The sequence below is a fragment of the Cupriavidus sp. 10L45 genome (assembly GCF_056395225.1).
On record NZ_JBFTJC010000020.1, the window covers coordinates 1 to 56,082 of the forward strand.

Sequence of the window (56,082 nt, forward strand, 5' to 3'; positions counted from 1 at the left end):
GAGCAAACCGGGCTCTATGCCGGCAAGGGCGGGTTCGATATCAACGTGGAGGGGAACACCGGCCTGAAGGGCGCGGTGATCGCGAGTACGGCGGAGAAGGACAAGAACACGCTGACCACCGGCACGCTGACAACGAGCGATATCGAGAATAAGGCCGAGTACAAGAGCGATACGTCGACGATTGCGGGGAGCTTTACGGCTGGCAGCAGCGTTCCAGCGAGCAATCCGATGGACGGCCCGGTCCAGCAGGCGCATACCAACTGGGGCAACACCGACGTGATGGGCGCCGCAGCCGCGACGGCAATCGCGACGCTGGCCGGCAATAGCAGTGCGCCGATCAAGGGCAACGCCGCTGGAGCAACCCGGAGCGCGATTGCGGAGGGTACGGTAACGATCACGGACGCCGAAGGTCAGAAGGCGCGTACGGGCAAGACTGCGGAAGAGACCATTGCCAGCCTGAACCGCGATACGGAGAACGCCAACGAGAGCATCGGCAAGATATTCGACGCGGAGAAGATCAAGGAACAGCAGGCCTACGACCAACTGAAGCAGCAGACGCTGCAACAGGCTGCGCCCTATCTGTATGACGTGGTGGGCGATCAACTGAAGGGGGCGCCGGAGCCGGTAAAGGTGGCTGTCCACGGGCTGATCGGTGGGCTGGTGAGCAAGGCGCTGGGCGGCGGGTTTGGATCTGGAGCGGCAGGGGTTGCGGCGGCTACGGCGGCGATTAGGTTGTTGGACGAGAACATGGGTAGCCTCGGCGTGGAACCTGGAACCCGCGACAAGATGCTGCAGGTTGTTGGTATGGCGGTTGCCAAGATTGTTGGGGGGGAAGGGGCGAGCGGAAATGCTGCTGCGGCGACGGCGGGGATGGCGGATGCTTATAACAGGCAGTTGCATCCGGATGAGCGGGCGCTGGCGCGGCGATAGCTGCGGCTAGCGGAGGGAAGTACACCGAGAAGCAAGTCAGTGACATTCTTCGGGCAGCCAGCAATGCGGAGCGGGGCGAAAACGTGACCACTGGGATGGTGGTGGACGGAGTCAGCAATCCGCAGGGTGTCTATGACAGTGGTGACGGCGGTGGGACGTTCACCGTGCCTTCGGGGGACGGGCGTACATTGGTGCAGTCTGTGCAGACTCAAGTTGATCCAGGGCTGGCTGCGTATGTTCAATTGATGACCGGTGGAAGCAATTCGCCGTATAGCTGGGATGCCGCGACGCTTGGGGCGGGTGCGCCTGTATTGGGCGACGGAGGAGAAAAGTACTCAGACTCTCGACCGTTTGTTCCCTCGGGCAATGGCTGTATATCGGCTGAGTGCATAGCACTGGGGAAGCCGCCAGTAGGTGTGCCTTGGTCGGTTGGCGCGGGCGTCTATTTCGGTTTGGGAGGCGAAGGCGAGATTGGGCTCGTCGGATGGACGCCAACTGATGTGAAAGTCGGATTCGGATTCGGTGCTGGAGGGCACGGTTGGGTGAAAGGTCAGTCCGCAGCGATTAAAGGCGACCTCTGGACGCAAGGAAGAGACGCTAATAGCGGGGAGTATCGAATTGGAACGTCGATAGGCGGGTCGGCCCAACTTGGTGTGGGCAGCGTTGAGACGTCCATCTCGGCTGGCGGCTGGTCCAATGTTACTGGCGCCGGCAAAGGAGTTGGAACATACACTCAAATGAAGGCGGGGGTGGCTGTAACACCCTCATATGGGCTGGTCCTTGAAGGTAAAGTCAATTTTATTGAGTTCACATATAAGCGAGGATTGAATGCTGGCATATAAAGATGACCTGCTAAGGTTTCATAGGGCTAGGTGGATTTTAATAGGTGTAACCGCAATATTCATTTACGTTTACTCAACGTTATTTGTAATTTCTGCGGGAATAATCTGGAATTTCGTCGTAATGTTGGGGTATTTGCTGTGGATGTTTTATTGGGTATTTACGAAGTATAGATGTCCAAAGTGTAATTATATTCTTAGGATGAGAGGGTTTAATGCCGTGGATTTGGCTCCGAAGACTTGCTGGAAGTGTGGCTTGAATTTTTACAATGGGGAGAGTCCTGGCAAGGACTCGTGAAAGCCTGATTTTCGAGCCACGATATCGCATATACCTGAAACAGGAGTACGCCTTTGAGGCGTTCCTGGCCCGAATTCGCCTGAAATGCATTCCATAACATTGCGGCTAGCGGTCGCGGCGTCGCTTGCGACTAGCATCGGCTTGCCTGTGTTCCCCGTTCTTGCACAGGCTCTTCCGTCACAATCCGCCGCCCTGACCAACGCCGAGCAGGACCAGCGTACGCGCCAGCAACAGGAAGCCCGTGAGCGCGCCGCGATCGTACAAGCGCCGGCCGTACGCGCCGAAGCCATCGCCGCAGCGGAGTTCCCGACGCTGCCCGAGGAAGCGCCGTGCTTCCGCATCGGCCGCATCCTGCTCGAAGTGCCGCAGGACCTGCCCGCCGATCTGCAGATCAGCGGCGCTTCCGCGCTGCCGATGGACCCGTTCGCCTTCGCGCAGCAATGGCTGGACCACTACACCGGTGCGTGCGTCGGCAAGGCCGGTGTGGAACTGCTGGTCAAGGGTATCTCGCAGGCGATCCTGTCGAAGGGCTACGTCACCACGCGGGTGCTGGTGCCGGAGCAGGACCTGACCACGGGCACGCTAAAGCTGGCGCTGATTCCCGGTGTGGTCGGCGAGATTCGCTTCGCGGAGCCGGATCTATGGGGCACGTGGCGAACCGCGTTCCCGACCGGCCCTGGCGAACTGCTGAACCTGCGTGACCTGGAGCAGGGCCTCGAGCAGATGAAGCGCGTCGCCAGCCAGGATGTGGATATGCAGATCGTGCCGACTGCCACGCCGGGGCGCAGCGACGTCGTGATCGCGATCAAGCGCAACAAGCCGTGGACGGTGGTGGCGTCGGTCGACAACTCCGGCTCGCGTGGCACCGGGCGGTGGCAAGGGAATCTGAGCCTGGGAATCGATAATCCGCTCGGCCTGAACGACATGTTCAACGTCGGCTATAACCAGGACCTGATGCTGAGCAACAAGGAGCATGGCACGCGGGGCTGGAATGGCTATTACTCGGTACCTTGGGGTTACTGGACGGCCACGGTGTCCGCCTATAGCAGCAACTATTTCCAGCAGATCGCGGGGGTGAATACCACGTTCATATCGAGCGGGAAATCACAGAACGTTGATCTGAAGCTGCATCGCGTCCTGCATCGTAACCAGAACGATGTATTTGGTATGCAGGTCCGGCTAACGCGGCGCTTTGGCAAAAGCTATATCGAGGACACGGAGATTCCGCAACAGCGCCGCAACAACACGATCCTCGAGATTGGCGTAACAGATCGTCATTACTTCGGCCAATCGCAGCTAGACGCGTCATTCGGGTTTCGGCAAGGCATCGGCGCCTTGGGTGCCCAGCCCGATGCGTTGGCCGCCGAAGACGGTCCCACGTGGCGGTATCGAATGATGGTGCTCGACGCCAACCTGTCAGTGCCCTTCAAGATCGCAGAGCAGGGCTTCCGCTATGTGACCACGGTTCGCGGGCAATTCACCAATGATCGACTCTATTACGTTGACGATCTGACGATCGGCAGCCGCTATACCGTGCGCGGCTTCGATAGTGAAAGCCAGCTGGCTGGCGAACGCGGCTTCTACTGGCGCAATGAACTGCAGGCGCCACTCGGCGGCACTGGGCAGGCCATCTATGCCGGCATCGATTATGGGCGGGTATATGGACCCACTACCGCCGCCCTGGTCGGGACACAACTCGCGGGCGCGGTTGTCGGTCTCCGTGGTGGTCTCGGCTCCCGTTTCGGCAGTGTTTCCTATGACGTCTTTGTTGGAACACCTGTGTACAAGCCTGAAGCGTTCCATACCGCAGGCGTCACGGGCGGGATGCAACTCGTCTATCAGTACTAAAACGCCCCTGAAGACGGCATCAGACCGTTCTCTTTTCAATCTCCTATGGATGGGTCATTCATGAAGAAGTCACTCGTATTGACAATGGTTTCTGCCGCGGTGGCGATTGCGGCTTGCGGTGGTGGGTCGGACGACACCGGCAGCGCCGGTACATCCGCCGCACCGACGGACAACGGTCCCAAGGCGAGCAGCCGTTGGAGGCAGCGTGTTTGATGGCACCGGCACGACTTACACCAAATATCGCCGGTTCTCCTACTCGGATGTGACGTCGGGGGCATCCGGTGCGCCGAATCTGGTCGGGATGTTGCCGAACGAAACCCGCACCGTGACGATGAGCGAATTCCAAAAGTCCGCCTGTCGACCAACCCACAACCGGCCTTTTCCACCACGCCTAGTCGAACCGTGCAGTTGACGATCCAGTACCTGGGCCGGGAAGATGTCTCCGCCATGGGCAAGGCCTACCCAAATGCCTGCAAGGTGAAAGTCCGGTACGAGCGAGCAAACAGCCTGTTTCCCACGCTCGAAAGCACGGTCTGGCTCGCGCCAGGCGCGGGTCCGGTCAAGTTGACCGGCGCCCCGTTGCTGGGCGTGGAGACCATATCGGCCGAGACATCCGGCGTCGCCGTCAGCAACTGATTGCCGAAATGGGGTAACAGGCCGAAAGTGTGAGGGCGGGCCCTTCTCTACCGCTGGCCACCCTCCCGCAACACCTCCGCCAACTTCCCCCGCACCAGTCCCAGCAAACAGTAAGCGTTATACGAAGGCTCGGACGTCTCGCTTTGCTTCTCCAGCAATTCCAGCACCCCGTCGAGGCCGGCCAGCACGGCCTCGGCATTGGCCGCGCGGCTCGATGGACCGGTTGTCGTCCCGGCGGGCGAAGGCAGTTTAGATTCGGACATACGCATCTTAGATCTGGGAGGTGGGCTGTTCAGTCGGATCAGTCTTCCCCATCCCACCCCGCCAGTCCATGAGACGATTCGCATTCTGTGGATCCCGGCACCTATACTCGACGGGCGCCCCAGAAGACAAGGCAAGCTATGACCCTGCCACCGCCCGCCCAGCAAGACGCCGCGTCCACCCCGCCCAAACCTCCCACGCCGCAAGTCGTTCCTTCCGGATTCCGACAAGGCATCATCACGGCGATCACGGTCCTACTTGGCTTCTCCCTGGCGTTCTGGAAATTCTGGGGGCTCGAGACACCGGGGCGATGGGGCACGCTCGCTATTCTCGCCGCTGCGGCACTGCTGATCGCGGTGGCGCTGCAGATCGTGGCGCTGTTTCGCGCGCTGCGCATCGAGGATGACGCCGTCGATGAATATCGGCAGACGGTGCGCTGGTTTATCGGCTCGGCCGTGGCCTTGCTCGTGGGGTTGGCTGTCGCGATGGTCGACGCCGCGTTGTAAAAAACAGCGCACAAAACTTCAACCCGCGCAGGAATTCCACCCCGCACTGCATCACGTTTCTTGGTGTTCTTACACACCAGGCCTCAAGACAATGTGCCTCACATCACAGACGCGCGCAGTTCTTTCAAGCCATCGTTGCGAATTCGCACGCCCGTTGTAAAGCCCAAAACTGCCTCCTAAGCTGGCCTCAGGCAGCTGATCCATGACAGGGCTGTCTGGAACATTAAAAACATTAGGAGACTCCCCATGAAATCCATCAGGAGAATGCTCGGCGTTGCGCTCGCCGGCATTATGCTCATCGGCCTTTCGTCGTGCGGCGGAGGCGGGGATGATGACCCGGGCATCGCGCCCACCGTCCAGCTGCTTTCGTCGCAACCCGACTATGTGACCGGCGGCAATGCGCTGATCGACATTGGCGTGCCCACCACGGTGAACAACGATCGCCCCCTCAAGGTTTCGCTGAATGGCAATGACGTCAGCGCCCAATTCAAGACCAGCCCCACCGATTCCTCCCACCAGCAAGCCGTGCTGACCGGGCTCGTGAATGGCACGAACTCCGTCACGGCCAGCGTGGGCAAGGCTTCCAAGACCATCACGATGACCAACTACCCGATCACCGGTCCGGTGATCTCGGGTCCTTGGCAGACGCCGTTCGTCTGCCAGACCAGCACGTTTGCGTTGCCGGATGGCTCCACGCTTGGCGCGCCGCTCGACGAGAACTGCAGCGTGACCACGCGCGTGACCTATCTCTACCAGTCCACGCAGGGCGGGGCGCTGAAGCCGATGACCGACACCAGGACACGCCCCGCAGACGTGGCGACGGTCACTACGCTCAGCGGCACCCAGGCGCCCTTCATCGTGCGCGTGGAAACGGGCACTGTCGATCGCGGCATCTACCAGAACGCCGTCCTGCATGACCCGACGACGGAATCCGCGCCCACGCCGACTTCGCCGCCTAAAGCCTGGAACCGGCGCCTCATCGCCGTGGAAGGCTTCGGCTGCCCCGGCGGCTGGTATATCCAGGGCGGGGCGATTGGCAACATCCAGAGCGCCGGTTTCGACTTCAGCCTGTTGAACACGCAGCGGCTGGCCGAGGGCTATGCGACGTTCGCCAACACGCTCCAGCATGCGTCGAACAACTGCAACGCGGTGCTGGCCAGCGAGGCGGCGATGATGTCGAAGGAAGCCACGATCGAACGCTTCGGCGTGCCGGCGTTCACGGTGAGCGCGGGTTGCTCGGGCGGCTCCTATGGCAGCACGCAGCCGGCAGACCGCATCCCGGGACTGTTCGACGGCGTGCTCATCTCGTGCACCTTCCCCGACCCGCTGTCGATTGCTTTCGCCGGGTCTGATGGGCACCTGATCACGCACTACATCACGCTCTTCCCAACGGCGCTGACAGACGCGCAGATCGCGGCCGTAACCGGCTACAAGAGCCGCAAGGCCTTCGAGGACGCCGCCAACCAGGCTGGCCGGACCGATCCGGTGCCGGCGCGTGTGGACTACGCGGGCTACAACTCCGGCGTGTTCAACAGCGTGGTGCCGACGTCGGTGCGCTATGACCCGGTCAACAACAAGACCGGCGTGCGTCCCACGGTCTACGATGCCGCGAAAAACATCTACGGTGTCGACAAGGCCACCGGCTTCGCGCTCAGGCCCTACGACAACGTGGGCGTGCAGTACGGCCTCGCGGCGTTGAACAGCGGGGCGATCACCACCACGCAGTTCCTGGACCTGAACGAGAAGGTTGGCGGCTATGACCAGGATGCCAACTACGTGACCAATCGCACCGCGGGCGACCCCGGCGCTATCCTGCGGGCGCAGCAGAGCGGCCTGCAGATCGGCACCAACGGCGGGCTGGCGAGCATCCCCGTGTTCGACGTGACGGGTATCTACAACGACGACTCGGGTTACCACTACCAGTACTTCCACTTCGCCCTGCGCGAGCGGATGGTGGCGGCGAACGGCGACAGCAACAACCACGTGATGTGGCGCGGCAATCCCGTGCCGGCCGATACGGCGTGGAACACCTTCATCCAGTGGGTGGCGGCGTACAAGGCCGATGTGACGACCACCGCGCAGAAGGACAAGGTGGTCACCCACAAGCCGGCCACGGCGGTGGACGGCTGCTGGAGCGACGCCGCGACGTTCGTCAACGAGAAGCAGACGCTGAGTGCCATCGGCAACACCACCTGCAACGGGCTGTTCCCCTCGTGGACGGCCTCGCGCATCGCGGCGGGCGGACCGGTGGCGGGCAACATCATCAAGTGCACGCTGAAGCCGATTGCGGCGTCTGACTACACGGTGATGTTCTCGGGCGCCGAGATGACGCGCCTGCAGGCCATCTTCCCCAGCGGCGTATGCGACTGGTCGAAGCCGGGCGTCAACCAGTCCGGCGTGGTCCCGAACGGCTCGTTCGGCCCATCGCCGGTGAACGTGGTGTTCGATATCACCAAGTCCTAGGAGCGGGTAGGCGTAACAGGGGCGGACCGGCCGCAGAGCCGGCTCCCGCCCCGCTTCATTTCCGAGCCGGTCAGAACCTTCCTATTCCCCTCCGGATCCCCCCCGAAAGCGGCGGATCTCGCCGCATCCCTTCCTTGATTTGCGCCAAAGATTTCTTCCTCGAATGGAGCGAAGGTGCCAGCCATCGTCTCGATAAGGAGGAAGGATCATGCGGGATATACGCTACGCACTGTTGAACGGGAACGCCACCACGACAGGTGGCGTGCTGATCGCGCTCAACACGTACACGATTCACCACGGCGTCAATGTTGGCGTGGAAGGCGACCATGCGACCTGCCCGGCGTGCAAGGTCGGCGGGCCGGTGTACAACGACTGCGATCCAAGATACTCGCTGCATGGGAAGCAGATTCTGGTTTCGGGGGCGCGCGTGTTCTGCAAGTGCAAGGAGCACCCGCGCGTGCTGCCGTCGCAGCATATCTTTTCGATCGAAGTAGACCGGTCGCCAGAGCAGGAGGAGGAAGCCGCGGTAGCCGCCACGCCGAATCCCGGTGTAACGCACTTGGCTGCGGAAAAACCGTCGACGAAGGAATACCTTCTGCGGCCGCGCGGGACGTTGTACTGGGGCGGAGCTGGGCTCGACGGAGACTACGTGCGGCCACAACTGGAGGCGTTCCGGAAGGCGGGGATCGAGCACTGTTTCATGGGACTGACGAACTCGGCAAACCACGGGCTGAACGAGGACTACAAGGAGGCTGGACAAATCCTGGATGCCCTCCGGGCTGGTCTCGTCGTGCGCTATCGTGATGACAGTGAGTGGACGATCACGAAAGGCATGTCACCGGAGGCCCCGCAGTTCAACTTGATCGGATATAGCTACGGCTCCTTGCTAGCCGCGCAAACTGCCTGGTCCTATGCACGCGCAGGCCACGTGATCGACCATCTTGTCCTGATCGGATCCCCGATCGACGAGGATTTCCTATCCGATCTACAGACGCACCCCCGCATAGGCAAGGTTGTGACGATTGATCTGCGGGAGTTTGGGGATCCGATCTATGCCGGAATGTCCTGGGTCGAACTTGTTGCCATGGCGCCCATTCTTGGCAAACAGATGCTGGATGGAAAGGGAGAGGGACACTTCTATTACGCGCACGCCGTGAAAGACAGTCCACGTCGGTGGGAAGGCCTTGCGAAGCGTCTCGCATCGGAAGGCCTACGATGACGCCGGGATCAAGGTTGCTGCGCACCATGAACGTCATCGCGTGGCTTCTTGCCATCGTGGGCGTGGCCTACGTCGTGGCGCTGGTGCTGACCCCTTTCAAGCCCGGGGACCGCTATACCGGTCCGGCTGCGGCCTACCTTGCGATGGCCGCGCTGGCAGTCGCCGCATTGCTTATCGTGGGTCTGCTTGTCTTCTTCATCGCGCTCGTCCGGCGTCGCCCGCACAAATGGGCGATGCTCCGGGCGTTCGCAATTGGCATCGTTTGCGTCATGCTGGCGTTTGCGGTGTCCAGGGTATGGATCCATCACCAACTCCACCAGAAACAAAAAAACCCCGGCAGCAATGCCGGGGTGGCCAGTACTACCGGTGTTTTCGGCGCCGGCACCTTCAAGATTCAGACGTCTAATCGGCCTGGATATTGAATTCCTTCACGAGTTTGGTGTAGCGCGCGGTGTCCGCCGCAATCAGCTTCTGGAGCACGGCGGGCTCGCCGCCGACTGGTGTGACGGCGATGGTCGCCATCCTGGCGATGACGTCGGGCTGCTTGAGGATCTCGTTCACATGGCCGTTCAGCGTGCGGACGATTTCCGGCGGCAGATTCTTCGGGCCCAGCATCGCCTGCCACGCGCCAATCTCCACGTCCTTGTAGCCCAGCTCGCCCAGCGTCGGCACGTTCGGCGCGAAGGGGGAGCGCTTGGTGTCGGCCACGGCCAGCGGCACCAGGCTGCCGTTGCCGACGTACTGCGCCACGGCGCCGTAGGTGACGTAGGTCATCGGCACCTGCCCGCCCAGCACGTCGACGATGGCCGGCGCCGTGCCCCGGTACGGCACCTGCGCGATCTTCACGCTGGCCGACTTGTTGAACATCTCGCCCATGATGTGCATCGGCGAGCCATTGCCCGGCGTGGCGTACGTCTCCAGCTTGCCGGCCTTGGCGCGCGCCACGAGGTCGCTCATCTTGGTGATGCCGGTGGTCTTGGCCACCACCACGAACAGCGATTGCGTGCCGAGCTGCGCAATCGGCGTGAAGTCGTTCTGCACGTCGTAGGTGGCGCCGGTGCCGGACTTCAACACCAGCGGGGCGATCGACAACGTGTTGGGCGCCATCAGCAGCGTGTAGCCGTCGGCGGCGGCGCGCGCCACGTAGGCGCTGCCGATGGTGCCGGCGGCGCCGGTGCGGTTCTCCACCACTACCGATTGCTTCAGCCGCGCGCCGAGCTTGTCGGCCATCAGGCGGGCGAGCACGTCCACGTCGCCGCCGGCGGGGTAGGCCACCACGATGGTGATCGGCTTGTTGGGGTAGCCGCCCTGGGCCATCGCGGGCAGGGCGGCGAGCAGGGCAGCGGCGCCGAAGGCCGCACCCATGGCGGCGAGAACGTTGCGGCGGACAGTCTTCATGGTCGAAACACCTCTTGTCAGGGTTCGCGCCCGATGCGGGGGCATGGCGGCGCGAAGGAGTCGGGGAAACGGTGCTGTGCCGGATTTCCCATCGGGCTTGTGGCGAGCGGCGCGCAAGGCAGAGGACACGCTGCCCGGCGCCGCGTGCGTCCGCCGTTCTTAGAAGATGTGCTTGATGCCGAGCATGGCGCCAAACTGCTGGCCGCCCGGCTTCGTGTTGGCGCCGGCCTGCGCGCCGCTGACGGACAACGTCAGGTTGCCGTCGTTGTTGATAAAGCCGGCGGTCGCATACACGGCCGTGCGCTTGCTGAAGTTGTACATGCCGCGGATGGCGTACAGCATCGACTTGTTATCACTGCTGTTGTAGTTCAGATAGTAGACCTGGCCGGCCAGCGTGAACGCGGGCGTGATGTCGTATGCGGCGCCGATGTAGTACAGCGCCGAGATCGGCGTGGCGCTGCCCTGGTTCTCGCGGCGGATCACGCCGGCGCCGATCTTGGTGCGATCGAGCAACACGTAGCCAGCCAGCGAGGCGCGGTCGTCACGGAGGCTGCTGCTGGTCAGGCCGGCGAAGGCGCCCGGGCCACCGCGCTGCGAGTCATACGCGGCGGTAATGCCCCAGGTCTTCTGGTCCCAGCCGATCATGGCGGACCACTCGCGGCACTGCGACTTGTCGGCCGGATTCTCGCCGGCGCAGTTCGTGCCGGCCGGGCTCGGACCGGCGTTGGCCACGTCGCGGCCGAAGCTGTACGTGCCGCCCACGGTCAGGCCGCCGAAGGTGCCCTTGTACGCGATGGCGTTGTCGGCGCGGGTGTTCGGGATGTAGCTGTCCAGCGAACCGGAGCCGAACGCGTTCGGCCCGAGGATGTCCGGATCGAGCACGGCCCAGAACAGCATGGTGTACTGGCGGCCGAACGAGACCTGGCCCCACTTGCCGCTCAGGCCGACCAGCGCCTGGCGCCCGAACAGGCGCCCGCCCTGGTTGGCGGTGCCGGAATCCGGCGCGAAGCCGGACTCCAGCACGAAGACGCTCTTCAGGCCGCCGCCGAGATCCTCGGTGCCGCGCAGGCCCCAGCGGGACGGCACGGTGCCGGTCAGCGTATTCATGCGGGCCACGCTGTTGCCGGCCGCGCCGACGTTGTTGACGAACTCGACGCCGGTGTCCACCACGCCATACAGTGTGACGGACGATTGCGCCGAGGCCAGCAGGGGCGCTGCGGCCAGCAGGCCTGCCGCGTACTTTCCGATCTTCATCTACCGTTTCCTTCTCTAGTTTTCGTGGGCTCGTCTGCGTTTCCGTCCGGCCGGGGCATGTTGGGGGACCGATCCGTCTTTGCGTTTCATTAGTAAAACAATGAACTACATAGGAAACGTTCAGCGAAATATAGACAGGAGAGCCTGCGGCGTAGATCAGGGGGAACCCTAGTGAGGCGACATGGCGACGCCGTGGCATGGCGCGGATACCACAAAGGCCTGGAATCGTTGTGGTGCGCGGCTTCCAGGGCAGCGCACCGCCTTTGCGAAAGTGGCCGGGCGGGCGAAGTCAGTCCTCGCTCGGCAAACCGAGGCAGCAAGCCGCTTTCGGGTGAAATCTGACGATGCCCCGTTGCGGGGCATGCCGAGGCCGTCCGGACTGCGCGCGGCGGCGGCGCTTCAGACGTGGATTTTTTCTACTTGTTTACCCTGATCCCACCCCTCCCGGAACCCGGCCTATAGTCGAGGAGTTTTATTTATAAATACAGGTTTCACATATGGAACAAAACGCGCCCCATCGAGCACTTGAACCGGGCGCCGACCTGCTGGCGGCGTTGGACAACCATTTCGCCGCGCGTACCGTGACGGTCGATGCGCAAGGCACACGCGTGTCCTGCCGCGTCGGTGGCGCGCATGGTCCGGTGATCGTGTTGCTGCACGGCATCAGCTCCGGCGCGGCATCCTGGCTGCCCTGCGCGAGCCTGCTCGCCGCCGGCGCGCGGGTGATTGCCTGGGATGCGCCAGGTTACGGCGATTCCACCCCATTGCCGATGCCCGCCCCCACGGCCCGCGACTACGCCGCGCGGCTCGAGCAACTGCTGGCCGCTCTCCAGGTCCGCCCGGACCTGATCGTCGGCCATTCGCTCGGCGCGCTGATGGCCGCCGGCTACGCCGCCCAGGCCGCGCCGGACATGCAACCGGCCAGCTTCCTTCTATTGAGTCCCGCACTCGGCTATGGCGCGCCGGGTAATGAGGCCAAGTCGCGCGAGGTCTCGGCCCAGCGCCTCGAAGCGCTCGACACCCTCGGCGTCGATGGTCTCGCCCAGCGCGGCCCCACCCGCCTGCTCAGCCCGGCTGCCACGCCCGATGCCCAAGCCTGGGTGCGCTGGAATATGCGCCGCCTGCATCCGGACGGCTATCGCCAGGCGGTCGCATTGCTCTGTGGCGATGACATCGATGAATACCTTGCCGATGCCTCCCGCCCCGTGGATGTCGGCTGCGGCGCGCAGGACGTGGTGACCACGCCCGCCGCCTCGTCCGCGCTGGCCGGGCGATGCCAGTTTCCGTTCCACCTGATCGCCGACGCCGGCCACGCCTGCTACATCGAGCAGCCCCAGGCCGTCGCCCAACGGATTCGCGCCACGCTGCACGATTAAGGCGAGGGTTTCAGCACTTCTCCGCCACGAACCGGCGCTTCACGGGGTTAACCCCAGTCAATTTTTGAAGCGTCGTTGTCTATAGTCGTACCTGTGTTCAATATTTAAACTCGTGTTTCATAGGTAAAACAAAGCGAGCCTGAGAACGCGAGCGCGGTTGAACCCGCCGTCCCCAACAAAGCCAGCCATGGAGCAAAGCGCAATGGAAAGCCTCTCGTACAACCCGAACCTGGTGCCGTGGGAGCGCCCCGCGCCGAACAACGTAGCGGGCAAGGGCCATATCGAGCAGCCGGGCAAGGTGGCCAACATCGTCTGGCAGACCCGTGCGGCGGCCCCCACCGCGTACGAGAACGCGCTAGCCGATGCGCTGGAGGCGGCCTTCGAGGGCGGCGCCAAGAACCCCGGCGACATCGTCCGCGCGCTCAACCGCACGAATTTCCTGGCCGCCGATGGCCAGCCGTGGACCGAGGAAGCCTTCCTCGCCGAAATGCGCCGCCTGGGCGCCTGACGCCGGAACCCCAGCGAGACAAGACATGGAATCGAACAAGCAAGCACGTGCCGAGGCGCGTCTGAACAGCGGCCTGCGCAACTACTGGTATCCGGTGGCGGCGTCGTGGCAGGTCACCCACGCGCCCATCGGCATCACCCGCCTGGGCCAGAACATCGTCATGTGGCGTGACAACGCCGGCGCGCTGCACGCGTTGGAAGACCGCTGCCCGCACCGTGGCGCGCGTCTGTCGATGGGCTGGAACCTCGGCGACCGCGTGGCCTGCTGGTACCACGGCGTGGAAGTGGGCGGCGACGGCCAGGTCAAGAGCGTGCCGGCCGTGGAGAGCTGCCCGCTGGAAGGCCGCACCTGCGTGCGCAGCTACCCGGTGCAGGAGCAGGCCGGCGCGATCTTCCTGTGGTTCGGCGACAGCGCCCCGGCCGAAGCCGATGCCCTGCGCCTGCCCGAGGAACTGGTCAGCGACGAACACACCAACTTCCTCTGCGTGGCCCACTGGGACTGCAACTACCGCTACGCGATCGACAACGTCATGGACCCGATGCACGGCGCCTACCTGCACGCCGTCTCGCACTCGATGGCCAGCGGCGAGAAGTCGGCCGTCATGCAGATCCGCGAGACCGACAGCGGCCTGATCTTCGAGAAGACCGGCCAGCGCGGCGTGAACTTCGACTGGGTGGAATTCGGCGAGACCGGCACGCTGTGGCTGCGCCTGTCCATCCCCTACCGCGACAAGGTCGGCCCCGGCGGCCCGTTCGGCATCGTCGGCATGGCCACGCCGGTGGACGAGGATCACTGCCTGGTGTTCTTCTGGCGCACCCGCCACGTGCAGGGCTGGGAGCGCGACGTGTGGCGCTTCCTGTATCGCAACCGCCTGGAAGGGCTGCACTGGGACGTCCTCGAGCAAGACCGCGTGGTGCTGGAGTCGATGGCGCCGAACGCGCGCGACCACGAGATGCTGTACCAGCACGACGCCGGCATCACCCGCGTGCGCCGCCTGCTGAAGCGCCGCGCCGATGCCGAAGTGGCCAACGAACCGGTGGCGATGCTGCAACCGGCAGGCGGAGTCCCCAGCCATGCGTGACGCCGCAACCGCCAACCTGCTGGCAGGGCGCAAGGTGCTGGTCACCGGCGCCGCGCGCGGCCTCGGGCTGGCCTTCGCCACCGCGATTGCCGAAGCCGGCGGCGCCGTGGCGATGGCCGACATCCTCGCGGACCGCGTGCAGGAATCGGCCGCCGCCTTGCAGGCGCGCGGCTTCAACGTGGTGCCGCTGACGCTGGACCTGAACGACCCGGCCTCGGTGCAGGCCTGCGCCGCCGCCGCCGCAGAGGCCCTCGGCGGCCTCGACGGCCTGGTCAACAACGGCGCGGTCACCGATTCCGGCGGCCGGGACCTGACCGCGCTGGACGTGGCCACCTGGGACCGCGTGATGAGCGTGAACGTGCGCGGCACCTGGCTGATGACCGCCGCCTGCACGCCCGCGCTGCGCGCCAGCGGCCGGGGCGCCGTGGTCAACCTGGCCTCGGACACCCCGCTGTGGGGCGCGCCCAACCTGCTGGCCTACGTGGCCAGCAAGAGCGCCATCATCGGCATGACCCGCTCGCTGGCCCGTGAACTGGGCGATGCGCAGGTCACGGTCAACGCCGTGGCGCCGGGCCTCACGCTGGTGGAAGCCACCGAATACGTGCCGCAGCACCGCCACGACCTGTACCGCAACCAGCGCGCGCTCCAGCGCGAGCAAGTCCCCGACGATGTCTGCGGCGCCGTGCTGTTCGCGCTGTCCGACCTCTCCCGCTTCGTCACCGGCCAGACCCTGGCCGTGAACGGCGGCTTTGTCATGCACTGAAACCAAGGAACCCGATCCAATGAGCGATATGTCCCAACAGGAAAACATCAAGCGTAGCTGGGAGCAACCTGCCGACGCCTCGTTCGACCAGTGGATGGAAAGCCGCGTGGCGCGCTTCTCCACCCGCCGGTACGACTGGGATGCCCTGAAGTTCCAGGCCGACTACGACCCGAAGTACCGCCGCGCCCAGATGCGCTACCTCGGTACGGGCGGCACCGGCGTGGCCGCGGACACCAACACGGTGCCGTCGGAGCATTTCACGTTCTCCACGATGATCATCCCGGCCGGCCACGAAGGCCCGTCGCACCTGCACACCGATGTGGAAGAGGTCTTCTTCATCCTGCGCGGCAAGATCAAGCTGGTCCTGGAGAAGGACGGCGAGCGCTTCGAGACCATCCTGACCGACCGCGACCTCGTGTCGGTGCCGCCGGGCGTGTACCGCGAGGAAATCAACATCGGCGACGAAGACGCGCTGATGTGCGTGATGCTCGGCGCCAGGAAGCCGATCACGCCGACGTACCCGCCCGAGCATCCGCTCACCCAGGTCAAGCGCTGAACCGCGCCGATCGTCGATCCATCCAGCCATCCGCCATGAGCACCCAACCACTGCCCGCCGAGATCCAGGACCGGTACATCGTGCCCGGCCTGGAGCGTGGCCTGCGCCTGCTGGCCGAGTTCAGCGCGCGTGACCGCGTGCTGTCGGCGGCCGACCTCGCGCGCCGGCTCGACGTGCCCCGCTCCACGGTGTTCCGCCTGCTGGCGACGCTGGAAGCCACGGGCTACGTGGAGCGTGCCGACGGCGGCCGCGAATACCGGCTGGGCCTGGCCGTGCTCCGGCTCGGCTTCGACTACCTGGCCTCGCTGGAGCTGACCGAACTGGGCGCGCCGCTGCTGAACAAGCTGCGCGATGAAATCGAGTACCCGTGCAACCTCGTGGTGCGCGATGGCCGCTCGGTGGTCTACGTCGCCAAGTCGGCGGCGTCGCGCCCGTTCGCCAGCAATGTCAACGTGGGCACGCGCCTGCCGGTGCATGCGACCGTGCTGGGGCGCGTGCTGCTGGAAGACCTCTCGCTGGCGCAGCTACGCGAGATCTATCCGGAGCCGCAGTTGCAGATCTACTCGGACAGCACGCCACGCACCGTGGACGCGCTGTTCGAGATGGTGCAGCAAGACCGCTCGCGCGGCTACGTGCTGCACGAAGGCTTCTTCGAAGCCAGCATCTCCACCATCGCCGCGCCGGTGCGCGACCGCACCGGCAAGGTCACCGCCGCGCTGGGCGCCACGATCCCGGCGTCGCGCATCGACCCGGAGCAGCTCGGGCTGATGGTGGAGCGGGTGAGGGCGTCCGCGCGCGAGCTGTCGCGGCTGCTGGACTACCGGCCGCATCGCGCCAACGGGCACGGCAAGGTCGTGTCTTTACATCGGGAATGAGCAAAAGAGGGGAGTGAGGACGATGTCCATGATTCAACTCGACGGCAAAGTGGCCGTCGTGACCGGCGGGTCCTCCGGCATCGGGCTGGCGACCGTCGAACTGTTGCTGGAAGCCGGCGCCGCCGTGGCCATGTGCGGCCGTGACGAACGGCGCCTGCGCCAGGCCGAGGCCTCGCTGCGCGCGCGTTTCACCGGCTGCCGCCTCTACGCGGCCCAGTGCGACGTGCTGCAGGCTGCGCAGGTCAACGCCTTCGCCGCCGACGTGGCGCGCGAACTCGGCCCGGTGGACATGCTGGTCAACAACGCCGGCCAGGGCCGCGTGTCGACCTTCGCCAGCACCGAGGACGCCGCCTGGATGGAGGAGCTGCAACTGAAGTTCTTCTCCGTGATCCACCCGACCCGTGCCTTCCTGCCGCAACTCGAGCAGTCGGGGCAGGGCGCCGTGGTCTGCGTGAACTCGCTGCTGGCTACCCAGCCGGAGCCGCACATGGTCGCCACCTCGGCGGCGCGCGCCGGCGTGCACAACCTCGTGCGCTCGCTGGCCACCGAATTCGCGCCGCGCGGCGTGCGCGTGAACGGCATCCTGATCGGGCTCGTCGAGTCCGGCCAGTGGCGCCGCCGCTTCGACGCGCGCCCGGAGGAAGACCGCCACCTGGACTGGACCGCGTGGACCGCGCGTCTGGCCCGCCAGAAGAACATCCAACTGGGCCGTCTCGGCCTGCCGCAGGAAGCCGCGCGCGCCATCCTGTTCCTTGCCTCGCCGTTGTCTTCGTACACCACGGGCAGCCACATCGATATTTCCGGAGGACTCTCCCGTCATGCGTAACGAACAACAACAAGTCACCGTGGGCTGCGCCATCGCGGCCTTCCTCGAACAATGCGGCGTCAAGGCTGCCTTCGGCGTGATTTCGATCCACAACATGCCCATCCTCGACGCGATGGGCGAGCGCGGCAAGATCCGCTTCGTGCCGGCGCGCGGCGAAGCGGGCGGCACCAATATGGCCGATGCCTACGCCCGCACCACGGGTGGCCTGGGCGTGTGCCTGACCAGCACGGGCACGGCGGCGGGCAATGCCGCCGGCGCGATGGTCGAGGCCCTGACGGCCGGCACGCCGATGCTCCACATCACCGGCCAGATCGAAACGCCGTACCTGGACCAGAGCCTCGCCTATATCCACGAGGCCCCGGACCAGCTCACCATGCTGAAGGCCGTGTCGAAGGCCGCCTTCCGCATCCGCAGCGCCGACACCGCGCTCTCGACCATCAAGCTGGCCGTGCAGACCGCGCTGACGGCGCCGACCGGCCCGGTCAGCGTGGAAATCCCCATCGACATCCAGGCCGCGCTGATCCCGATGCCGGCCGACCTGCAACCGCTGCCGGTGCCGCAGCACCAGCCCTCGGCCCATGCGCTCGACGCGCTGGCCGACCAACTCGCCAAGGCCCGCCGGCCGATGCTGTGGCTCGGCGGCGGCGCGCGCCACGCCAGCCAGCAGGTCAAGCGCCTGCTGGACATGGGGTTTGGCGTGGTCACCTCCACGCAGGGTCGCGGCATCGTGGCGGAGGACGATCCGCGCTCGCTGGGCGCCTACAACCTCCACAAGCCCATCGAAACCTTCTACCAGACGTGCGATGCGATGCTGGTGGTCGGCTCGCGCCTGCGCGGCAATGAAACCCTGAAGTACGAGCTGAAGCTGCCGCGCCCGCTGCTGCGCATCGACGCCGATCCGGCCTCGGAAGGCCGCTGCTACCAGAGCGACCACTTCGTCAGCGGCGACGCCGCGCTGGCGCTGGATGGCCTCGCCGATCGGCTTGAAGGCCGCCTGAAAGTGGACGCCAGTTTCGCCGCCGACCTGCGCCGTGCCCACGACGTGGCCGTGGGCGCGCTGGTGGACGGCCTCGGCCCGTACAGCGCGCTGGTGCAGGCGCTCCAGCAGGCGGTGGGCCGCAACTTCAACTGGGTGCGCGACGTCACGGTGTCCAACAGCACCTGGGGCAACCGTCACCTGCAGATTTTCGATTCCCGCGCCGGCGTGCACGCGCTCGGCGGCGGTATCGGCCAGGGCCTGGCCATGGGCATCGGCGCCGCCATCGGCGCGGCGGCCACGGCTTCGGGCAAGAAGACCTTCACGCTGGCCGGCGATGGCGGGTTCATCCTGAACCTGGGCGAACTCGCCACGGCGGTGCAGGAGCGTGCCGACATGGTCATCGTGCTGATGAACGACAAGGGCTACGGCGTGATCAAGAACATCCAGGACGCGCAGTACGGCGGTCGCCGCCACTACGTGGACCTGCACACGCCGGACTACGCCCAGCTCTCGAAGTCGCTCGCGCTGCGTCACCGCCGTGTGAGCAACCTCGCCGACATCGGCGCGGCGCTGGAAGAGGCCACGGTCGAGCCGGGCCCGTTCCTGCTGGAAATCGACATGCTGTCCATCGGCAGCTTCAAGACCGTGTTCGCCGGCCCGCCGGTCAACAAGCAGCAGCCGATTGCAAGCCCGACTTCCAGCCCCGTATCGACCCCGGCGGCAGCAGCCGCTGCGGCGGCGGCTTAAGCCAACCAGGAGAACGTCCATGCTGCATGTGTCCATGGTGGGTTGCGGGGCGATTGGCCGCGGCGTGCTGGAACTGCTGAAGTCGGATCCGGATGTCGTGTTCGACGTCGTGATCGTGCCGGCGGGCACGATGGACGCGGCACGCGGCGCGCTGTCGGCGCTGGCGCCCAATGTGCGCGTGGCCACCGGGCTGGCCGATGGCGACCGTCGCCCGGACCTGCTCGTGGAGTGTGCGGGCCATCGCGCGCTGGAGGAGCATATCGTGCCGGCGCTGGAGCGTGGCATTCCGTGCATGGTGGTGTCAGTCGGCGCGCTGTCCGAGCCGGGCATGGCCGAGCGCCTGGAGGCGGCAGCCCGCCGTGGCAACACGCAGGTGCAGCTCCTGTCGGGCGCCATCGGCGCCATCGACGCGCTGGCTGCCGCCCGCGTGGGCGGTCTGGACGAAGTCATCTACACCGGCCGCAAGCCGGCCCGCGCCTGGGCCGGAACGCGGGCGGCCGACCTGTTCGACCTCGACGCCCTGACCGAAGCCACGGTGATCTTCGAAGGCACCGCGCGCGACGCCGCGCGACTCTATCCGAAGAACGCCAACGTGGCCGCCACGGTCTCGCTGGCCGGGCTCGGCCTGGACCGCACGTCGGTCAAGCTGCTGGCCGATCCGCACGCGGAGGAGAACGTCCACCACGTGGAAGCACGCGGCGCGTTTGGCGGCTTCGAGCTGACCATGCGCGGCAAGCCGCTCGCGGCCAATCCCAAGACGTCCGCGCTGACCGTGTTCAGCGTGGTGCGCGCCCTCGGCAACCGCGCCCACGCGGTGTCGATCTGAAGTGAATCTGACATGAGCACACAACAAGTCCTCCCGATCTGCATCGCCGGCGCCTGGCGCCTGGGTTCGGGCGACCGCTACGCCACGCGCTACCCCGCCACCGGCGAAGTCGTGGCCGAACTGAACGCGGCCAGCCTGGCCGATGTGGAAGAAGCCGTGCAGGGCGCCCATCGCGCCTTCCTGACCAGCGGCTGGGCGCAGCGCAAGCCGCATGAGCGCGCCGCCGTGCTGTACCGCGTGGCCGAGATGATCCGCGCGCGCGCCGAGCCGCTGGCCCAGCGCCAGCGCCTGGACAATGGCAAGCCGATCAGCGAGACGCGTGCGCTCGTCGCCAGCGCCGCCGGCACGTTCCAGTTCTTCGCCGCCGCCTGCGAAACCATGGAGGAATCCATCACGCCGCAGCGGGGCGACTGCCTGACCATGAGCGTCTACGAGCCGATGGGCGTGGTGGCCGCCATCACGCCGTGGAATTCGCCGATTGCCAGCGAGGCACAGAAGATGGCGCCCGCGCTGGCCGCCGGCAACGCCGTGGTGGTCAAGCCGGCCGAGGTAACGCCGCTGATGGCACTGGAACTGGCCGCGATCTGCGAGGAAGCTGGCGTGCCCCGGGGCCTGATCAGCGTGCTGCCGGGCAAGGGCTCGGTGATCGGCGACGCCATCACCAAGCATCCGCTGGTGCGCCGCGTGTCGTTCACGGGCGGCACCACCACCGGCAAGCACATCGCCCACATCGCCGCGGACAAGATGATGCCGGTGTCGCTGGAACTGGGCGGCAAGTCCCCGACCATGATTTTCGACGACGCCGACCTGGACCACGCGGTGAACGGCGTGCTGTACGGCATCTTCAGTTCGTCGGGCGAATCGTGCATCGCCGGCTCGCGCCTGTTCGTGGCACGCGCGCAGTACGAGCCGTTCATGGACCGTCTGGCCGCCGCCGCCGCCAGGCTGCGCGTGGGCGATCCGGCCGACGAACGCACCCAGATGGGCCCGCTGATCACCGACCGGCACCGCGACAGTATCGAGTCCTACGTGGCGACGGGCGTGGAAGACGGCGGCCAGCTGCGCACGGGCGGCATGCGCCCGGACGTGGCGGGGCTGGCCAACGGCTACTTCTACACGCCGACCATCATCGAAGGGCTCGATAACCACGCGCGCATCTGCCAGGAGGAGATCTTCGGGCCGGTGCTGGTGGCGATGCCGTTCGACGACGAGGACGACCTGATCGCCCAGGCCAACGACAGCATCTACGCCCTGGCCGCCGGCATCTGGACGCGCGACTACAAGCGCGCCTGGCGGGTGGCACGATCCGTGCAAGCCGGGAACGTGTGGATCAACACCTACAAGCAGTTCTCGATCTCGACGCCGTTCGGCGGCTGGCGGGACAGCGGCCTGGGCCGCGAGAAGGGACGACTGGGCATCCTGCAATACATGGAACAGAAGGCCGTGTACTGGGGCCTGAACGAACAACCGCTGCCGTGGGCCAACTGAGCCCGGGTATCAACCGGCAGGACGGAGAAGCAAGATGAAGGTATTGGGAATCGACGAAATCACCTACGGCGCCGACGACTTCGACGCGTGCCGAGGCTTCTTCAGCGACTGGGGCCTCACGGTCAAGCGCGACGACGCCGAGGCGCTGGACTTCGAAACGCTGAACGGCTGCCGCGTGCTGGTGCGCAAGATCGCCGATCCGGCGCTGGCGCCGGCCATCGAGGACGGCCCCACGCTGCGCGAGGTGGTGTGGGGCGTGGCGGACCAGGCGTCGCTGGAGGCGATTGCCGACGCCATCGGCGCCGAGCCGACCTTCGTGCGCCAGCAGGACGGCGCGCGCGTGGGCTGCACCGACCCGAACGGGCTGGCCGTGCGCTTCCAGGTCTCGCGCAAGCGCGAGGTGGAGGTGGAATGCGCGGTGATGAACACGTGGAACGACAAGCCGCGCCTGAACCAGCGCAGCCCGGTCTACGAGCGCGCCGCGCCGATCGAGGTGGGCCACGTGGTGTTCTTCGTCACGGACGTGAAGGCCACCGAGCGCTTCTATGTGGAGAAGTTCGGCTTTGTGCAGTCGGACAACTATCCGGAGCGCGGCGCCTTCCTGCGCTGCGCGGCCGAGGGCGGCCACCACGACCTGTTCCTGCTGCAGCTGCCGCAGCCCAAGCGCGGCCTGAACCACGTCGCCTTCACGGTGCGGGACATCCACGAGGTCTTCGGCGGCGGCATGCACATGTCCCGCACGGGCTGGGACACCCAGCTCGGCCCGGGCCGCCACCCGATCTCGTCCGCCTACTTCTGGTACTTCAAGAATCCGGCCGGCGGCCTGATCGAGTACTACGCCGACGAGGACCAGCTCGACGCCCACTGGGAGCCGCGCGCGTTCGAGCCGGGCCCGACCGTGTTCGCCGAATGGGCCATCGAGGGTGGCATCGACGGCAATACGCGCCGGCAGAAGAACGCCGGCGGCCCGCAGGGCAAGTTCCTCACGGAAAAGCGTTGAATCGGTGTTGAAGTCGCTGTTGCCTCTGGCGAGGCAAGCATTGAGAAGGAAGCAGTCATGAGTGCCAGTCAATCCCTGACGATGCGCGTGCAGGCCATGCGGTTCGAGGCGCGCGGTGTGGTCAGCATCGAGCTGCGCGACCCCAGCGGCGCCACCTTGCCCGAGTTCAGCCCGGGCGCGCATATCGACCTCCACCTGGCCAACGGCCTGGTGCGCAGCTATTCGCTGTGCGGTGCGCCCGAGGCGCGCGACCGCTACACCGTGGGCGTGCTGCAGGACCGCAACAGCCGGGGCGGCTCGCGCTTCGTGCACGAGCAGCTGCGCGTGGGCAGCACGCTCACCGTGGCGACGCCGCGCAACCACTTCGCGCTGGACGAGGACGCCGCGCACACGGTGCTGGTGGCCGGCGGCATTGGCGTCACGCCCATCGTCTGCATGGCGCGCCGGCTGGCCGAGCTTGGCCGGGCGTTCACGCTGGTGTACTGCGCCCGTTCGCGGGAGGAGGCGGCCTTCGTCGACACCCTGTCGGCCTATGGCGACGCCGTGCGCTTCCATTTCGATGACGAGCACGGCGCGCCGCCGGACCTCCAGGCGATGCTGGCCGGGCAGGAGGCCGGCACGCACTTCTACTGCTGCGGCCCCGGCCCGATGCTCAACGCCTTCGAGGCCGCCTGCGCGGCCCACGGCTACGCCAACGTCCACATCGAGCGCTTTGCCGCCGACCCGGCCACCGAGGCGGTGCAGGAGGGCGAGTACAGCGTCACGCTGCAACGCACGGGCGCCAACGTGCGCGTGCCGTCCGGCAAGTCGCTGCTCGATGCCCTGCTGGAAGCCGGCGTGGCAATGGAGTACAGCTGCCGGGAGGGCGTGTGCGGCTCGTGCGAGACCGCCGTGCTCGACGGCTGCCCTGACCACCGCGACAGCGTGCTCAGCAACAGCGAGCGCGCCGCCAACAACACCATGATGGTGTGCGTATCCGGATGCAAGGGCCAGCGGCTCGTGCTGGATCTCTGAGCCGCCGAGGAAACCCCCACCGATGTATATCGATAGCGTAGACGGCGCGGCATCAGCCAGCGCCACGGCCCCCGCACACCCCCAGGCCAACCCCCGCGCCGTTACGCGCGGCCAGATCATCGCCCGTATCGAGCGGATGCCCGGCAACGCGATGCATATCCGCGCCCGGCTGCTGATCGGCCTCGCCACCTTCTTCGACGGCTTCGACGTGATCGCCATCGCGGCCACGCTGCCGCTGCTGATCGCCAACTGGTCGCTCACGCCGGGCCAGATCGGCTTCCTGATCGCGGCGCCCTCGGTGGGCCAGCTGGTCGGCGCGCTGCTGTTCCCGGCGCTGGCCGAGCGCTTTGGCCGGCTGCGTTCGGTGGGCTGGAGCGCGGGCATCATCGGCCTGATGAGCATTGCCTGCGGCTTCGCGCCGTCGTTCGAGATTTTCGCGCTGCTGCGCATCATCCAGGGGCTGGGGCTGGGCGGCGAACTGCCGGTGGCGGCCACCTATATCAACGAGGTCACCCGCGCGCATGGCCGGGGCCGCTTCGTGCTGCTGTACGAGGTGGTGTTCCCGATCGGGCTGATGGTGTCCAACGCGATGGGCGCCTTCCTGGTGCCGCGCTACGGCTGGGAGGTGATGTACTTCCTGGGCGGGGTGCCGATCGTGCTGTTCTTCGTGCTGCGCAAGCTGATTCCCGAGTCGCCGCGCTGGCTGGCGGAGAAGGGCCGGCTGGGCGAGGCCGACGCGGCGCTGAGCGCCTTCGAGGCCCGCGCCAAGCAGCCGCTACCACCAGTGGGCGATACCTCGGCGTTCGACGCCATGGCGGCCCGCCACCCGCGCCGCCGCGTGCGCGACCTCGTCGGCCGCGTCTATATCGGCCGCACGCTGGCTGTGTGGATGCTGTGGGCGACCTGCGGTTTCATCCAGTACGGGCTGTCGACGTGGCTGCCCACGGTCTACAAGACCGTCTACCACGCGCCGCTGCAACTGGCGCTGAACCTCGCGGCGGGCGCCTCGGTGCTGGGCGTGGTCGGGTCGCTGATCTGCGCGATGGTGGTGGACAAGGTGGGCCGCAAGCCGGTGATCAATGTGTCCTTCGTGCTGTGCGCGGTGTCGCTGGTGCTGGCGGGCGTGTTCCACGCCTCCACGGTCTACGTGGTGGCCACGTTCTGCGCGCTGGCGATGGGCTTCCTGGCCTGCGGCTTCATCACGGCCTATGTCTACACGCCGGAGCTGTACCCCACCAGCATCCGCGCCATGGGCTGCGGGCTGGGCGGCGCGTGGCTCAAGATCTCGGCGATCTTCGCCCCGGGGCTGATCGCCAGCACCATCGGCAGCGGCAACCTGAGCCTGGCGTTCTACGGGCTGGCTGTGGTGCCGCTAGTGGCCGCCGTGACGGTGTTCTTCCTCGGCATCGAGACCAAGGGTCAGGTGCTGGAGGCGCTGGAGGCCTAGCCTCGGCAACGCTGAAGGGGGTCAGTCGCGGCCGGCGCCGGTGCAGATGCCGTGCAGCTTGCGCAGGCCCGTGTACAGGCCGTGGCGCTCCTCGGGCGTCAGCAGGCGGATCACCGATGCCTGCCCGCGCTGCGCCAGCGGAATCACCTGCGCATGGAGCGCCTCGCCAGCGGGCGTGATGCGGCAGATCAGGCGCCGGCGCGGCGTGCTGCCTTCCGACTCCAGTGTGACGAGCCCCCGGTCCTCCAGCAGCCGCAGCGTGCGGCTGACCAGCGCCTTGTCCGAGGTGGACTGCTTGACCATCTCCGCGAAGGACAGCTCCTTGCCATGCGCCAGCAGCGCCAGCATGCGCCATTCCGGCACGGTCAGTTCGAACTGCGTGGCGTACGGCTCGGTCACGCTGCTGCGCAGCGCCGTCACTAGCTGGCTCAACATCGTCGTCAGGAAGTCGTTGACGGTCAGTCCTGTGCCCGCCTCGTCGAGTTGGGACCAGGGATCTGCGGCCGGAGTGGCTTGTTCGTGTGCGGAGGTGGGGCTGGACATGGCGAAGTGGAAGGCGGGAAAGGATGCCGCGGAATGTCGCGGGATGCCGCAAGACGGCCGGAAACCGGCGGCGATTGTCTCACAGCTGGCGGGGCCCGCAACTTTGTGCCACGCAGCAAAACACGACAGATCACAAAGGCTATGTCAATCCGGGATTAACTTAAGTTGAGTCATCAACAAAGTCGCCCTAATCTGAATTCGTTCCTGATGTGAATCCGGGTTTCATAGATAAAACATATCTGCTAGGGTTCTGAGTGGAGACGTGCGGGGGCTCGTGCTGTGCGCGACGCCGCATGTTATACGGATCCGTTGCCAGCCGGCTGAAGTGCGAAAAGCCGGCGGCAGGACCGAACGCTACGCAGAGAGAGACCATGAACCAGGACCTTCCCAGAGAGGAAACGCAGCAGGAAACGCAGCAGGAAGTACAGGACACACAAGATAAGTACATCGTGCCGGGGCTCGAACGCGGGCTCAGGCTGTTGGGCGAGTTCAGCAGCAAGGACCGCACGCTGTCGGCGGCGGAACTGGCGCGGCGGCTGAAGGTGCCGCGCTCGACGGTGTTCCGGCTGCTGGCCACGCTGGAGATGATGGGCTTCGTGGAACGGACCGACGGCGGGCGCGAATTCCGCCTCGGCATGGCGGTGCTGCGGCTGGGCTTCGACTACCTGGCCTCGCTGGAGCTGACCGAGCTGGGCCGGCCGTTGCTGGACCGCCTGCGCGACGACATCCACTACCCGTGCAACCTGGTGGTGCGGGATGGCCGGTCGATCGTGTACGTGGCCAAGTCGGTGGCGGCGCGGCCGTTCACCAGCACGGTGAACGTGGGCACCCGCCTGCCGGCGCATGCCACGGTGCTGGGACGCGTGCTGCTGGAAGACCTCTCGCTGGAGGCGCTGCGGGAGCTGTATCCGGAGCCACGGCTGGAGGTGTACTCGGACAGCACGCCGCGCACCGTGGAAGAGCTGTACGAGATGGTGCAGCGTGACCGCCAGCGCGGCTATGTGCTGCACGAAGGCTTCTTCGAGGCCAGCATCTCGACCATCGCCGCGCCGGTGCGTGACCGCACCACGCGCGTGGTGGCGGCGCTGGGGGCGACCATCCCGGCAGCCCGGATCGATCCGGCGCTGCTCGATTCGATGGTCGAGAAGGTGCGCGAGGCGGCAGGGGAGCTGTCGCGCCTGCTGGATTACCGGCCGACCCTGCAGGGCAGGGTGGCCAACGAATGACGCCGGGCTGATGCCCCGGCGGATGGCGAAATCACGGAAGGAACGGGGCTGGCATGAGGAAAGCACGGTGGATGGGGATGGCGGCAGTGCTGCCGATGGTGGCGATGGTGGCGATGGTGGCGATGGGGGCAGCGGGTATGGCACAGGCCGCCCCGGCCTGTCACGCAGTGCGGATCGTGGTGCCGTTCCCGGCCGGCGGCCCGGCCGACCAGCTTGCCCGCACGCTGTCGCAGGGGCTCCAGCAGCTACCCCACCGCAAGGCCGCCACGATGGTCGTCGACAACAAGCCCGGCGCCAACGGCAATATCGGCATCGACGCGGTGCGCCGTGCGGCGGGCGATGGCTGCACCTGGCTGGTGGTGCCGGCCGGCAACCTGACCATCAACCCCACGCTGTTCCCCGCGCTGTCCTATCAGGTCACGCGCGATTTCCGGCCCGTCTCGCTGCTGGCCAGCTCGCCCAACGTGCTGGCCGTGAACCCGGCGGTGAAGGCGCGCACCGTGCCGGAACTGATCGCGCTGGCGAAGCAGGCGGATCAGGCGAAGTCGCCGCTCGGCTACGCCAGTCCCGGCGTCGGCAGCGGCCTGCATCTGGCCGGCGAGCTGTTCCGCAACAAGGCCGGCGTGACCATGCTTCATGTCCCTTACAAAGGCACCACCCAGGCCGTGACCGATGTGGTGGGCGGGCAGGTGCCCGTGCTGTTCGGCACGTGGCCCACGCTGGCGCCGTTCATCCAGTCCGGCGCGCTGCGCGCGCTGGCCGTCACCCAGTCGAAGCGCTCCCCGGCGGCGCCGGACGTGCCGTCGCTGGCCGAGCAGGGCATGCCCGGCATCGACGTCAGTTCCTGGTACGCCCTGCTGGTGCCGTCCGCCACGCCCCAGCCGCTGGCCGATGCGCTGGCCGCCGATGTCCGTACGCTGTTCGCCACCGCGAGCGTGCGCGATGACCTGAAGCGCCAGGGCCTCGAGCCCGTGGCCAGCACCCCCGACGCCCTGGCCGCGCGCATCCGCGACGACACCGCGGCGTGGGCCACGCTGATCCGCACGTACCACATCACGGCGGAATAGCCTCCGGGCGTCCCTCAGACGCCCCTCCCCAAGTTTCCAACCCAGTCGTACCTGGCCGCACCCTGCGCCGTGCAGGGTGGCCTGCGGCCGTCATTTCAGCTGACTTCTTGCACGAGCGAGGGCAATCATGGATTTTGTGTTGAACGGAAAAGCGACCCGCTTCGACGGCGACGGCGATACGCCGCTGCTGTGGGTGATTCGCGATGACGCCGGCCTGACCGGCACCAAGTACGGCTGCGGCATCGGCGCATGCGGCGCCTGCACCGTGCATGTGGATGGCAACGCGCAGCGGTCGTGCGTGACGCCGGTCTCCAGCGTGGCGGGCCGCAAGGTCACCACCATCGAAGGGCTCTCGCCGGACCGCTCGTCCAAGGTGCAGCAGGCCTGGATCGCCAAGGACGTGCCGCAGTGCGGCTACTGCCAGTCCGGCATGGTCATGGCGGTGACGGCGCTGCTCAAGCAGAATCCGCACCCCACCGACAAGGAGATCGACGCCTCGGTCAGCAACCTGTGCCGTTGCGCCACCTACCACCGCATCCGGGAGGCCGTTCATGCTGCCGCAAAGTAACCCCATCGCCAGCCCCGCGCGGCGCGGCTTCCTGAAGGGCGGCATGGCGCTGGCCGGCGCGCTTTGCATTCCGCTGCCGGCGCTGGCCTCCCGCACCGTGGACAGCGGCCCGCACGGCACGCATGAGATCACGGACTGGATCTGGATCGAGCCGAACGGCAAGATCACGCTCGGGCTGTCGCAGTGCGAGTGCGGGCAGGGCGTCTATACCGGCATGCCGCAGGTGCTGGCCGATGAACTGGACGCCGACTGGCAGCAGGTGGCCGTGACCTTCGTGACCGGCCGGGACGCCTACCGCACCGGCGCCGCGTACGAGGAGCCGCAGCAGTTCGTTGGCGCGTCGATGTCCGCCACGCTGTTCTACCAGCGGCTGCGCGTGGCCGGCGCACAGGCGCGCGAGGTACTGGTGATGACCGCCGCCAAGCGCCTGCAGGTGCGCCCGGGCCAGTGCTACACGGCGAAGGGTCGCGTCTATCACGGCGCCACGGGCCGCTCGTTCAGCTATGGCGAGCTGGCCGAAGAGGCGGCGAAGCTGCCGCTGAACCCCACGCCGCGTCTCAAGAACGAAGCCGCGCACCAGCTCATCGGCAAGGACCTGCAGCGGCTGGACACCCCGGCCAAGGTCGACGGGTCCGCCGAATTCGGCATCGACGTGAAGGTGCCGGGCATGCTGTACGGCGCGCTGAAGTTCGCCCCTACCGTGACGGGCAAGGTCACCGGCCTGCGCAACGCCGAAGCCGTCAAGGCCATGCCGGGCGTGCAGGCCGTGGTGCAGGCGCCGGACGCCGCCATCGTGGTCGCCACGAGCTACTGGCTCGCCAAGAAGGGCGCCGATGCGCTGGAGCTGGAGGTCGATCCCGGCCCGGCCAGGTCGCTCGACAGCGACCAGATCCTGGCCGCGCGCCAGGCCGCGCTCGGCGCTCCGGAGGCCGTGGTGGCGACGCAGCTGGGCGACCCGGACGCGGTGCTGGCCGCCGGCGGCAAGCTCGTCGAGGCCGATTACCACACGCCGTACATCGTCCACGCCACGATGGAGTCGGTGAACGCCACCGTGCACGTGCGCGAGGACGCCATCGAGGTCTGGGGGCCGATCCAGGGCCAGGACTTCGTGCGCAACGCGCTCGGCAAGCTCTACCAGCGCAAGCCCGAGACGATCATCGTCCACACCACCTTCCTTGGCGGCAGCTTCGGGCGCAAGTTCCTGCCGGACTTCGTGGTGCACGCGGCGCGCGCCTCGGCGGCGGTGGGCAAGCCGGTCAAGGTCATCCGCTCGCGCGAGGACGACATCCGCCATGGCTTCTACCGGCCCGGGGTGTCGGGGCGCTTCCGCGCCGTGCTCGACGACAAGGGCCTGCCGCGCGCGCTGCATGCCCGGCTGACCGGCCAGTCGCTCTACGGCGTGATCAAGGCCGAGCGCATGGCGAAGAACGGCGGCTGGGACGAGACCATGCTGGAAGCGCTCTACGACTGCGTCTACCGCGTGCCGAACCTGAAGGTCGACATGATCGACGTGAGGCAGCCGATTCCGGTCAGCTTCATGCGCAGCGTGGGCTCCACGTCGAGCATCTTCATGCTGGAGAGCTTCGTCAACGAGATGGCCGACGCGGCCGGCATGGACCCGTACCGCTACCGCCGCGCGCTGCTGGCGCACAACCCGCTGGCGCTGCGGGTGCTGGACGCGGCGGCCAAGGCGGCGAACTGGGACCGCAAGCCGGCGCCCGGGGTGTCGCGCGGGTTCACGTTCAACCTCTACACGGGGCGGGGCGAGGCGTTCCAGACCTATGTGGCGATGGCGCTGGAGCTGGAGCGCAGCGGCAAGGCGTTCCGGGTGCGGCGCGTGGTCTGTGCGGTGGAGTGCGGACGGGCGATCAACCCGAACCTGATCCGCGCCAATATCGAGGGCGGCATCGGCTTTGCGCTGACCAACACGCTCAAGAGCGAGATCACGTTCAAGGCGGGCGTGGTGCAGCAGAGCAACTTCCACGACTATCCGCTGCTGCAACTGGCGGAGATGCCGAAGATCGACGTGGTGATCGTGCCGAGCGACCGGCCCCCGCAGGGCTGCGGCGAGGTGTCGCTCGGCCCGGTGGCGCCCGCCGTGGCGCACGCGCTGTACTTGGCGACCAAGGCCCGGCGCAGGTCGATGCCGATGAAGCTGGAGGCTTGACGGTGGCCCGCTAGCGGGAGAGGGGCCGGGGGAGAGGGGCGGCGTATCCCGAAGCCGTTTAGCGCTTGCCCGCCCGATACCCCAGCAGCGCCGACAGGTCCTTCGCTGCCGCTTTCACTTCCTTTTCCACCCGTTCGCGCAGCGTGCCGTCCGCCTCGAAGCGCTGCTGCGGGCCGGCCACGCTGATCGCGGCGATCACGTCGCCCGTGGCATCCATCACCGGCGCGGCGCAGGCGTCGATGCCCGGCTCGAAGGCCGAGAAGCTCCACGCGCAGCCGCGCTCCAGGTCCGCGCCGAGGATCTCCGCCAGCCGGGCGTGCGTGGCGGGGCTCTGGCCGGTCACGGTGGGCAGCGGGTCATCGCCCAGCCGCTCGCGCAGCGCCTCGGGCGACAGGTGCGCAATCAGCATCCGTCCCGGCGTGGTCAGGTGCGCCGGCACGCGGCTGCCGACCTGGATGTTGCTGACCAGCCCGGTGTTGGGCATGTCCCGCAGCAGGTAGAGCACGTGGCCGCCGTCCGGTACCGCCAGATAGGCCGACAGTTGCAGTGAGCCGCTCAGCTGCGCCAGCACGCGCCGCGCGAAGGTGGTGAGGTCGTTCGCCGCCAGCACGCGTGACGCCAGCTTCAGGAACGAGAACCCCACCGTGTGCCCGCCCTGCGGCAGCCGCTCGACCATGCCCTCGTGCTCCAGCGTGGCCAGCAGGCGCATCACCGTCACGCGGTTCACGTCGATGCGCCGGCCCACCTCGCTCAGATTGGCCGTCGAGCCGCCTTCGGCAATGAAGCGCAGCAGCCGCAGGCCGCGCATGACCGGGGTCACGAGCGCCTGCGACGCGCCGCTGGCATCGTCGCTATCGAACGCATTGGGGTTGTCGAGGGAGTCGTCTGGCGCGGCGGTCTTGGGCATCGGCACGTGGAAAAGAAAAACGGAACGGGTGCAGGCAGGATCAGCCGAGCGCCACGTTCCAGGCGTTGTAATCGTACACCCAGTCCGCATTGCCGCCGGCCTTGAGCCACTCGTTGCCGCGCGAGCCGATCTGGATGCGGCTGGTGCGGTCATGGCGGGCCGCCTGGTAGCGCGCCAGCGCCTCGGGGATGGTGTCGTCGCTGGCCTCGGCCAGGCAGCGCGCCAGCACCACGCCGTCCTCGATGGCCATGCCGGCGCCCTGCGCCATGAACGGCATCATCGGATGGCAGGCATCGCCCATCAGCGCGATATGGCCGGTCGACCAGGACGGCAGCGGGTCGCGCACGTACAGCGCGGAGATCAGCACGTCGTCGCAGGCGTCGAGCAGCGCGCGGGCATCGGGATGGAAGCCGGCGTAGGCGGCGCGCAGGTCCTCGACCCGGCCCGGCGTGGTCCAGGACTCGTTGCGCCAGCTGTCCTGCGCCACAGTGGCGAACACGAAGATCTCGCGGCCACGATTGAGCGGGAAGGTCACGATCTGGCTGGTCGGCTCGGGCCCCCACCACTTGGTGAAGGCGCCGAGGTTCGGCACGCCGGCCAGCTTCTCCGCCGGCACCACGGCGCGGTAGGCCACCACGCCGGTGAAGATCGGGTGTTCCTCGCCCAGCAGGGCCGTGCGGACGATCGAGTGGATGCCATCGGCGCCGATCAGCACGTCCACCTCCTCGGTATTGCCGTTGGCGAAGCGCAGCGTGGCGCCGCGCCCGCCGTCCTTCGGCGTGATGTGGGTGGCCTTGTGCGCCAGCCGCACGCAGGCGCCCGGCACGGCGGCTTCCAGCGCGGCCATCAGGTCGCCCCGGTGCATGGTGAGCTGCGGCGCACCGTAGCGCTGCTCGGCTTCGTCCGACATGGCGAGGCGGGAGGTTTCCGCGCCGGTGTCCCAGGTGCGGCTGATGCGGTGCGTGGGCCGGGCCGCCGTTTCGCGCAGCGCGGCGCCCACGCCCAGGCCGTCCAGCGCGCGCACCGCGTTCGGCGTGAGATTGATGTCCGCGCCGACACGTGCGAACCGCGCCGCCTGCTCGTAGACCACGACATCCATGCCGAGCTTGCGCAGGGCAATGGCGGCGGCCAGTCCGCCAATGCCGGCACCGTTGATGCCGATCTTTCCTGAAACCATGGGGGCGCTCCGTCTTGTGGCCGATGCGTTACGCGTCGGCCGGTTGCTCAATGAAATGTTCAAATATGAACGGAAAGTTCATAAAAAGAATATTGAGCATGGCGCGCCCCGTCAAGCGGGGAATCGAGCTATCTATTTAGGTGGCATCGCGGCGTGACGGTTCGATCGCCTGCTGAAGCGTGCGCGTCACCGGCGTATCGGTGGGGCTGACCACCGCATAGGAGTAGCGGCCCTGCCGCCAGTACTGCGCCAGCAGGTTGCCGTCCTGCCGGTTGCCGTTGCCGAAGCGCAGCAGGTTGCCCGGCGGCCGTACGTAATAGACGATGGTCTGGCCCTGCTCGTTGCGGTACAGGACCATCGCCGCCGTGCCCTGCTCGGTCGGCATCAGCCGCCCGCCGGCGGGCCGGAAGCCGTACTGGGTGAAATCGGGCAGCGGGGCGGGCTGGACGAAGTGACGGTCGAGCCAGGACTGGAGCGCGCGCGGATCGGTCGCGCTCACATCCACCACCTGCGGCCCCTCGCTGGCCGCGAACATGCGGTAGGCCTGCACGGCGTCGGCCATCGGCAGATAGTTCTGGCGCATGGCGAGTTCGCGGGTCTGCCAGCCGCCCACGCCGCCGATGCCGAGCGCCATCACCAGCGAGGCGGCCACGGCCATGCGGCGCTGCGCGCGGTCGCGCAGGGTGCGGCGGATGCGGAAGGGGTCGAGCCGCGCCGGGGTGTCCGCCGGGGAGGGCTCCGGCAGGCTCGCGCGCAGTTGCTGGGCGGCGGCCCGGATGGCGTCGATCTGGCGGGCGAGGTCCGGGTGCGTGGGCAGCAGCGCGTCGATCTGGGCGCGGCGCGCAGTGTCGAGTTCGCCATCCACATAGGCGTGGAGTTCGGCGTCGGCGGGCATCAGGGAGTGTTGGGTCGTCTTGTGGATGGTCATTTCAGGACCTGGACGGTGGGACGGGCGGGTTGGCCTTCGGTCATGTCGCGCATGGCTTTGCGGGCGCGCGACAGCCTGGACATGATGGTGCCGATGGCCACGCCCAGCGTATCGGCGGCTTCCTGGTAGGTCAGGCCCTCCACGGTGATCAGCGTGAGCAGCGCACGCTGCTCGGCCGGCAGGTGGTTGAAGGCTTGCAGCGCGGAGCGGGCCAGCACCACGTCCTCGGTGGAGGGCGCCATGTCGGCATCGTCACCCACGCCGAACAGCGCCAGCACGCCGGCGTAGCGCTTGGCGCGGCGCTGGCCGTCGAGGAACTGGCGGTACAGGATTGTGAACAACCATGCGCGCAGGTCGCCGTCGTGGTGGCGGGCGGCGCCGCGCGACAGCGCGCGCTCCAGGCACGCCTGCACCAGGTCGTCGGCGCTCGCCTCCTGCCGGGTCAGCGTGAGGGCGAAGCGACGCAGGCGCGGAATGACTTCGCGCAGGGCGTCGTCGGTCAAGGTCTGGCTCATGGCGAGTGTCCGGAAAAGTTCTTGTACCGCTTGCAGCGTAAGACGAACGGCATGGGCGCTTATTCCCGCCATGCCCGACTTTATTCCATCGCCACTGAATAAAAATGTGAAGTGTCGGAATTGTCTTACGTACATTTCAGCAGCGGTCTTCTGCTTCGATCTGGTGGGGAAACGTAACCTGCAAGTACAGCGTGGCCATGACGCAGCGAGTGTGATGCAGCGTGTGGCTAGAACAGGGTTCCGTCCAAAGGATCCACCAAGAAAAGGAGCACGACATGATGACCAAAAAGTGGCTTGCCGCAGCAATGTGTTCGATGATGTTCGCCGCCCCGGCAGGCGTCGCCTACGCCCAGGCCGGCTCCAAAGCCGACTACGACGCCGCCACGAAGCAGGCGGATGCGGACTACAAGGCGGCCAGCAGCAAGTGCGATGGCCTCAAGGCCAACGCCAAGGACGTCTGCAAGGCCGAAGCCAAGCGTGACCGTGACGTGGCCAAGGCCAACGCCGAAGCCAAGCGCGACGGCACCGAGAAAGCCCACGCCAAGGCCATGAAGACCAAGGCCGACCGTGACTATGACGTCGCCAAGGAAATGTGCGACGACAAGAAGGGTAACGACAAGGACGTGTGCGTGAAGGAAGCCAAGGCCACGCACGAACGTAACCTGGCCCCGGCCAAGACTGAGAAGGCCGCCGCCACGGGCACCAGCACCGATGTGGCCGAAGCCCGCGCCGACGCCAAGAAGGACACCGTGGACGCCGCCTACAAGGCTGACAAGGAAAAGTGCGATGCGATGTCCGGCGATGCCAAGGACAAGTGCCAGGCCAACGTGAAGGCCAAGTACGCCAAGTAATCCAATCCGTCGGATAGCCAACAGGAGTGGTACATGAATTGGGACCAGATCGAAGGCAAGTGGGAACAGGCCAAGGGCAAGGTCAAGGAGAAGTGGGGCCAGCTCACCGACGACGACCTCACGGTCATCAACGGTAAGCGGGACCAGCTCGCTGGCCGCATCCAGGAGCGCTATGGCTACACCAAGGAGCGCACCGAGGAAGAACTGAAGGCCTGGGAACGCGACACGCGCTGGTAATCCAGCACGGGCCGGCAGCGATGCCGGCAGGCATTCCGCACGGCGGGACGATCAGTCCCGCCGTTTTTGTTTCCCCACGGAGCACCATTCCCCTTCGGTGGGGCAGGGCCGTAACCGTTGCGAATTCAGCGCGGCTTAGGTCTGAATACAGCCAATTTTAGTGCGGACAGATCACGCACGCCGTACCATGGCGGTCCCTCCTGCTGCGCCGCGCGCATCGCGGCTGTGCATGTACGCGATCCTTCCCGCCTTCGTTTCCGCGATCTTCCTTGGGTATGGGCTCTATGTGCTCGTGACCCAGGGCGTGACACGCGTGTCGGCGGCGTTCTTCCTGATGTGCGTGACCACTTTCGCGTGGCAGGGCACCTGGGCGTTCCTGTTCCAGGCCACGCACCCGGACGTGGCGGTGGTGCTCGCCAAGGTCGGCTACCTGTTCATCCTGTTCCTGCCGACCACCTTCTACCAGTTCATTTGCGAGGTCACCGAGTGCCGCCGCGAGCGGCCCGCCGTGCTGGCCTCATACGGCCTGAGCCTGATCCTCGCCGTGCTGCTGCTGACCACGAGCCAGGTGGTGTCCGGCTACTACACCCTGTTTTTTGGCGATTATCCGAAGGCCGGGCCGCTGCATCCGCTGCATGTGGCGCAGACCGCGGTGCTGGCGTGCCGGTGCGCATGGCTGCTCTGGGTGGCGCGCGCCAATGCCACCGTGGAGCGCCGCCGCCGCTTCAATCTCTGTCTGGTAAGCCTGGGCCTCTATTCGCTGGCTGCGGTCGACTACGCGGTCAACTACGGCTACGCGTTCTATCCGCCGGGCGTGGTGTGCATCGCGCTGAGCCTGGGCATCCTCGCCGTGACCGTGGTGCGCTACAACCTCATGCATCCGTACTCGTTGGCGGCCACCGTGGCGCACGAGGTGCGCACGCCGCTGGCCACCATCCGCATGCAGGCGCAGGAGATGGCGCGGACCTTCCCGCAGGTCATCGAGGGCTACCGGCTTGCCGTGGCGCACGGGCTGATCGAAGACCGCCTGCGGCCGGGGCAGCTCGAGCGCATGGGCACGGTGGTGGAGGGCATCACGCGCGAGGTGGATGGCACCAGCACGGTCATCGACATGGCGCTGGCCTCCGTCACGCTGGAGCGTGTGGATCGACGCAGCTTTGCCCCGCACGGGCTGGCGGCCTGCGTGGAGGCGGCGCTGGCGCGCTACCCGTTCCAGCCCGGCGAGCGCGAGCGCGTGCACCTGGCGCCGATGCCGGCCGGCTGGCGCTTCGTCGGCTCGGACACGCTGCTGGTCTACGTGCTGTTCAATCTGCTGAAGAACGGCCTCTACGCCGTGCGGGCGCAGGGCGAGGGCGGGATCGAGATCTCGGGCGCGGCCGAGGGCGGCTTCTACCTGCTGCGCTGCCGCGATACGGGTTCGGGCATTCCCGCCGATGTGCTGCCGCGTATCTTCGACCCGTTCTTCTCGACCAAGGCGCACGGGAGCGGCAACGGCCTCGGGCTGGCCTTCTGCCGTCGCGTGGCCGAGGCGTTTGGCGGCCGCATCGACTGTGAGTCCGTGCCGGGCGTGCACACCACCTTCACGCTGCGGCTGCCGTGCTTCCACGCCACGGTGGAGCCGGACAGCCCCTTCCCCACGCGCGCCACCGGCTGAACCAGCCCGACGGCGCGCGACCCATCAGTTAGTCAGCGGCGGCAGCACCAGCTCGTATTCCTTCACCTTGTCGATGATTTCCTTCGGGAAGCGCGTGATGCGCTTGTCCCGGTCCGCGAACACGATCTGCTGGTAGCCCAGCGACACCGGCCGCCCCTCCACGCAGAAGCGGAACAGCAGGTAGGCCGAGCACTGGCGCACCTGGAAGGTGTTCAGGTAGCAGTCCACGCGCTGGAACGGGAAGGTTTCCTCCACGTACTCCTGGTGGGCGCGCTTGGTCACGAACACGCCGCCGGCGGCCAGCAGGTTGCCGTGGATGCACTCGTGGAACCAGCGCTCGCGGCAGATGCCCTGCCATTCGAAGTACCGGGCGAAGTAAGTGTTCATGAACGCATTCGAATCCTTGAGATAGATGTCGATCGCATGGTGGAAGGTCTTTTGAGGCGGGGTCTCCAGTACGTCCTGGCCAAGCAGGGCCGTACCGCGGTTCAGCACTTGCGGGATCACGTCTCGCATCAACATGGAATGACTCCTTTAGATGGCTGCAAAGCGGCAGCCACGCCCGCCCCGGCGTCGCGCGGGGCATGGAGGCATTCTGCGGGGCTTTGTCACCGGCCATGGGCGGACGTGGAGGGGTAAACACACGCGAGAGCGGCGCCAGATAAGGGAGAGAGGAAGGGGTTTGCCGTAAACCCTAGTAGTCTAGCCAACTAGACTTTTATAAAGTCGCCCTATCTTATTAGTGCGCATCTCGCGCCGCGCATGTCCGACGCCGCCGCCCAACTTCTCTCCCGCAGCCGCGAGCCGGTCTATCTCCAGCTCGCCACGATCTTCCGCCGGCAGATCGAGAGCGGCGCATGGCGGCCCGGTGAGCAGATTCCGTCACTCGAGGCGCTGTGTCGCGAATACGGCGTCGCGCGCATGACCATGCACCACGCCATCTCCCAGTTGGATGCCGAAGGGCTGGTCGCGCGCTCGCGCGGGCGGGGCACCTTCGTCAAGGCGGCAGGGCGTGACCGTCGCCCGCTGGCGCTGCCGACCAGTTGGGATCAGGCCGTGGCCGTGGGCGACCGCCTGTCCACCGAGGCCATCGTCGAATCCACCGCCGACGTGCCGCTGCCGGATGACCTCGGCATGCCGTGCGACGCCCGCCGCGCCGCCGCCTATCACTTCCTGCATCGCGCCCATCGGCTGGACGGCCGGCCGTTCGCCGTGGGCGAGGTCTATATAGAAGCAGCCGTGTTCGCGCGCGAGCCCGAGGCATTCCGCCAGGGCGCCTCGGTGCCGGTGCTGGACCGCTTTCCCGGCCTCCAGGTTTCGGCGGCGCGCCAGCGGCTGTCCATCGTGGCGGCCGGCGGCGACGCCGCCAAGGCGCTGGAGCTGCCAGTCGGCGCGCCGGTGGCGGAGTTGCGCCGCTTCGCCTGCGTGGACGACGTGATCGTGTACTACGCGCGCATCGAGTTCCCGACGGAATTCGTCTGCCTAGATTTCGACTTGCTGGCATCACGTGGTTGATGCCGCACATTATTCAGATCCCACTCAACAAATAACCCGAACGGAACCCGAGACATGGAGACGACCCAATCCCCGATGAACGGCGCGGAAAGCCTGGTCAAGACGCTGCTGGCCTGCGGCGTGGATACCTGCTTCGCCAACCCCGGCACCAGCGAGATGCATTTCGTGGCCGCGCTGGACCGCATTCCCGGCATGCGCTGCGTGCTGGGTTTGTTCGAGGGGGTGGTGACCGGCGCCGCTGACGGCTACGCCCGCATGGCCGACAAGCCGGCCGCCACGCTGCTGCACTGCGGCCCGGGCCTCGCCAATGGGCTGGCGAATCTCCATAACGCACGGCGCGCGCAGACGCCCATCGTCAACATCATTGGCGATCAGGCGACCTACCACCGGCCGCTCGACGCGCCGCTGACCGCCGATACCGAAGGCTGGGCGCGCCCGGTGTCCGTGTGGACGCGCACGGCCACCCGTGCCGCCTCGGTAGGGGCTGACGCCGCCGTGGCGGTGCAGGCTGCGCGCGGCGCGCCGGGTGGTGTCGCCAGCCTGATCCTGCCGTCAGACGTGTGCTGGGATGCCGGCGGCCAGGTGGCCGCGCCGCTGCCGGCGCTGCCGGTGCCCAAGGTTTCCCCGGACGCCGTGCAGAACGCCGCGCGCGTGCTGCGCAGCGGCCAGCCCACGCTGATCGTGCTGGCCGGCAGCGCGCTGCGCGAAGCCGCGCTGGCCGATGCGCACCGCATCGCCGCCGCCACGGACGCGCGCCTGATCACGCCGATGTCCAACGCCCGCGTCACGCGTGGCCGGGGCCGGCTGGCCGTCGACCGGATTCCGTATTCGGGCGATGTCGCGCGCGCCAAGCTCGCCGGCATCCGCAACGTGATCCTGGTGGGTGCGCCGGCGCCGGTGACGTTCTTCGCCTACCCGGGCCAGTCGCCGCGCCCGTACCCCGAGGACGCCAATATCCATGTGCTGGCCCGTGCCGAGGAAGACCTGGCCGAGGCGCTGGCCCGGCTGGCCGACGAACTGGGCGCCCGCAACGCCGCGCTGCCGGCTGCCGCCACCCAGGTGCCGCGCGAGACCGCCAAGGGCGCCGTGACCTCCGAGGCCGTGGCGCAGACGCTGGCCGCGCTGCTGCCGGAGCAGGCCGTGGTGGTGGAGGAGAGCGTGAGCTTCGGCCGCGCCTTCTATCCGGGCACCGTGCACGCCGCCCCGCACGACTGGCTGCAACTGACGGGCGGTGCGATCGGCGCCGGCCTGCCGCTGGCCACCGGCGCCGCCATCGCCGCACCGGACCGCCGCGTGGTGGCCCTGCAGGCCGATGGCTCGGGCATGTACACGCTGCAATCGCTGTGGACCATGGCGCGCGAGAAGCTCGACGTCACCATCGTGCTGCTGGCCAACCGCAAGTACGCGATCCTGCTGGGTGAGCTGGCCGGTGTGGGCGCCAACCCGGGCAAGACCGCGCTCGACATGCTCGACCTCGGCAATCCGGACCTGGACTGGGTCAAGATGGCCAACGGCATGGGCGTGGAGGCCGCGCGCGCGGACAACATGGAAACCTTTGCCGATCTCTTCGCGATGGCCAACCAGCGCAAGGGCCCGTTCCTGATCGAACTGGTGATCTGACCCGCCTTCCGGAGACCCCATGCCGCAATCCATTCCTGCCGTGACCGATCCCGGTCCGGACAAGCAGTACGCCGAGGCGCTGGCCGCCGGCCAGTTCCGCATCCAGCTTTGCGGGGGCTGCCATCGCCATGTCTTCTATCCGCGCAATATCTGCCCGCACTGCGGCGGTGATGCGCTGGCCTGGACCACCCCCGCCGGCACCGGCACGGTCTACTCGACCAGCGTGGTGCGCCGCAAGCCCGACGCGGGCGGCGACTACAACGTGGTGCTGGTGGACCTGGACGAAGGCGTGCGGATGATGAGCCGGGTCGAGGGCATCGCCCCGGCCGAGGTGCGCATCGGCATGCGCGTCAAGGCGCGTGTGGCGCCGGCAAAGAGCGATACCGAACCGGCGCTGGTCGTGTTCGATCTGGTTGGGGAGGGCTGAACCATGGCAAGCAACGGATCGCACCTGCGCGGCGGCGTGGCCATTGTCGGCGTGGGCCAGGCCGGCCTCGGCGAGGCCCATGGCAAGACCGAGATGGAAATCCTCGTGGAGGCGGCCAAGGCGGCCGTCAAGGATGCCGGCCTGTCGATGCGCGACATCGACGGCATCGCCACGGCCAGCGTCGGCGCCACCATGTGGGTCATGCCGGTGGCGGAGTACCTCGGCATCCAGCCGAAGTTCGTCGACAGCACGATGATCGGCGGCTCGAGCTTCGTCTCGCACATGCTGCCCGCGATGATGGCGCTGGAAGCCGGCCTCTGCGACGCCGTGCTGGTCTGCTACGGCAGCAACCAGCGCACCTCCACGGTGGGCCGGGCAGGCATCGGCAAGGTGCGCGCCGTGCTGGACCCGCAGCCGTACGAGAACCCCTACCAGCCGCTGGCGCCGATCACCTCCTACGCGCTGGCCGCCGCGCGGCACATGCACCAGTACGGCACCACGCGCACGCAGCTGGCCGAGGTGGCCGTGGCGGCGCGCCAGTGGGCGCGGATGAACCCCGAGGCGATGATGCGCGACCCGCTCTCCATCGAGGACGTGCTGGGCGCCCGCATGGTGTCCGACCCGCTCTCGGTGCGCGACTGCTGCCTGGTGACCGATGGCGCCGGCGCTTACGTGATGGTGCGGGCCGACCGCGCGAAGTCGCTGGCCAAGCCGCCGGTGTACGTGCTCGGCAACGCCACGGCCACCTGGCACCGGCAGATTTCGTCGATGCCGGACGTGACGGTGACGGCGGCGCAGGAAAGCGGCGCCCGGGCCTTCGCGATGGCGGGGCTCAAACCGTCCGACGTGGACGTGCTCGAACTCTATGACGCCTTCACGATCAACACGATCCTGTTCCTCGAGGACCTGGGCTTCTGCGCCAAGGGCGAGGGCGGGGCGTTCGTCAGCGGCGGGGCCATCGCCCCGGGCGGGCGGCTGCCGGTGAACACCAACGGTGGCGGCCTGTCATGCGTGCATCCGGGCATGTACGGCATGTTCATCACCATCGAGGCGGTGCGGCAGCTGCGCGGCGAGTGCGGCGAACGGCAGGTGGCGGGGGCGGAGATCGCGCTCGTGCACGGCAATGGCGGGACCTTGTCCAGCCAGTCCACCGCGCTGCTGGGCACGGCGGCGGCGCTCTGATTCCGCTCTGACCCGCCTCCCTCACCCGCGCGGGGGACTCCCGGCGCGCGGTGAGGGATGACCCATCATCGTCCATTGTCCCGTCGGGACCATGGCGGGAACATCCTTCGCATCCACACAGCGAGGGAGATTCCATCATGAAAAGTCGCCTGTATTACTCGATCGCGGTGCTCTGCGGCGGCGTGTTGCTGGCCGCCGTGTGGTTCGGCGCCCCAAGTGCGCGCGGCGAGGCGATTGGCGAGGGGGCCGCCAACGTCAGCTGCACGTACTCGCACCGGCTACCGGACGATCCGATCATCTACCCCGGCAAGCCGGGGATCGCGATGTCGCATGACTTCTTCGGCCATACCACCACCACTGGTAACACCACGGCGGAAGACCTGTACACGGAGCACAGTTCCACCTGCGAGAACGCGGCGGACAACACGTCCTACTGGGCGCCTTCGCTGAAGCTGCCGGATGGGCGCGTGGTGGCGCCCCAGTACCAGAAGACCTACTACCAGAACCGGGCCTTCCCGGCGAACACGCACCGGCGGGTCACGGTGATTCCGCCCGGGCTGCAGATGCTGGCCGGCGATCACCGTGGCACGGGGCCCAGCGTGGCGGTCAACTTCCTCTGCACGGGATCGAAGAAGGGCTACACCCGTACGCCGCCGAACGATTGCGTGCCGGACGCGAATGGCAACGTCCAGCTGAATATCGCGCTGGCGTTTCCGAACTGCTGGGACGGGGTGCACCTGCATCCGTTCCGAAGCGGCCGGAACAACATCGCCTATGCCAATGCCGACGGGGTCTGCCCGACGGACTACCCCGTGCCGCTGCCGCACCTGAGCTTCAATCTCGCCTACCAGATTGGTGATGTGAGGGATCTGACGGACGCGCAGCTCTCGATGGACCCGACGCTGGACAAGAACGGGAATGTGGAGAGCCTGAACTGGGGCTCGATCTACACGGCCCATGCCGATTTCTTCAATGGCTGGACCGAAGACGCGATGCGGTACATCGTCGAATACTGCCTGAACCTCAGCCGTTCCTGCTCCCGCACCGTGGCCTATGCGTTCACCCGGCCTACCGCGGACGCCACCGTCCGTGGCGGCGAGACCGCGAACGATAACTTCGGGCAGGAGGCATCGCTGCTTACCCAGCGTGCGGTCGGCAGCGAGCCGGAATCGAAGATCTACATCATGATGCCGATTCCGAAGGGCGCCGTGGAGATCCCGCCCGAGTTCACGCCGGAGTACCGGCTGATGATCTGGGGCGGCGGCGTGGATGCCACGGCCATCATCAGTGCGCAGAGCACGGCGACCAACTGGCACGAGGACCATATCAACAACCATAACGCGCCGACCTGCGGCGGGCCATCCGCTACGCTGTACCTGGATACGGCCAAGGCGTACCGGTACTTCAACGTCACGGATCTGGTCAAGACGGCCATTGCCGGCGGCCACGACACCATTTCGTTCTGCATCCGTGGGAACCCGTCCGGCAACGGCTTCAAGTTCGACAGCAAGGAAGGCGCGAACGGCGCCATCCTGTACCTCTATGCGTTGAATCCGCTCTGAGCGCCCTGGCTCAGCGCGCCACCTCGGCCCAGGCCTGCATGGCCTGGCCGCCGGCATCGTCGCCGGTCCACAGGATGACCCGGCCATCGCGCTCCGGGTCGTCCTGCCCGCCTACGCTCACCGTGTCCTGATGGAACAGCGGCGCCACGCCACGGAAGCCGAAGCGCGCCACCCGTGCCTCAGGCCGGGCGTGCCGCAGCAGTTCCAGCATCAGCATGGCCTGCAGGGGGCCGTGGACGATCAGCCCGGGATAGCCTTCCACGTCACGCACGTAGTCCAGGTCGTAGTGGATGCGGTGCCCGTTGAACGTGAGCGCCGAGAAGCGGAACAGCATGACCGGATCGGCCTGCAGCGTGCGGCCGAACTGCGCCGTGTGGGGCAGGCGTGGGCGCGGCGGCTGGGGGGTGCCGCGCTCGGGCATGGCGCGATAGACGATGTCGTGCCGCTCGGTCAGCGCGGTCTCGCCGTCCACGGTCAGCACGTGGTCCACCGTCACGAACCAGAGTTCGCCGGTGCGGCCGGACTTGTGCTGCACATCGGTGATGGTGGAGGTCTTGGTCACCGTGTCGCCCACGCGCAGGCCGCGCGTGAACGTCAGTTCGCCGCCGGCCCACATGCGGCGCGGCAGCGGCACGGGCGGCAGGAAGCCGCCCAGCGCGGGATGGCCATCGGCGCCGAGGTCGCGTTGCGGGGCGCGCGGCAGGAAGTAGAGCCAGTGCCATAGCGGCGGCAGGGGCTGGCTGGCGACGGCTTCGCCATCGAGGTCCAGCGTGGCGGCCAGCGCGAGGACTGGTTCGGGCGCGAGGGTCTCGGTGCGCGTCTCCGAGCGGCCGATCCATTCGCGCAGTTGTTCGAGCGTGGGGGTCTGGGTCATGGGATTGGATTCCTTCCTGTCAGCGGGCGAACGGCAGCCAGTCGCGCACGTCGGCCGCCTGTTCGAGTTGCCAGACGCGCGCGATGATCGTGCGCATCTCGGCTTCCGTGGCGCCGTGCCGGAACGCGCCGAGCTGGATTGCCTTGGCCTCCAGCTCGGGGCGCGACAGCGTGTTGTCCGGATCACCCTTGGGTACGTCCACGCGGGCGCCTAGCGTGCGGCCATCGTTGGTGCGCACGGTCACGCGGCCAATCCACTGGCGCGGATAGGCGGCGTTGATCTCGTCGTCCAGCTCCATGGTGACCTTGTCGCGGAACGCGGCCACCTCGGCGTCGCGCAGCGCGTGCTCCTCGAATTCACCCAGCCCGGCGTGGGCATACCAGGCTACCAGCCCGAGCACGGTGCCCATCGAGAACTTGGCCTGATGAATGGTGCGCGGGTCCACCACCGGGCCGAGCACGTCGATGGCGCCCTGGTGTACATGGGCGGTGACGGCGGCGATGTCGCTGGCGCGCAGGCCATCGCGCTGCATCAGCGCCTTGAGCGCGTCGGCGGCGGGGTGCGTATGGCGGCACGAGGCGAAGAACTTGAACGAGGTCTCTGCCGTGGCCCAGCGCGTGCCCAGGCCATCGGTCAGCGCGGCGGGGTTGGCATCGCTCGACATGCCGGCAGCCATGCCCTGCGCCCCTTCGAGGATCTGCCGGGCGCCGGTAAAGCCCGCGCGGGCGAGCCAGGCCGACTGGAGCCCATCGGCGGCGGCCTTGGCCGTGTGCAGTTGCTTGGAGTCGGCGGCGTCGCGCAGGAATTCCCACAGGCCGGCGGCCTGCGTGCCGGCGGTGCCGAGCGCCTGGTTGATGCCTTCCGCATCCAGGCCAAACAGCTTGGCCACCGCCGCCGCAGCCGCCAGCGTGCCGACCGTGCCGGTGGTGTGGAACACCCGGTAGTGCGAGCGGCCCATGAATTCGCCGATGCGGATGCCGGCCTCGTAGCCGGCGATGCTGGCCAGCAGCACCTCGGCGCCGGTCTTGCCCTCGGCCTGCGCGGCGGCCACCACGGCCGGGAACACCACGGCGGCCGGATGCAGCACCGAGCCGTTATGCACATCATCCTGTTCCACCACGTGGGACGAGGCGCCGTTGATCAGCGCGGCGAAGTAGGGCGAGGTGCGGCGCCGGTCGACAAAGACCTCGGCGTCGCCGCCCTGCGGCCCCATCGCGGCGGCGAATTCCTGGATGCGGCGCACGGCGGGCGCGTCCTTGCCGGCGATGGCCGATGCCATCCAGTCGAGAAACAGGTCCTTGGTGCGCTCGATGACCGGCGCGGGGACGTCGTCGAGCGTCAGGCGGGCCAGGAAGTCGCAAAGCTGGCGCGTCGGGTATTGCGGTGCGGCTTGGTCGGACATGGGAATCTCGGCAATCTCAGTAGGAACGGGGCAGGTCCAGCACGTGTTCGGCCACGTAGGACAGGATCAGGTTGGTCGAGATCGGCGCCACCTGGTACAGGCGCGTCTCGCGGAACTTGCGCTCGATGTCGTACTCGGCGGCGAAGCCGAAACCGCCGTGGGTCTGCAGGCAGACGTTGGCGGCCTCCCACGAGGCATCGGCGGCCAGCAGCTTGGCGATATTGGCCTCCTTGCCGCACGGCTTGCCGGCGTCGAACAGCTGGGCGGCCTTGTAGCGCATCAGGCTGGCCGCCTCCACGTTGACGAACGAACGGGCGATGGGGAACTGCACGCCCTGGTTCTGGCCGATGGGGCGGTCGAAGACGATGCGTTCGCGCGCATAGCTGCTGGCGCGCTCGACGAACCAGTAGCCGTCGCCGATGCACTCGGCGGCAATCAGGATGCGCTCGGCGTTCAGGCCGTCGAGGATGTACTTGAGCCCACGGCCTTCCTCGCCGATCAGGTTCTCGGCGGGGATCTCCAGGTTGTCGAAGAACAGCTCGTTGGTCTCGTGGTTGACCATGTTGCGGATCGGCTGGACGGTCAGGCCCTTGCCGATGGCCTCGCGCAGGTCCACCACGAACACGGACAGGCCCTCCGACTTCTTCTTCACCTGATCCAGCGGCGTGGTGCGGGCCAGCAGCAGCATCAGGTCCGAGTGCTGCACGCGCGAAATCCACACCTTCTGGCCGTTGACGATGTATTTGTCGCCCTGGCGCACGGCGGTGGTCTTGAGCTTGGTGGTGTCCGTGCCGGTGGTCGGCTCGGTCACGGCCATCGACTGCATGCGCAGCTCGCCGGAGGCGATGGCCGGCAGCCAGCGCTGCTTCTGGGCCTCGGAGCCATGGCGCAGCAGGCAGCCCATCACGTACATCTGGCCGTGGCAGGCGCCCGAGTTGCCGCCGCTGCGGTTGATCTCCTCCATGATCACCGACGCCGCCGTCAGCGGCAGGCCGGAGCCGCCGTAGGCTTCGGGAATCAGCGCGGAGAGCCAGCCGGCCTGCGTCAGCGCCTGGACGAAGGTCTCCGGAAACGCGTTCTGTTCCTCCACCCGCTGCCAGTAGGCGGAGTCGAAACCCGCGCAGAGGTCGCGCACGGCTTCGCGGATTTCCGGGTAAATCTGGTCTTGGTCCTGTTCGGGAAGCATGGCAATGTCGGTCCGTGTCGAAGTGTGGCCATTATTCCCGAGGGGCCACGCCGGGGACATTCGGATTTGCCGAAGCGAGGCTTTGGGGCGGGGCCAGGGGGTTTGGGAAATCTGGCCCGGCCGGTCCGGGGGGGGGCAGGGACCCATTAGGGGGAACCCTTGCACTTCACGGGCGCCGTGCTCCGCCTTCGGCAAATCGGAATTGTGCCGCGCGGCGATTGCTTCCACGCTGCGGCCATCGATTCTCAAACCAGACGCGTGGAACACGCGCACCCAGGAGACGCTGTATGAAATCATCCAGGCCGAAGACCGCCGTGATCGCCCATCATTGCCGAAACGTGCTGTGGGCGGCACTTGGCATGGCCGCCGCCGTGGCCCTGACCCTGCCGGGACGCAGCCACGCGGCAGATCCGTATCCGGCCAAGCCCATCACCATGGTCGTGCCATTCGCGGCGGGCGGCCCCACGGACGTGGTGGCGCGCTCGGTGGCGGCGGCGATGTCCAAGTCGCTGGGCCAGACCGTGGTGGTGGAAAACCGCCTCGGGGCGGGCGGCACGGTGTCCGCCGCCTACGTGGCCAAGGCCGCGCCGGACGGCTACACGATCCTGATCCATCACAACGGCATGGCCACGGCGCCGGCGCTGTACTCCAAGCTGTCGTACAAGCCGCTGACGGACTTCAGCTTCGTCGGCCAGGTGGCGGACGTGCCGATGACGCTGCTGGGCCGGCACGACCTGCCGGCCAACACGCTGCCGGAGCTGATTACCTATATCAAGCAGAACCAGAACAAGGTGAACCTGGCGAACGCCGGGCTGGGCGCCGTGTCGCAGCTATGCGGCATGCTGTTCCAGAAGGCCATCGGCGTGGAATTGCAGACGATTCCGTACCAGGGCACCGCGCCGGCGCTGACCGCGCTGCTGGGCGGTCAGGTGGATGTGCTCTGCGACCAGACCACGCAGACGCTGCCGCATATCAAGGCGGAGAAGGTGAAGCTGTACGGCGTGACCACGGCGGAGCGGATTCCCGCGCTGCCGAATACCCCCACGCTGCGCGAGGGCGGGCTGAAGGGCTTCGAAGTCAAGGTCTGGCACGGCATCTACGCGCCCAAGGGCACGCCGCCGGCGGTGATCGACAAGCTCAACGGCGCGCTGCGCGCCTCGCTGAAGGACCCGGCGGTGGCGGCGCGGCTCCAGGAACTCGGCGCGGTGATCGTGCCGGCGGACAAGCAGACGCCTGAGGGGCTGCGCACCTGGCTGGCGGCGGAGATCGACAAATGGTCGCCGATCATCAAGGAAGCCGGGGTGAAGGCGGACTGACGGCCCGCTGACCCCGGGGCGGCGGGAGACCGGCTAGACCGGCTCCCGCGCCGCCTCCACCAGATACTGGATCAGCGTTTCGGCGAACTGGGGCAGTTCGCGCCCGGGCCGGCGCACGAGCCGCAGCTCGCGGCGCGCCCAGTCGTCCTCCAGCCGGATAAAGCGCAGCACCTTGCGGCTGGCGTAGCGGCGCGCGCAACTGTTCGGCACGATGGCGATGCCGGCGCCGGCTTCCACCATCCGGCACACCGCGTCGAAGCTGCCCACCTGGATCCGCAGGCTGATGCGCTTGCCCATGCCATTGGCAATCCGGTCCAGGAAGGACTGGATCGCCGAGAACTGGTTCAGCCCGACGAAGCGGCAGCTATCGAGCAGATCGGCGAAATGCAGCGTCTTGAACGCCGGCAGCGGATGGTTGACCGGGGCGATCACGATCAGTTCGTCGCTGCAGAGCTGCATCGCGTCCAGGTCCTGCGTGGCCACCTCGCCGGCCACGATGCCCAGGTCGGCCGCGCCCGCGCCGATGGCCGAGACGATTTCGGCGGACAGGTGCTCCTCCAGCTCGACATCGACATCGGGGTTCTCGGACAGGAAGCGCGACAGCGCCGTGGCCAGGAAGGAGTTGGTGGCCGTGGTGTTGGCCAGCAGCCGGACCCGCCCCTTCACGCCCTTGGCATAGGGCCGCAAGTCGGAATGCATGCACTCCAGCTCGCGGAACACCTCCCGCGCGTGGCGCAGCAGGGCGTCGCCGGCCGGTGTCAGGCGCACGCCTTTCACCTGGCGGATCAGCAACTGGGTCTGGAACGCCTCCTCCAGCTGCTTGATGCGCGTGCTGGCGGCAGGCAGGGACAGGAAGCTGCGTTCGGCCGCCCGCGTCAGGTTCTCGGTCTCCCCCACATTGAGGAAGAGGCGCAGGTCGGTCAAATCGTAGTGCATGGTTTCGTTCGTGCCAAAGGCCACTTTTGTGATTTGTGAATTCCAAAGTCAGCGCCGACAATCTATCGTATCTTGCGCCGCAATAAAACGGGGATGTTCCCCGGTGCGGCGGCAATGGCGCGCCAGTGCGCAGAACAGGAGCGAGACGATGAGCGGTTTGATGGCAGGCAAGGTGGTGGTGGTGACGGGCGCGGGTGGCGGCATCGGGCGTGGGATTGCCCTCGGCATGGCGGCGGCCGGCGCCAAGGTGGTGGCGAACGACCTGGGCGTGAGCATGACCGGCGAGGGCGGCGACGCCGGCCCGGCCGAGCGCGTGGCGGCGGAGATCCGCGCGGCGGGCGGCGAGGCCGTGGCCAACACCGACAGCGTGTCTGGCTGGAGTTCGGCCAATGCCATCGTGCAATGCGCGCTGGACCACTTTGGCCGCATCGACGCGGTCGTCAACAACGCCGGCAACCTGCGCGATCGCATGTTCTTCAAGATGAACGAGGAGGAATGGCGCTCGGTCATCGACGTGCACCTGAACGGCACGTTCTATGTCAGCCGCGCGGCGGCCAACTACTTCAAGGACCAGGAGAGCGGCGCGTTCGTTCATATGACGTCGACCTCGGGCCTGATCGGCAACCTCGGCCAGGCCAACTATTCGGCGGCGAAGCTGGGCATCGCGGCGCTCTCGAAATCCATCGCGCTGGATATGGCGCGCTTCAACGTGCGTTCGAACTGCATCGCGCCATTCGCCTGGAGCCGCATGACCAGCTCGATTCCGTCCGAGACGCCGGAGGAGAAGGCGCGCGTGGCGCGGCTGCAGAAGATGGAGGCGGGCAAGATCTCGCCCGTGGCCGTGTTCCTGGCCAGCGACGCCGCGCACGAGGTCAACGCCCAGATCTTCGCCGTACGCGCCAACGAGATCATGCTGATGAGCCAGCCGCGCCCGGTGCGCTCGGTGCATACCAGCGAGGGCTGGACGCCGGAGACCGTGGCGGAGATCGCCATGCCGGCCATGCGCAGCAGCTTCTTCGCGCTCGATCGCTCGCCCGACGTGATCAACTGGGATCCGATCTGATCCACGCCAAGCCGTTGGCGGCGCCACACGTGTGATCGTGTGTGCGCCCGCTTCGGAAATTGCTGCGACGCAAAACGCCGCGCGCGCGGACCGTGGCACGCAAAGTGCTCGTACCGTCCCGCAGGGTGGCGGGCCAGCGCCGCGCGCACTTGCGCGGTGCGTGGCGCAGGCTGCCACCGGGAGCAAACGCAATGTCGGTGCATGCGCGCCGGGTCGGGCGTGCAGTGGGGCGTGCCATGCGAAGTCCGATTGGCACTCGGTGGTCGACACTGCTGACGGCCCCTCATGAATCTTCACGCGGCAACTTGCCGCAGTGAAAACACCAACGTCCGCGTGGTCATCATCGCCATGCGCGCGGTGGTCGAAAGCTATGTCATGAAGGCAGGCGCGAAGCTTGCCCGTCATGCGGCTGTGCGCACGCATTGCGCATGACGTCATGCGCGGATCGTTCGTTTGCACGATGGCGGATGGCCACGTGTCGCGGCATAGTGAAAGCGCTCTGCAGAAGCGATGTCGGTGCATGACCGACAGACGTGTCAGACGTTACTGGATTCGATGCATCGTTACACACGGCGTTGTGCACTTCACGCCGGAAAGGTGTAAGGTGTGTCACAAGCATGGTCAATGGCCCGTCGCAGCGGGATGAGAACAGCGAGGGATTCGTGCAGTGCGAAACGCGAAGCGAGTTGTGTTGCGTTGCGTGTCGCAAGGAACGAACGGACGTGCATCACACGTCAACTCTGTCCTCATGAACGCCGTTATTTGACTATGATGAAGTAAAGACTTCGCAACATGGCAACTCCGCCAGGCCGGGGTGGTGGAACGCAAAATTGCCGCGAATGTCTTAGGGGAGTCAAACTGCCTTCGCCTCGGACGTGGGACTCTGACGGGAGTGAGGTATGGACATTTTTGGCCACTACGCCACGCGCTTCGAAGCACGCAAGGAAGAGGAATACAGCATCCAGGAGTACCTGGAGATCTGCAAGAAGGATCCTACTGCCTACGCGACTGCTGCCGAACGTATGCTCGCCGCAATCGGACAGCCTGAACTGGTGGATACCCACCACGATCCTCGACTGTCCCGACTGTTCTTCAACAAGGTCATCCGGGTCTACCCGGCCTTCCGCGACTTCTATGGAATGGAAGACACGATCGAGCAGATCGTCTCCTTCTTCAAGCACGCGGCGCAGGGCCTTGAGGAACGCAAGCAGATCCTGTATCTGCTCGGGCCCCCTGGCGGCGGCAAGTCGTCTCTCGCGGAAAAGCTCAAGGCGCTGATGGAAGAGATTCCCATCTATGCGCTGAAGGGTTCCCCCATCCATGAATCGCCGCTCGGGCTGTTCTCTTCCGACGAAGACGGCAAGATCATGGAGGAGGACTATGGCATTCCGGTGCGCTACCTGAATACCATTCCCTCGCCGTGGGCGGTCAAGCGCCTGCACGAGTTCAATGGCGATATCACCAAGTTCCGCGTGGTCAAGCTCAGGCCATCGGTGCTGTCGCAGATCGCGATTTCCAAGACGGAGCCTGGCGATGAAAACAACCAGGATATCTCCTCGCTGGTCGGCAAGGTCGACATTCGCAAACTGGAGGATTTCCCGCAGGACGATCCGGATGCCTATTCCTATTCCGGCGGACTTTGCCTGGCCAACCGTGGCCTGCTTGAGTTCGTGGAAATGTTCAAGGCGCCCATCAAAGTCCTGCACCCGTTGCTGACCGCTACGCAGGAAGGCAACTACAAGGGTACGGAAGGCTTCGGCGCGATTCCGTTCGATGGCGTGATCCTCGCCCACTCGAACGAAGCGGAATGGCAGACCTTCAAGGCTGACAAGAACAACGAGGCATTCCTCGACCGGATCTATATCGTGAAGGTGCCGTACTGCCTGCGCGTGTCGGATGAGGTCAAGATCTACGACAAGCTGCTGCGCAGCAGTTCGCTCTCGGCGGCGCCCAACGCCCCGAACACGCTCAAGATGATGGCGCAGTTCGCGGTGCTCACGCGGATCAAGGAGCCGGAGAACTCGAACGTGTTCTCGAAGATGCGCGTCTATGACGGCGAAAGCCTCAAGGACGTGGACCCGAAGGCGAAGTCTTACCAGGAGTATCGCGACTACGCCGGCATCGACGAAGGCATGAACGGGCTGTCCACGCGCTTCGCGTTCAAGGTGTTGTCCAAGGTGTTCAACTTCGACAATACCGAGGTCGCGGCCAACCCGGTGCACCTGCTCTATGTGCTCGAGCAGCAGATCGAGCGCGAGCAGTTCCCGCCGGAGCAGGAAGCCAAGCTGCTCTCGTACATCAAGGAGTACCTGACCACGCCGTTCGTGGAGTTCATCGGCAAGGAGATCCAGACCGCTTACCTGGAATCGTATTCCGAGTATGGCCAGAACATCTTCGACCGTTACGTGGTGTTCGCCGACCTGTGGATCCAGGACCAGGAGTACCGCGATCCGAACACCGGCGAAATCCTCGATCGCAACGCGTTGAACGATGAACTCGAGAAGGTGGAGAAGCCCGCGGGGATCTCGAACCCGAAGGACTTCCGCAACGAGATCGTCAACTTCGTGCTGCGGGCGCGCGCCAACAACGGTGGCAAGAACCCGGTCTGGACCAGCTACGAGAAGCTGCGGATGGTGATCGAGAAGCGCATGTTCTCCACCACGGAGGACCTGCTGCCGGTGATCTCGTTCAACGCGAAATCGACGCGGGAGGACCAGGACAAGCACGAGAACTTCGTCAACCGGATGGTGGAGAAAGGGTACACGCCGAAGCAGGTTCGACTACTGGTGGAGTGGTATCTGCGCGTCAGGAAATCGTCGTAACAGCAACCGGACGCGGTCTCCTTCATCCACGCGACCTGGCGGTTGCGGCTTATCAAGGCGGGCGGACGGCTTATGGCTACGGTCATCGATCGGCGCGAAAACGGCGGCAACAAGAGTGCCGTCAACCAGCAACGCTTCATCAAGCGATACCGCGAGCAGATCCGGCAAGCGGTGGCGAAGGCGGTGTCCGGCCGGAAGATCATGGACATCGAGCAAAGTGGCCAGGTGTCCATTCCGGTCAAGGACATCACCGAGCCGGTGTTTCATCACGGCCAGGGCGGCAAGCGCGAGTGGATTCACCCCGGCAACAAGAAGTTCGTCCGGGGTGACAGCTTCGACCGCCAGCAGCAGGGCAGTGGTGGCGGCGGCTCGCGGGCCAGCGACAGCGGGGAGGGCGAGGATGATTTCGTCTTCACCCTGTCGCGCGAGGACTTCCTGAATTTCTTCTTCGAGGACATGGCGCTACCGGACCTGGCCAAGCGCCACCTCGCCAAGATCGCCGAGGTGCGCAAGGTGCGCGCCGGGTTCTCGATCGACGGCACCCCATCGAATCTCTCCATCCTGCGCACGATGCGTAGCTCGCTCGGCCGCCGGATCGCGCTGTCGAGCCCGTACCAGAAGCGTCTGCGCGAACTCGAAGCTGCCTACAGCGAGGAAATCGAGGCGCACGGCCCCTATACGGACACGGCGGTGGAGATGATGGAGAAGATGCGGCACCTGCGCGCCTGCGTGGACCGCGTGCCCTTCATCGAAAAGCTCGACCTGCGCTACAACAACCGCGTGCTCAAGAAGCGCCCGCAGGCCCAGGCGGTGATGTTCTGCCTGATGGACGTGTCCGGCTCGATGGACGAGAGCCGCAAGGACCTGGCCAAGCGCTTCTTCATGCTGCTGTACCTGTTCCTGAAGCGCAACTACGAGCGGATCGACGTGGTGTTCATCCGTCACCACACGGTGGCCAAGGAAGTGGAGGAGGAAGACTTCTTCCACTCGCGCGAATCGGGCGGCACGGTAGTGTCCAGCGCGCTGAAGCTGATGGTGGAGGTGATTCACGACCGCTATCCGGCGAGCCAGTGGAACATCTACTGCGCGCAGGCGTCCGATGGCGACAACTGGGCGGGGGACTCCGAACTGTGCGGCCGGCTGCTGCGCGAGTCGATCCTGCCGCTGGTGCAGTACTACGCCTATGTGGAAGTGGCATCCGAGGAGCCGCAGAACCTGTGGGAGGAATATCTCACGGTGAAGAACCAGTTCGAGCACTTCGCGATGCAGCGCATCATCGGTGCCGACGAGATCTACCCGGTGCTGCACGATCTCTTCCAGAAGCGGGCCGCCTGGCCCGGCAGGTAGCGGCGCGCCGGCACGGCGGCGCATCCGCGTACGTTCATGGGATAAGGGAGGAAGTTCATGGCTTACCTATCCACAGGCTCGGAGTGGACCTTCGAGCTGATCCAGCGCTATGACCGCGAGATCGCCCGCATTGCCGGCGAGTTCGGGCTCGACTCGTATCCGAACCAGATCGAGATCATCACCGCCGAGCAGATGCTCGACGCGTATGCATCGGCCGGGCTGCCGGTGGGATACAACCATTGGTCGTACGGCAAGCATTTCCTCTCCTCGGAGCGCAGCTACCAGCGCGGCCACATGGGGCTGGCCTACGAGATCGTGATCAACTCCAATCCGTGCATCGCGTACCTGATGGAGGAGAACACGATGCCGATGCAGGCGCTGACCATCGCGCACGCCTGTTACGGGCACAACTCGTTCTTCAAGGGCAACTACCTGTTCCGCACCTGGACCAACGCCGACGCGATCATCGACTACCTGCTCTTCGCCAAGAACTACGTGGCCGAGTGCGAGCAGCGCTACGGCGAGCAGGAAGTGGAGTTGCTGCTGGACTCGTGCCATGCCTTGCAGAACTACGGCGTGGACCGCTACAAGCGGCCCAAGAAGCTGTCGATCACCGAGGAGCAGGCACGCCAGACCGAGCGCGAGAGCTACCTCCAGATGCAGGTGAACGATCTCTGGCGCACCTTGCCCAAGCACCGGTCGCATCTGCTCAAGGAGGAAGAGGAGGCGATGGAACCGGAAATCGCCTTCCCGCCGGAGCCGCAGGAGAACCTGCTGTATTTCATCGAGAAGAACGCGCCCAAGCTGCAGCCGTGGCAGCGGGAGATCGTGCGCATCGTGCGCAAGATCGCGCAGTACTTCTATCCGCAGCGCCAGACCAAGGTGATGAACGAAGGCTGGGCCACGTTCTGGCACTACACGATCCTGCACCAGCTCTACGAGGAGAAGCTGGTCAACGACGCCTTCATGCTCGAACTGCTGCAGGCCCACACCAACGTCATCTACCAGCCGCCGTACCACAGCCCCTACTACAGCGGCCTGAACCCCTACACGCTGGGTTTCCTGATGTTCCAGGACCTGCGCCGCATGTGCGAGAACCCGACCGAGGAGGACCGCCGCTGGGCGCCCGAGATCGCGGGCAGCGACTGGCGCCAGACGCTGGACTTCGCGATGCGCAACTTCAAGGACGAAAGCTTCCTGCTCCAGTTCCTGTCGCCGCGCGTGATCCGCGAGCTGAAGCTGTTTTCGGTCCTCGACGACGATCGCGAAGGCAAGCTGCGCGTGACGGCCATCCATGACGACGAAGGCTATCGCGCGATTCGCCAGCTGCTGGCGAACCAGTACGACCTCTCCAACATGGAGCCCAATATCCAGGTGACGAACGTGGATGTGGGCGGAGACCGCTCCCTGACGCTGCGCCACCTGCAGAGCGACCGCCGCCCGCTGGCACACAGCTTCGACGAAGTGGTGCGCCACGTGACGCGCCTCTGGGGCTTCACCGTGCGGCTCGAGGTGGCCTACGAGGACGGCCGGCGCGAACTCAAGTACGAGTGCAAGCCGGAGCGGAAGCACCAGCATCGGAAGGCGGCTTAAAAAACTGGCACGAACGTTGCTGTACAGATACCCGCACTCGGCCATGCCCCATGGCTGGGCCGGGTATCTGCGCATTGCGGCCGCATGCGGCTGCTGTACCGTGTCGACACATCACTAAACTGGCCCTTCCAGGGAAGCCAGCCGCTCCCCCATGGATACGCCTGACCGTCTTCTCCGCATTTTCCTTCGTATTGCCGAACTCAAGTCGCTGTCCAGGGCGGCGGAGGATCTCGATCAGACCCAGTCGGGCGTCAGCCGG

General features: G+C 66.5%; 51 protein-coding genes and 1 pseudogene (1 of these 52 only partly in view). 39 read left to right on the plus strand and 13 right to left on the minus strand.

The window, feature by feature from the left end; all coding sequences use genetic code 11:
- From AC1DFU_RS26450 to AC1DFU_RS26460, 3 genes and pseudogenes are all read left to right on the plus strand, one after another.
- Positions 1–930, plus strand: a pseudogene (locus tag AC1DFU_RS26450) (hypothetical protein); the annotation flags it as partial.
- Between the two features lie 1,221 nt (positions 931–2,151).
- On the plus strand, positions 2,152–3,915 hold the full coding sequence (locus AC1DFU_RS26455) for a ShlB/FhaC/HecB family hemolysin secretion/activation protein (RefSeq protein WP_477159824.1): 1,764 nt from the start codon (positions 2,152–2,154) through the stop codon (positions 3,913–3,915).
- 402 nt (positions 3,916–4,317) lie between these two features.
- Positions 4,318–4,551: a hypothetical protein gene (locus tag AC1DFU_RS26460; protein WP_477159499.1), complete on the plus strand. Its 234-nt coding sequence runs from the start codon at positions 4,318–4,320 to the stop codon at positions 4,549–4,551.
- Between the two features lie 47 nt (positions 4,552–4,598).
- Here AC1DFU_RS26460 and AC1DFU_RS26465 read toward each other — a convergent pair whose 3' ends face one another.
- Positions 4,599–4,820: a DUF1484 domain-containing protein gene (locus tag AC1DFU_RS26465; protein WP_255370769.1), complete on the minus strand. Its 222-nt coding sequence runs from the start codon at positions 4,818–4,820 to the stop codon at positions 4,599–4,601.
- 132 nt (positions 4,821–4,952) lie between these two features.
- On the opposite strand from AC1DFU_RS26465, the gene AC1DFU_RS26470 reads away from it, so the two are divergent.
- From AC1DFU_RS26470 to AC1DFU_RS26485, 4 genes are all read left to right on the plus strand, one after another.
- The gene (locus AC1DFU_RS26470; RefSeq protein WP_092293461.1) at positions 4,953–5,318 is read left to right on the plus strand and encodes a hypothetical protein; all 366 of its coding nucleotides are present in this window, start codon (positions 4,953–4,955) and stop codon (positions 5,316–5,318) included.
- Between the two features lie 246 nt (positions 5,319–5,564).
- Positions 5,565–7,781, plus strand: a complete 2,217-nt coding sequence (locus tag AC1DFU_RS26475) for a DUF6351 family protein (RefSeq protein ID WP_441593651.1) — start codon at positions 5,565–5,567, stop codon at positions 7,779–7,781.
- Positions 7,782–7,989: 208 nt separating this feature from the next.
- Positions 7,990–9,000, plus strand: coding sequence for a PAAR domain-containing protein (locus AC1DFU_RS26480; protein ID WP_441593652.1), 1,011 nt, complete (start codon positions 7,990–7,992; stop codon positions 8,998–9,000).
- Between the two features lie 26 nt (positions 9,001–9,026).
- A complete protein-coding gene (locus AC1DFU_RS26485) occupies positions 9,027–9,422 on the plus strand; it encodes a hypothetical protein (protein ID WP_441593653.1) in 396 nt (131 codons plus the stop codon).
- On the opposite strand, the gene AC1DFU_RS26490 is transcribed toward AC1DFU_RS26485, so the two are convergent.
- Positions 9,403–10,398, minus strand: a complete 996-nt coding sequence (locus AC1DFU_RS26490; RefSeq protein ID WP_092293455.1) for a Bug family tripartite tricarboxylate transporter substrate binding protein — start codon at positions 10,396–10,398, stop codon at positions 9,403–9,405. The genes AC1DFU_RS26485 and AC1DFU_RS26490 overlap by 20 nt on opposite strands.
- A gap of 159 nt (positions 10,399–10,557) precedes the next feature.
- Positions 10,558–11,652, minus strand: coding sequence for a porin (locus AC1DFU_RS26495; protein ID WP_092293453.1), 1,095 nt, complete (start codon positions 11,650–11,652; stop codon positions 10,558–10,560).
- Positions 11,653–12,149: 497 nt separating this feature from the next.
- Between AC1DFU_RS26495 and AC1DFU_RS26500 the strand changes: the two genes are divergently transcribed.
- From AC1DFU_RS26500 to AC1DFU_RS26560, 13 genes are all read left to right on the plus strand, one after another.
- Entirely contained in the window at positions 12,150–13,028 is an 879-nt protein-coding gene (locus tag AC1DFU_RS26500) for an alpha/beta fold hydrolase (protein ID WP_441593654.1), read from the plus strand.
- Positions 13,029–13,215: 187 nt separating this feature from the next.
- Positions 13,216–13,536 (plus strand): recombinase-like helix-turn-helix domain-containing protein, encoded by a 321-nt coding sequence (locus AC1DFU_RS26505; protein ID WP_092293449.1) that lies wholly within the window; start codon positions 13,216–13,218, stop codon positions 13,534–13,536.
- Positions 13,537–13,561: 25 nt separating this feature from the next.
- Entirely contained in the window at positions 13,562–14,617 is a 1,056-nt protein-coding gene (locus AC1DFU_RS26510; protein WP_441593655.1) for an aromatic ring-hydroxylating dioxygenase subunit alpha, read from the plus strand.
- Positions 14,610–15,380: an SDR family oxidoreductase gene (locus AC1DFU_RS26515; RefSeq protein WP_441593656.1), complete on the plus strand. Its 771-nt coding sequence runs from the start codon at positions 14,610–14,612 to the stop codon at positions 15,378–15,380. The genes AC1DFU_RS26510 and AC1DFU_RS26515 overlap by 8 nt, the downstream gene beginning before the upstream one ends.
- 19 nt (positions 15,381–15,399) lie before the next feature.
- The gene (locus AC1DFU_RS26520; RefSeq protein ID WP_441593657.1) at positions 15,400–15,936 is read left to right on the plus strand and encodes a cupin domain-containing protein; all 537 of its coding nucleotides are present in this window, start codon (positions 15,400–15,402) and stop codon (positions 15,934–15,936) included.
- Positions 15,937–15,971: 35 nt separating this feature from the next.
- On the plus strand, positions 15,972–16,811 hold the full coding sequence (locus tag AC1DFU_RS26525; protein WP_092293441.1) for an IclR family transcriptional regulator: 840 nt from the start codon (positions 15,972–15,974) through the stop codon (positions 16,809–16,811).
- A 22-nt stretch (positions 16,812–16,833) separates the two neighbouring features.
- The gene (locus AC1DFU_RS26530) at positions 16,834–17,637 is read left to right on the plus strand and encodes an SDR family oxidoreductase (RefSeq protein WP_092293439.1); all 804 of its coding nucleotides are present in this window, start codon (positions 16,834–16,836) and stop codon (positions 17,635–17,637) included.
- Positions 17,630–19,363 carry a thiamine pyrophosphate-binding protein gene (locus AC1DFU_RS26535; RefSeq protein WP_441593658.1) on the plus strand — a complete coding sequence of 578 codons (1,734 nt, stop codon included), beginning with the start codon at positions 17,630–17,632 and terminating at the stop codon, positions 19,361–19,363. The genes AC1DFU_RS26530 and AC1DFU_RS26535 overlap by 8 nt, the downstream gene beginning before the upstream one ends.
- Positions 19,364–19,382: 19 nt before the next feature.
- Positions 19,383–20,189 (plus strand): aspartate dehydrogenase, encoded by an 807-nt coding sequence (locus AC1DFU_RS26540; protein WP_441593659.1) that lies wholly within the window; start codon positions 19,383–19,385, stop codon positions 20,187–20,189.
- Between the two features lie 12 nt (positions 20,190–20,201).
- Positions 20,202–21,677, plus strand: a complete 1,476-nt coding sequence (locus AC1DFU_RS26545; protein ID WP_441593660.1) for an aldehyde dehydrogenase — start codon at positions 20,202–20,204, stop codon at positions 21,675–21,677.
- Positions 21,678–21,711: 34 nt separating this feature from the next.
- Positions 21,712–22,677: a VOC family protein gene (locus tag AC1DFU_RS26550; RefSeq protein ID WP_441593661.1), complete on the plus strand. Its 966-nt coding sequence runs from the start codon at positions 21,712–21,714 to the stop codon at positions 22,675–22,677.
- A 57-nt stretch (positions 22,678–22,734) separates the two neighbouring features.
- Positions 22,735–23,691 (plus strand): PDR/VanB family oxidoreductase, encoded by a 957-nt coding sequence (locus tag AC1DFU_RS26555; protein WP_441593662.1) that lies wholly within the window; start codon positions 22,735–22,737, stop codon positions 23,689–23,691.
- Between the two features lie 22 nt (positions 23,692–23,713).
- On the plus strand, positions 23,714–25,138 hold the full coding sequence (locus AC1DFU_RS26560) for an MFS transporter (protein WP_177219894.1): 1,425 nt from the start codon (positions 23,714–23,716) through the stop codon (positions 25,136–25,138).
- Between the two features lie 21 nt (positions 25,139–25,159).
- Here AC1DFU_RS26560 and AC1DFU_RS26565 read toward each other — a convergent pair whose 3' ends face one another.
- Positions 25,160–25,681 (minus strand): MarR family winged helix-turn-helix transcriptional regulator, encoded by a 522-nt coding sequence (locus tag AC1DFU_RS26565; protein WP_092293426.1) that lies wholly within the window; start codon positions 25,679–25,681, stop codon positions 25,160–25,162.
- Between the two features lie 371 nt (positions 25,682–26,052).
- On the opposite strand from AC1DFU_RS26565, the gene AC1DFU_RS26570 reads away from it, so the two are divergent.
- The 4 genes from AC1DFU_RS26570 to AC1DFU_RS26585 all read left to right on the plus strand — a co-directional run bounded on the left by AC1DFU_RS26570 (position 26,053) and on the right by AC1DFU_RS26585 (position 30,709).
- Positions 26,053–26,907, plus strand: coding sequence for an IclR family transcriptional regulator (locus tag AC1DFU_RS26570; protein WP_092293424.1), 855 nt, complete (start codon positions 26,053–26,055; stop codon positions 26,905–26,907).
- A 53-nt stretch (positions 26,908–26,960) separates the two neighbouring features.
- A complete protein-coding gene (locus AC1DFU_RS26575) occupies positions 26,961–27,974 on the plus strand; it encodes a tripartite tricarboxylate transporter substrate binding protein (protein ID WP_441593663.1) in 1,014 nt (337 codons plus the stop codon).
- Positions 27,975–28,101: 127 nt separating this feature from the next.
- Positions 28,102–28,542, plus strand: coding sequence for a (2Fe-2S)-binding protein (locus AC1DFU_RS26580; RefSeq protein WP_092293420.1), 441 nt, complete (start codon positions 28,102–28,104; stop codon positions 28,540–28,542).
- Complete coding sequence (locus AC1DFU_RS26585; protein ID WP_441593664.1) at positions 28,526–30,709, plus strand: xanthine dehydrogenase family protein molybdopterin-binding subunit; 2,184 nt, start codon at positions 28,526–28,528, stop codon at positions 30,707–30,709. The genes AC1DFU_RS26580 and AC1DFU_RS26585 overlap by 17 nt, the downstream gene beginning before the upstream one ends.
- Before the next feature lie 58 nt (positions 30,710–30,767).
- Here the strand turns inward: AC1DFU_RS26585 and AC1DFU_RS26590 are convergent, their stop codons facing one another.
- The 4 genes from AC1DFU_RS26590 to AC1DFU_RS26605 all read right to left on the minus strand — a co-directional run bounded on the left by AC1DFU_RS26590 (position 30,768) and on the right by AC1DFU_RS26605 (position 34,236).
- The gene (locus AC1DFU_RS26590; protein ID WP_441593665.1) at positions 30,768–31,616 is read right to left on the minus strand and encodes an IclR family transcriptional regulator; all 849 of its coding nucleotides are present in this window, start codon (positions 31,614–31,616) and stop codon (positions 30,768–30,770) included.
- A gap of 40 nt (positions 31,617–31,656) precedes the next feature.
- Entirely contained in the window at positions 31,657–32,793 is a 1,137-nt protein-coding gene (locus AC1DFU_RS26595) for an FAD-dependent monooxygenase (protein WP_092293414.1), read from the minus strand.
- 136 nt (positions 32,794–32,929) lie between these two features.
- A complete protein-coding gene (locus AC1DFU_RS26600) occupies positions 32,930–33,721 on the minus strand; it encodes an anti-sigma factor family protein (RefSeq protein ID WP_441593666.1) in 792 nt (263 codons plus the stop codon).
- Entirely contained in the window at positions 33,718–34,236 is a 519-nt protein-coding gene (locus tag AC1DFU_RS26605) for a sigma-70 family RNA polymerase sigma factor (protein ID WP_441593667.1), read from the minus strand. Before AC1DFU_RS26605 ends, AC1DFU_RS26600 begins: the two co-directional genes overlap by 4 nt.
- A gap of 278 nt (positions 34,237–34,514) precedes the next feature.
- Between AC1DFU_RS26605 and AC1DFU_RS26610 the strand changes: the two genes are divergently transcribed.
- The 3 genes from AC1DFU_RS26610 to AC1DFU_RS26620 all read left to right on the plus strand — a co-directional run bounded on the left by AC1DFU_RS26610 (position 34,515) and on the right by AC1DFU_RS26620 (position 36,978).
- Positions 34,515–35,087, plus strand: a complete 573-nt coding sequence (locus AC1DFU_RS26610) for a hypothetical protein (protein WP_092294329.1) — start codon at positions 34,515–34,517, stop codon at positions 35,085–35,087.
- 33 nt (positions 35,088–35,120) lie between these two features.
- Entirely contained in the window at positions 35,121–35,324 is a 204-nt protein-coding gene (locus tag AC1DFU_RS26615) for a CsbD family protein (protein ID WP_092293408.1), read from the plus strand.
- Between the two features lie 229 nt (positions 35,325–35,553).
- Positions 35,554–36,978 (plus strand): sensor histidine kinase, encoded by a 1,425-nt coding sequence (locus AC1DFU_RS26620; RefSeq protein WP_441593668.1) that lies wholly within the window; start codon positions 35,554–35,556, stop codon positions 36,976–36,978.
- A 24-nt stretch (positions 36,979–37,002) separates the two neighbouring features.
- Here AC1DFU_RS26620 and AC1DFU_RS26625 read toward each other — a convergent pair whose 3' ends face one another.
- A complete protein-coding gene (locus AC1DFU_RS26625; protein WP_092293404.1) occupies positions 37,003–37,500 on the minus strand; it encodes an acyl-CoA thioesterase in 498 nt (165 codons plus the stop codon).
- A 240-nt stretch (positions 37,501–37,740) separates the two neighbouring features.
- Here AC1DFU_RS26625 and AC1DFU_RS26630 point away from each other — a divergent pair, with 240 nt between their 5' ends.
- The 5 genes from AC1DFU_RS26630 to AC1DFU_RS26650 all read left to right on the plus strand — a co-directional run bounded on the left by AC1DFU_RS26630 (position 37,741) and on the right by AC1DFU_RS26650 (position 43,284).
- Positions 37,741–38,493, plus strand: coding sequence for a GntR family transcriptional regulator (locus AC1DFU_RS26630; RefSeq protein ID WP_092293402.1), 753 nt, complete (start codon positions 37,741–37,743; stop codon positions 38,491–38,493).
- Between the two features lie 75 nt (positions 38,494–38,568).
- Complete coding sequence (locus AC1DFU_RS26635) at positions 38,569–40,113, plus strand: acetolactate synthase large subunit (RefSeq protein WP_092293400.1); 1,545 nt, start codon at positions 38,569–38,571, stop codon at positions 40,111–40,113.
- 19 nt (positions 40,114–40,132) lie between these two features.
- Entirely contained in the window at positions 40,133–40,540 is a 408-nt protein-coding gene (locus AC1DFU_RS26640) for a Zn-ribbon domain-containing OB-fold protein (RefSeq protein WP_092293398.1), read from the plus strand.
- A gap of 3 nt (positions 40,541–40,543) precedes the next feature.
- Positions 40,544–41,722 carry a thiolase gene (locus AC1DFU_RS26645; RefSeq protein WP_092293396.1) on the plus strand — a complete coding sequence of 393 codons (1,179 nt, stop codon included), beginning with the start codon at positions 40,544–40,546 and terminating at the stop codon, positions 41,720–41,722.
- Between the two features lie 137 nt (positions 41,723–41,859).
- On the plus strand, positions 41,860–43,284 hold the full coding sequence (locus AC1DFU_RS26650; RefSeq protein ID WP_441593669.1) for a DUF1996 domain-containing protein: 1,425 nt from the start codon (positions 41,860–41,862) through the stop codon (positions 43,282–43,284).
- 10 nt (positions 43,285–43,294) lie between these two features.
- Here the strand turns inward: AC1DFU_RS26650 and AC1DFU_RS26655 are convergent, their stop codons facing one another.
- Genes AC1DFU_RS26655 through AC1DFU_RS26665 form a run of 3 tightly spaced genes read right to left on the minus strand, consistent with a single transcriptional unit; the run spans position 43,295 to position 46,746 of the window.
- Entirely contained in the window at positions 43,295–44,158 is an 864-nt protein-coding gene (locus AC1DFU_RS26655; protein ID WP_092293392.1) for an HTD2 family dehydratase, read from the minus strand.
- A 19-nt stretch (positions 44,159–44,177) separates the two neighbouring features.
- The gene (locus AC1DFU_RS26660; protein ID WP_441593670.1) at positions 44,178–45,560 is read right to left on the minus strand and encodes an MmgE/PrpD family protein; all 1,383 of its coding nucleotides are present in this window, start codon (positions 45,558–45,560) and stop codon (positions 44,178–44,180) included.
- Between the two features lie 16 nt (positions 45,561–45,576).
- Positions 45,577–46,746 carry an acyl-CoA dehydrogenase family protein gene (locus tag AC1DFU_RS26665; protein WP_092293388.1) on the minus strand — a complete coding sequence of 390 codons (1,170 nt, stop codon included), beginning with the start codon at positions 46,744–46,746 and terminating at the stop codon, positions 45,577–45,579.
- A 287-nt stretch (positions 46,747–47,033) separates the two neighbouring features.
- On the opposite strand from AC1DFU_RS26665, the gene AC1DFU_RS26670 reads away from it, so the two are divergent.
- Positions 47,034–48,062, plus strand: a complete 1,029-nt coding sequence (locus AC1DFU_RS26670) for a tripartite tricarboxylate transporter substrate-binding protein (RefSeq protein WP_092293386.1) — start codon at positions 47,034–47,036, stop codon at positions 48,060–48,062.
- Between the two features lie 33 nt (positions 48,063–48,095).
- Here AC1DFU_RS26670 and AC1DFU_RS26675 read toward each other — a convergent pair whose 3' ends face one another.
- On the minus strand, positions 48,096–48,998 hold the full coding sequence (locus tag AC1DFU_RS26675; protein WP_144197788.1) for a LysR substrate-binding domain-containing protein: 903 nt from the start codon (positions 48,996–48,998) through the stop codon (positions 48,096–48,098).
- A gap of 148 nt (positions 48,999–49,146) precedes the next feature.
- On the opposite strand from AC1DFU_RS26675, the gene AC1DFU_RS26680 reads away from it, so the two are divergent.
- The 6 genes from AC1DFU_RS26680 to AC1DFU_RS26705 all read left to right on the plus strand — a co-directional run.
- Positions 49,147–50,061, plus strand: a complete 915-nt coding sequence (locus AC1DFU_RS26680) for an SDR family NAD(P)-dependent oxidoreductase (RefSeq protein ID WP_092293384.1) — start codon at positions 49,147–49,149, stop codon at positions 50,059–50,061.
- Between the two features lie 285 nt (positions 50,062–50,346).
- Positions 50,347–50,493, plus strand: coding sequence for a hypothetical protein (locus AC1DFU_RS26685; protein WP_177219893.1), 147 nt, complete (start codon positions 50,347–50,349; stop codon positions 50,491–50,493).
- A gap of 467 nt (positions 50,494–50,960) precedes the next feature.
- The gene (locus tag AC1DFU_RS26690; RefSeq protein ID WP_441593671.1) at positions 50,961–52,883 is read left to right on the plus strand and encodes a PrkA family serine protein kinase; all 1,923 of its coding nucleotides are present in this window, start codon (positions 50,961–50,963) and stop codon (positions 52,881–52,883) included.
- Positions 52,884–52,955: 72 nt separating this feature from the next.
- A complete protein-coding gene (locus AC1DFU_RS26695) occupies positions 52,956–54,230 on the plus strand; it encodes a YeaH/YhbH family protein (protein ID WP_092293380.1) in 1,275 nt (424 codons plus the stop codon).
- A gap of 57 nt (positions 54,231–54,287) precedes the next feature.
- On the plus strand, positions 54,288–55,823 hold the full coding sequence (locus AC1DFU_RS26700; RefSeq protein WP_092293378.1) for a SpoVR family protein: 1,536 nt from the start codon (positions 54,288–54,290) through the stop codon (positions 55,821–55,823).
- 151 nt (positions 55,824–55,974) lie between these two features.
- Positions 55,975–56,082 carry the 5' portion of a LysR family transcriptional regulator gene (locus tag AC1DFU_RS26705; RefSeq protein WP_441593672.1) on the plus strand. It continues 792 nt past the right edge of the window, so only the first 108 of its 900 coding nucleotides appear in the window; its start codon is at positions 55,975–55,977; its stop codon lies off the right edge, out of view.

What these genes read in the sequence shown, in the direction of transcription:
- AC1DFU_RS26495 (WP_092293453.1), bottom strand. Translation starts at nt 11,652, where the DNA reads ATGAAGATCGGAAAGTACGCGGCAGGCCTGCTGGCCGCAGCGCCCCTG.
- AC1DFU_RS26600 (WP_441593666.1), bottom strand. Translation starts at nt 33,721, where the DNA reads ATGACCATCCACAAGACGACCCAACACTCCCTGATGCCCGCCGACGCC.
- AC1DFU_RS26660 (WP_441593670.1), bottom strand. Translation starts at nt 45,560, where the DNA reads ATGTCCGACCAAGCCGCACCGCAATACCCGACGCGCCAGCTTTGCGAC.
- AC1DFU_RS26500 (WP_441593654.1), top strand. Translation starts at nt 12,150, where the DNA reads ATGGAACAAAACGCGCCCCATCGAGCACTTGAACCGGGCGCCGACCTG.
- AC1DFU_RS26490 (WP_092293455.1), bottom strand. Translation starts at nt 10,398, where the DNA reads ATGAAGACTGTCCGCCGCAACGTTCTCGCCGCCATGGGTGCGGCCTTC.
- AC1DFU_RS26465 (WP_255370769.1), bottom strand. Translation starts at nt 4,820, where the DNA reads ATGCGTATGTCCGAATCTAAACTGCCTTCGCCCGCCGGGACGACAACC.
- AC1DFU_RS26475 (WP_441593651.1), top strand. Translation starts at nt 5,565, where the DNA reads ATGAAATCCATCAGGAGAATGCTCGGCGTTGCGCTCGCCGGCATTATG.
- AC1DFU_RS26510 (WP_441593655.1), top strand. Translation starts at nt 13,562, where the DNA reads ATGGAATCGAACAAGCAAGCACGTGCCGAGGCGCGTCTGAACAGCGGC.
- AC1DFU_RS26455 (WP_477159824.1), top strand. Translation starts at nt 2,152, where the DNA reads ATGCATTCCATAACATTGCGGCTAGCGGTCGCGGCGTCGCTTGCGACT.
- AC1DFU_RS26675 (WP_144197788.1), bottom strand. Translation starts at nt 48,998, where the DNA reads ATGCACTACGATTTGACCGACCTGCGCCTCTTCCTCAATGTGGGGGAG.
- AC1DFU_RS26605 (WP_441593667.1), bottom strand. Translation starts at nt 34,236, where the DNA reads ATGAGCCAGACCTTGACCGACGACGCCCTGCGCGAAGTCATTCCGCGC.
- AC1DFU_RS26535 (WP_441593658.1), top strand. Translation starts at nt 17,630, where the DNA reads ATGCGTAACGAACAACAACAAGTCACCGTGGGCTGCGCCATCGCGGCC.
- AC1DFU_RS26570 (WP_092293424.1), top strand. Translation starts at nt 26,053, where the DNA reads ATGAACCAGGACCTTCCCAGAGAGGAAACGCAGCAGGAAACGCAGCAG.
- AC1DFU_RS26635 (WP_092293400.1), top strand. Translation starts at nt 38,569, where the DNA reads ATGAACGGCGCGGAAAGCCTGGTCAAGACGCTGCTGGCCTGCGGCGTG.
- AC1DFU_RS26690 (WP_441593671.1), top strand. Translation starts at nt 50,961, where the DNA reads ATGGACATTTTTGGCCACTACGCCACGCGCTTCGAAGCACGCAAGGAA.
- AC1DFU_RS26610 (WP_092294329.1), top strand. Translation starts at nt 34,515, where the DNA reads ATGACCAAAAAGTGGCTTGCCGCAGCAATGTGTTCGATGATGTTCGCC.
- AC1DFU_RS26525 (WP_092293441.1), top strand. Translation starts at nt 15,972, where the DNA reads ATGAGCACCCAACCACTGCCCGCCGAGATCCAGGACCGGTACATCGTG.
- AC1DFU_RS26585 (WP_441593664.1), top strand. Translation starts at nt 28,526, where the DNA reads ATGCTGCCGCAAAGTAACCCCATCGCCAGCCCCGCGCGGCGCGGCTTC.
- AC1DFU_RS26580 (WP_092293420.1), top strand. Translation starts at nt 28,102, where the DNA reads ATGGATTTTGTGTTGAACGGAAAAGCGACCCGCTTCGACGGCGACGGC.
- AC1DFU_RS26590 (WP_441593665.1), bottom strand. Translation starts at nt 31,616, where the DNA reads ATGCCCAAGACCGCCGCGCCAGACGACTCCCTCGACAACCCCAATGCG.
- AC1DFU_RS26515 (WP_441593656.1), top strand. Translation starts at nt 14,610, where the DNA reads ATGCGTGACGCCGCAACCGCCAACCTGCTGGCAGGGCGCAAGGTGCTG.
- AC1DFU_RS26685 (WP_177219893.1), top strand. Translation starts at nt 50,347, where the DNA reads ATGAATCTTCACGCGGCAACTTGCCGCAGTGAAAACACCAACGTCCGC.
- AC1DFU_RS26650 (WP_441593669.1), top strand. Translation starts at nt 41,860, where the DNA reads ATGAAAAGTCGCCTGTATTACTCGATCGCGGTGCTCTGCGGCGGCGTG.
- AC1DFU_RS26615 (WP_092293408.1), top strand. Translation starts at nt 35,121, where the DNA reads ATGAATTGGGACCAGATCGAAGGCAAGTGGGAACAGGCCAAGGGCAAG.
- AC1DFU_RS26555 (WP_441593662.1), top strand. Translation starts at nt 22,735, where the DNA reads ATGAGTGCCAGTCAATCCCTGACGATGCGCGTGCAGGCCATGCGGTTC.
- AC1DFU_RS26665 (WP_092293388.1), bottom strand. Translation starts at nt 46,746, where the DNA reads ATGCTTCCCGAACAGGACCAAGACCAGATTTACCCGGAAATCCGCGAA.
- AC1DFU_RS26630 (WP_092293402.1), top strand. Translation starts at nt 37,741, where the DNA reads ATGTCCGACGCCGCCGCCCAACTTCTCTCCCGCAGCCGCGAGCCGGTC.
- AC1DFU_RS26560 (WP_177219894.1), top strand. Translation starts at nt 23,714, where the DNA reads ATGTATATCGATAGCGTAGACGGCGCGGCATCAGCCAGCGCCACGGCC.
- AC1DFU_RS26545 (WP_441593660.1), top strand. Translation starts at nt 20,202, where the DNA reads ATGAGCACACAACAAGTCCTCCCGATCTGCATCGCCGGCGCCTGGCGC.
- AC1DFU_RS26505 (WP_092293449.1), top strand. Translation starts at nt 13,216, where the DNA reads ATGGAGCAAAGCGCAATGGAAAGCCTCTCGTACAACCCGAACCTGGTG.
- AC1DFU_RS26485 (WP_441593653.1), top strand. Translation starts at nt 9,027, where the DNA reads ATGAACGTCATCGCGTGGCTTCTTGCCATCGTGGGCGTGGCCTACGTC.
- AC1DFU_RS26565 (WP_092293426.1), bottom strand. Translation starts at nt 25,681, where the DNA reads ATGTCCAGCCCCACCTCCGCACACGAACAAGCCACTCCGGCCGCAGAT.
- AC1DFU_RS26695 (WP_092293380.1), top strand. Translation starts at nt 52,956, where the DNA reads ATGGCTACGGTCATCGATCGGCGCGAAAACGGCGGCAACAAGAGTGCC.
- AC1DFU_RS26640 (WP_092293398.1), top strand. Translation starts at nt 40,133, where the DNA reads ATGCCGCAATCCATTCCTGCCGTGACCGATCCCGGTCCGGACAAGCAG.
- AC1DFU_RS26625 (WP_092293404.1), bottom strand. Translation starts at nt 37,500, where the DNA reads ATGTTGATGCGAGACGTGATCCCGCAAGTGCTGAACCGCGGTACGGCC.
- AC1DFU_RS26540 (WP_441593659.1), top strand. Translation starts at nt 19,383, where the DNA reads ATGCTGCATGTGTCCATGGTGGGTTGCGGGGCGATTGGCCGCGGCGTG.
- AC1DFU_RS26595 (WP_092293414.1), bottom strand. Translation starts at nt 32,793, where the DNA reads ATGGTTTCAGGAAAGATCGGCATCAACGGTGCCGGCATTGGCGGACTG.
- AC1DFU_RS26680 (WP_092293384.1), top strand. Translation starts at nt 49,147, where the DNA reads ATGAGCGGTTTGATGGCAGGCAAGGTGGTGGTGGTGACGGGCGCGGGT.
- AC1DFU_RS26575 (WP_441593663.1), top strand. Translation starts at nt 26,961, where the DNA reads ATGAGGAAAGCACGGTGGATGGGGATGGCGGCAGTGCTGCCGATGGTG.
- AC1DFU_RS26480 (WP_441593652.1), top strand. Translation starts at nt 7,990, where the DNA reads ATGCGGGATATACGCTACGCACTGTTGAACGGGAACGCCACCACGACA.
- AC1DFU_RS26620 (WP_441593668.1), top strand. Translation starts at nt 35,554, where the DNA reads ATGTACGCGATCCTTCCCGCCTTCGTTTCCGCGATCTTCCTTGGGTAT.
- AC1DFU_RS26530 (WP_092293439.1), top strand. Translation starts at nt 16,834, where the DNA reads ATGTCCATGATTCAACTCGACGGCAAAGTGGCCGTCGTGACCGGCGGG.
- AC1DFU_RS26470 (WP_092293461.1), top strand. Translation starts at nt 4,953, where the DNA reads ATGACCCTGCCACCGCCCGCCCAGCAAGACGCCGCGTCCACCCCGCCC.
- AC1DFU_RS26670 (WP_092293386.1), top strand. Translation starts at nt 47,034, where the DNA reads ATGAAATCATCCAGGCCGAAGACCGCCGTGATCGCCCATCATTGCCGA.
- AC1DFU_RS26520 (WP_441593657.1), top strand. Translation starts at nt 15,400, where the DNA reads ATGAGCGATATGTCCCAACAGGAAAACATCAAGCGTAGCTGGGAGCAA.
- AC1DFU_RS26655 (WP_092293392.1), bottom strand. Translation starts at nt 44,158, where the DNA reads ATGACCCAGACCCCCACGCTCGAACAACTGCGCGAATGGATCGGCCGC.
- AC1DFU_RS26645 (WP_092293396.1), top strand. Translation starts at nt 40,544, where the DNA reads ATGGCAAGCAACGGATCGCACCTGCGCGGCGGCGTGGCCATTGTCGGC.
- AC1DFU_RS26700 (WP_092293378.1), top strand. Translation starts at nt 54,288, where the DNA reads ATGGCTTACCTATCCACAGGCTCGGAGTGGACCTTCGAGCTGATCCAG.
- AC1DFU_RS26550 (WP_441593661.1), top strand. Translation starts at nt 21,712, where the DNA reads ATGAAGGTATTGGGAATCGACGAAATCACCTACGGCGCCGACGACTTC.